Origin of the sequence: Psychrobacillus sp. NEAU-3TGS (assembly GCF_029955155.1) — a bacterium.
Lineage (GTDB): Bacteria > Bacillota > Bacilli > Bacillales_A > Planococcaceae > Psychrobacillus.
Map to the genome: position 1 here is coordinate 833,208 of NZ_JAPNOZ010000012.1, position 57,671 is coordinate 890,878.

The 57,671-nt window shown below is 37.2% G+C and carries 62 protein-coding genes, 2 pseudogenes and 1 riboswitch (1 of these 65 only partly in view); of the genes and pseudogenes, 21 read left to right on the forward strand and 43 right to left on the reverse strand.

Annotation, left to right across the window (positions count from 1 at the left end; all coding sequences use genetic code 11):
• Positions 1-305 precede the first annotated feature (305 nt).
• Positions 306-479 (reverse strand): 50S ribosomal protein L32, encoded by a 174-nt coding sequence (rpmF, locus tag OR571_RS20485; RefSeq protein ID WP_093263953.1) that lies wholly within the window; start codon positions 477-479, stop codon positions 306-308.
• A gap of 24 nt (positions 480-503) precedes the next feature.
• Entirely contained in the window at positions 504-1,043 is a 540-nt protein-coding gene (locus tag OR571_RS20490; RefSeq protein WP_282245609.1) for a YceD family protein, read from the reverse strand.
• Between the two features lie 238 nt (positions 1,044-1,281).
• Here OR571_RS20490 and OR571_RS20495 point away from each other — a divergent pair, with 238 nt between their 5' ends.
• Positions 1,282-2,496 carry a nucleotidyltransferase gene (locus tag OR571_RS20495; protein WP_282245611.1) on the forward strand — a complete coding sequence of 405 codons (1,215 nt, stop codon included), beginning with the start codon at positions 1,282-1,284 and terminating at the stop codon, positions 2,494-2,496.
• A gap of 4 nt (positions 2,497-2,500) precedes the next feature.
• On the opposite strand, the gene OR571_RS20500 is transcribed toward OR571_RS20495, so the two are convergent.
• Positions 2,501-3,547, reverse strand: a complete 1,047-nt coding sequence (locus tag OR571_RS20500) for a SepM family pheromone-processing serine protease (protein WP_282245612.1) — start codon at positions 3,545-3,547, stop codon at positions 2,501-2,503.
• 94 nt (positions 3,548-3,641) lie between these two features.
• Here OR571_RS20500 and OR571_RS20505 point away from each other — a divergent pair, with 94 nt between their 5' ends.
• Entirely contained in the window at positions 3,642-4,517 is an 876-nt protein-coding gene (locus tag OR571_RS20505; protein ID WP_282245613.1) for a hypothetical protein, read from the forward strand.
• Between the two features lie 283 nt (positions 4,518-4,800).
• Here OR571_RS20505 and OR571_RS20510 read toward each other — a convergent pair whose 3' ends face one another.
• Positions 4,801-5,535, reverse strand: a complete 735-nt coding sequence (locus tag OR571_RS20510; RefSeq protein ID WP_282245615.1) for a DUF2935 domain-containing protein — start codon at positions 5,533-5,535, stop codon at positions 4,801-4,803.
• Positions 5,536-5,750: 215 nt separating this feature from the next.
• Between OR571_RS20510 and OR571_RS20515 the strand changes: the two genes are divergently transcribed.
• From OR571_RS20515 to OR571_RS20530, 4 genes are all read left to right on the forward strand, one after another.
• Positions 5,751-6,656: an AEC family transporter gene (locus tag OR571_RS20515; RefSeq protein ID WP_282245616.1), complete on the forward strand. Its 906-nt coding sequence runs from the start codon at positions 5,751-5,753 to the stop codon at positions 6,654-6,656.
• Between the two features lie 135 nt (positions 6,657-6,791).
• Positions 6,792-7,010, forward strand: coding sequence for a spore coat associated protein CotJA (locus tag OR571_RS20520; protein ID WP_282245617.1), 219 nt, complete (start codon positions 6,792-6,794; stop codon positions 7,008-7,010).
• On the forward strand, positions 7,007-7,273 hold the full coding sequence (locus OR571_RS20525; RefSeq protein ID WP_282245618.1) for a spore coat protein CotJB: 267 nt from the start codon (positions 7,007-7,009) through the stop codon (positions 7,271-7,273). Before OR571_RS20520 ends, OR571_RS20525 begins: the two co-directional genes overlap by 4 nt.
• A gap of 16 nt (positions 7,274-7,289) precedes the next feature.
• Entirely contained in the window at positions 7,290-7,859 is a 570-nt protein-coding gene (locus tag OR571_RS20530) for a manganese catalase family protein (protein ID WP_142538082.1), read from the forward strand.
• Positions 7,860-7,985: 126 nt separating this feature from the next.
• Here the strand turns inward: OR571_RS20530 and OR571_RS20535 are convergent, their stop codons facing one another.
• The gene (locus tag OR571_RS20535) at positions 7,986-9,548 is read right to left on the reverse strand and encodes a histidine kinase N-terminal 7TM domain-containing diguanylate cyclase (RefSeq protein WP_282245620.1); all 1,563 of its coding nucleotides are present in this window, start codon (positions 9,546-9,548) and stop codon (positions 7,986-7,988) included.
• A gap of 212 nt (positions 9,549-9,760) precedes the next feature.
• Between OR571_RS20535 and OR571_RS20540 the strand changes: the two genes are divergently transcribed.
• Positions 9,761-10,489, forward strand: a complete 729-nt coding sequence (locus tag OR571_RS20540) for a polysaccharide deacetylase family protein (protein WP_282245621.1) — start codon at positions 9,761-9,763, stop codon at positions 10,487-10,489.
• 55 nt (positions 10,490-10,544) lie between these two features.
• On the opposite strand, the gene OR571_RS20545 is transcribed toward OR571_RS20540, so the two are convergent.
• The 3 genes from OR571_RS20545 to dacB all read right to left on the reverse strand — a co-directional run bounded on the left by OR571_RS20545 (position 10,545) and on the right by dacB (position 14,943).
• Positions 10,545-12,638: an MMPL family transporter gene (locus tag OR571_RS20545; protein WP_282245622.1), complete on the reverse strand. Its 2,094-nt coding sequence runs from the start codon at positions 12,636-12,638 to the stop codon at positions 10,545-10,547.
• A 104-nt stretch (positions 12,639-12,742) separates the two neighbouring features.
• Positions 12,743-13,351, reverse strand: coding sequence for a TetR/AcrR family transcriptional regulator (locus OR571_RS20550; protein WP_282245623.1), 609 nt, complete (start codon positions 13,349-13,351; stop codon positions 12,743-12,745).
• A gap of 107 nt (positions 13,352-13,458) precedes the next feature.
• The gene (dacB, locus tag OR571_RS20555; RefSeq protein WP_282245624.1) at positions 13,459-14,943 is read right to left on the reverse strand and encodes a D-alanyl-D-alanine carboxypeptidase/D-alanyl-D-alanine endopeptidase; all 1,485 of its coding nucleotides are present in this window, start codon (positions 14,941-14,943) and stop codon (positions 13,459-13,461) included.
• A 220-nt stretch (positions 14,944-15,163) separates the two neighbouring features.
• Here dacB and OR571_RS20560 point away from each other — a divergent pair, with 220 nt between their 5' ends.
• The 3 genes from OR571_RS20560 to OR571_RS20570 are packed head-to-tail and all read left to right on the forward strand — an operon-like array spanning position 15,164 to position 16,978.
• On the forward strand, positions 15,164-15,508 hold the full coding sequence (locus tag OR571_RS20560; protein WP_282245625.1) for a PadR family transcriptional regulator: 345 nt from the start codon (positions 15,164-15,166) through the stop codon (positions 15,506-15,508).
• Entirely contained in the window at positions 15,495-16,166 is a 672-nt protein-coding gene (locus OR571_RS20565; protein WP_282245626.1) for a DUF1129 family protein, read from the forward strand. The genes OR571_RS20560 and OR571_RS20565 overlap by 14 nt, the downstream gene beginning before the upstream one ends.
• Positions 16,163-16,978, forward strand: a complete 816-nt coding sequence (locus OR571_RS20570; protein ID WP_282245628.1) for a DUF2785 domain-containing protein — start codon at positions 16,163-16,165, stop codon at positions 16,976-16,978. Before OR571_RS20565 ends, OR571_RS20570 begins: the two co-directional genes overlap by 4 nt.
• A 51-nt stretch (positions 16,979-17,029) precedes the next feature.
• Here OR571_RS20570 and OR571_RS20575 read toward each other — a convergent pair whose 3' ends face one another.
• Positions 17,030-18,277, reverse strand: coding sequence for an erythromycin esterase family protein (locus OR571_RS20575; protein WP_282245630.1), 1,248 nt, complete (start codon positions 18,275-18,277; stop codon positions 17,030-17,032).
• Between the two features lie 77 nt (positions 18,278-18,354).
• Positions 18,355-19,089 (reverse strand): class I SAM-dependent DNA methyltransferase, encoded by a 735-nt coding sequence (locus OR571_RS20580; RefSeq protein ID WP_282245631.1) that lies wholly within the window; start codon positions 19,087-19,089, stop codon positions 18,355-18,357.
• A gap of 137 nt (positions 19,090-19,226) precedes the next feature.
• Here OR571_RS20580 and OR571_RS20585 point away from each other — a divergent pair, with 137 nt between their 5' ends.
• The 3 genes from OR571_RS20585 to OR571_RS20595 all read left to right on the forward strand — a co-directional run bounded on the left by OR571_RS20585 (position 19,227) and on the right by OR571_RS20595 (position 21,921).
• Positions 19,227-19,919, forward strand: a complete 693-nt coding sequence (locus OR571_RS20585; RefSeq protein WP_282245632.1) for a TVP38/TMEM64 family protein — start codon at positions 19,227-19,229, stop codon at positions 19,917-19,919.
• Positions 19,920-19,934: 15 nt separating this feature from the next.
• Positions 19,935-20,675: a metallophosphoesterase family protein gene (locus OR571_RS20590; RefSeq protein ID WP_282245634.1), complete on the forward strand. Its 741-nt coding sequence runs from the start codon at positions 19,935-19,937 to the stop codon at positions 20,673-20,675.
• 208 nt (positions 20,676-20,883) lie between these two features.
• Entirely contained in the window at positions 20,884-21,921 is a 1,038-nt protein-coding gene (locus tag OR571_RS20595) for a PTS sugar transporter subunit IIC (protein WP_282246322.1), read from the forward strand.
• A gap of 57 nt (positions 21,922-21,978) precedes the next feature.
• Here the strand turns inward: OR571_RS20595 and OR571_RS20600 are convergent, their stop codons facing one another.
• On the reverse strand, positions 21,979-22,374 hold the full coding sequence (locus tag OR571_RS20600; protein ID WP_282245636.1) for a VOC family protein: 396 nt from the start codon (positions 22,372-22,374) through the stop codon (positions 21,979-21,981).
• 183 nt (positions 22,375-22,557) lie between these two features.
• Complete coding sequence (locus tag OR571_RS20605) at positions 22,558-23,055, reverse strand: flavin reductase family protein (protein WP_282245637.1); 498 nt, start codon at positions 23,053-23,055, stop codon at positions 22,558-22,560.
• Between the two features lie 156 nt (positions 23,056-23,211).
• Between OR571_RS20605 and OR571_RS20610 the strand changes: the two genes are divergently transcribed.
• On the forward strand, positions 23,212-23,541 hold the full coding sequence (locus OR571_RS20610) for a YflT domain-containing protein (RefSeq protein ID WP_142538096.1): 330 nt from the start codon (positions 23,212-23,214) through the stop codon (positions 23,539-23,541).
• Between the two features lie 251 nt (positions 23,542-23,792).
• Positions 23,793-24,263 (forward strand): inner membrane protein YiaA, encoded by a 471-nt coding sequence (gene yiaA / locus OR571_RS20615; RefSeq protein ID WP_282245638.1) that lies wholly within the window; start codon positions 23,793-23,795, stop codon positions 24,261-24,263.
• Positions 24,264-24,365: 102 nt separating this feature from the next.
• Here the strand turns inward: yiaA and OR571_RS20620 are convergent, their stop codons facing one another.
• Positions 24,366-24,998: a LysE family translocator gene (locus tag OR571_RS20620; RefSeq protein WP_282245639.1), complete on the reverse strand. Its 633-nt coding sequence runs from the start codon at positions 24,996-24,998 to the stop codon at positions 24,366-24,368.
• Positions 24,999-25,248: 250 nt separating this feature from the next.
• On the opposite strand from OR571_RS20620, the gene OR571_RS20625 reads away from it, so the two are divergent.
• Positions 25,249-25,911: a DUF2306 domain-containing protein gene (locus OR571_RS20625; RefSeq protein WP_282245640.1), complete on the forward strand. Its 663-nt coding sequence runs from the start codon at positions 25,249-25,251 to the stop codon at positions 25,909-25,911.
• Between the two features lie 728 nt (positions 25,912-26,639).
• Here the strand turns inward: OR571_RS20625 and OR571_RS20630 are convergent.
• The 12 genes and pseudogenes from OR571_RS20630 to OR571_RS20685 form a co-directional block, all read right to left on the reverse strand.
• Positions 26,640-27,251: an SAM-dependent methyltransferase gene (locus OR571_RS20630; RefSeq protein ID WP_282245641.1), complete on the reverse strand. Its 612-nt coding sequence runs from the start codon at positions 27,249-27,251 to the stop codon at positions 26,640-26,642.
• Positions 27,252-27,299: 48 nt separating this feature from the next.
• Positions 27,300-27,656, reverse strand: a complete 357-nt coding sequence (locus OR571_RS20635) for a thioredoxin family protein (RefSeq protein ID WP_282245642.1) — start codon at positions 27,654-27,656, stop codon at positions 27,300-27,302.
• A 40-nt stretch (positions 27,657-27,696) separates the two neighbouring features.
• Positions 27,697-28,473: a sulfite exporter TauE/SafE family protein gene (locus OR571_RS20640; RefSeq protein WP_282245643.1), complete on the reverse strand. Its 777-nt coding sequence runs from the start codon at positions 28,471-28,473 to the stop codon at positions 27,697-27,699.
• A 51-nt stretch (positions 28,474-28,524) separates the two neighbouring features.
• Positions 28,525-29,651 (reverse strand): annotated as a pseudogene (locus tag OR571_RS20645) (MBL fold metallo-hydrolase).
• A gap of 68 nt (positions 29,652-29,719) precedes the next feature.
• Entirely contained in the window at positions 29,720-30,145 is a 426-nt protein-coding gene (locus OR571_RS20650) for an OsmC family protein (protein WP_282245644.1), read from the reverse strand.
• A gap of 100 nt (positions 30,146-30,245) precedes the next feature.
• Positions 30,246-30,641: a DsrE/DsrF/DrsH-like family protein gene (locus OR571_RS20655; protein WP_282245645.1), complete on the reverse strand. Its 396-nt coding sequence runs from the start codon at positions 30,639-30,641 to the stop codon at positions 30,246-30,248.
• The gene (locus OR571_RS20660) at positions 30,634-30,885 is read right to left on the reverse strand and encodes a glutaredoxin family protein (protein ID WP_142538105.1); all 252 of its coding nucleotides are present in this window, start codon (positions 30,883-30,885) and stop codon (positions 30,634-30,636) included. Before OR571_RS20660 ends, OR571_RS20655 begins: the two co-directional genes overlap by 8 nt.
• An 89-nt stretch (positions 30,886-30,974) precedes the next feature.
• The gene (locus OR571_RS20665; RefSeq protein WP_282245646.1) at positions 30,975-31,271 is read right to left on the reverse strand and encodes a rhodanese-like domain-containing protein; all 297 of its coding nucleotides are present in this window, start codon (positions 31,269-31,271) and stop codon (positions 30,975-30,977) included.
• Positions 31,272-31,290: 19 nt separating this feature from the next.
• Positions 31,291-31,653, reverse strand: a complete 363-nt coding sequence (locus OR571_RS20670; RefSeq protein ID WP_282245647.1) for a rhodanese-like domain-containing protein — start codon at positions 31,651-31,653, stop codon at positions 31,291-31,293.
• A gap of 65 nt (positions 31,654-31,718) precedes the next feature.
• Complete coding sequence (locus tag OR571_RS20675) at positions 31,719-31,946, reverse strand: sulfurtransferase TusA family protein (RefSeq protein ID WP_282245648.1); 228 nt, start codon at positions 31,944-31,946, stop codon at positions 31,719-31,721.
• A gap of 78 nt (positions 31,947-32,024) precedes the next feature.
• Complete coding sequence (locus OR571_RS20680; RefSeq protein WP_142538109.1) at positions 32,025-32,285, reverse strand: metal-sensitive transcriptional regulator; 261 nt, start codon at positions 32,283-32,285, stop codon at positions 32,025-32,027.
• A 106-nt stretch (positions 32,286-32,391) separates the two neighbouring features.
• Positions 32,392-32,802, reverse strand: a complete 411-nt coding sequence (locus OR571_RS20685) for an Lrp/AsnC family transcriptional regulator (RefSeq protein WP_282245649.1) — start codon at positions 32,800-32,802, stop codon at positions 32,392-32,394.
• A gap of 116 nt (positions 32,803-32,918) precedes the next feature.
• On the opposite strand from OR571_RS20685, the gene OR571_RS20690 reads away from it, so the two are divergent.
• On the forward strand, positions 32,919-33,677 hold the full coding sequence (locus OR571_RS20690; RefSeq protein ID WP_282245650.1) for an MBL fold metallo-hydrolase: 759 nt from the start codon (positions 32,919-32,921) through the stop codon (positions 33,675-33,677).
• Positions 33,678-33,816: 139 nt separating this feature from the next.
• On the opposite strand, the gene OR571_RS20695 is transcribed toward OR571_RS20690, so the two are convergent.
• The 4 genes from OR571_RS20695 to OR571_RS20710 all read right to left on the reverse strand — a co-directional run bounded on the left by OR571_RS20695 (position 33,817) and on the right by OR571_RS20710 (position 37,655).
• Positions 33,817-34,380 (reverse strand): beta-class carbonic anhydrase, encoded by a 564-nt coding sequence (locus OR571_RS20695; RefSeq protein ID WP_282245652.1) that lies wholly within the window; start codon positions 34,378-34,380, stop codon positions 33,817-33,819.
• A gap of 171 nt (positions 34,381-34,551) precedes the next feature.
• Entirely contained in the window at positions 34,552-36,969 is a 2,418-nt protein-coding gene (locus OR571_RS20700; protein WP_282245654.1) for a heavy metal translocating P-type ATPase, read from the reverse strand.
• A gap of 71 nt (positions 36,970-37,040) precedes the next feature.
• Complete coding sequence (gene copZ, locus OR571_RS20705; RefSeq protein ID WP_142538114.1) at positions 37,041-37,247, reverse strand: copper chaperone CopZ; 207 nt, start codon at positions 37,245-37,247, stop codon at positions 37,041-37,043.
• A 75-nt stretch (positions 37,248-37,322) separates the two neighbouring features.
• Positions 37,323-37,655 carry a metal-sensitive transcriptional regulator gene (locus tag OR571_RS20710; protein ID WP_282245657.1) on the reverse strand — a complete coding sequence of 111 codons (333 nt, stop codon included), beginning with the start codon at positions 37,653-37,655 and terminating at the stop codon, positions 37,323-37,325.
• 522 nt (positions 37,656-38,177) lie between these two features.
• On the opposite strand from OR571_RS20710, the gene ahpC reads away from it, so the two are divergent.
• Both ahpC and ahpF read left to right on the forward strand, forming a co-directional pair.
• The gene (gene ahpC, locus OR571_RS20715; RefSeq protein ID WP_282245659.1) at positions 38,178-38,747 is read left to right on the forward strand and encodes an alkyl hydroperoxide reductase subunit C; all 570 of its coding nucleotides are present in this window, start codon (positions 38,178-38,180) and stop codon (positions 38,745-38,747) included.
• Positions 38,748-38,759: 12 nt separating this feature from the next.
• On the forward strand, positions 38,760-40,289 hold the full coding sequence (gene ahpF, locus OR571_RS20720; protein ID WP_282246323.1) for an alkyl hydroperoxide reductase subunit F: 1,530 nt from the start codon (positions 38,760-38,762) through the stop codon (positions 40,287-40,289).
• Between the two features lie 163 nt (positions 40,290-40,452).
• Here ahpF and OR571_RS20725 read toward each other — a convergent pair whose 3' ends face one another.
• Both OR571_RS20725 and OR571_RS20730 read right to left on the reverse strand, forming a co-directional pair.
• Complete coding sequence (locus tag OR571_RS20725) at positions 40,453-41,277, reverse strand: ABC transporter ATP-binding protein (protein ID WP_282245661.1); 825 nt, start codon at positions 41,275-41,277, stop codon at positions 40,453-40,455.
• A gap of 1,088 nt (positions 41,278-42,365) precedes the next feature.
• The gene (locus OR571_RS20730) at positions 42,366-42,905 is read right to left on the reverse strand and encodes a flavodoxin family protein (RefSeq protein WP_282245663.1); all 540 of its coding nucleotides are present in this window, start codon (positions 42,903-42,905) and stop codon (positions 42,366-42,368) included.
• Between the two features lie 129 nt (positions 42,906-43,034).
• Here OR571_RS20730 and OR571_RS20735 point away from each other — a divergent pair, with 129 nt between their 5' ends.
• Positions 43,035-43,931 (forward strand): LysR family transcriptional regulator, encoded by an 897-nt coding sequence (locus OR571_RS20735; protein WP_282245665.1) that lies wholly within the window; start codon positions 43,035-43,037, stop codon positions 43,929-43,931.
• Between the two features lie 191 nt (positions 43,932-44,122).
• A pseudogene (locus OR571_RS20740) lies at positions 44,123-46,266 on the forward strand (type IA DNA topoisomerase).
• 48 nt (positions 46,267-46,314) lie between these two features.
• Here the strand turns inward: OR571_RS20740 and thiE are convergent.
• The 12 genes from thiE to OR571_RS20800 form a co-directional block, all read right to left on the reverse strand.
• The gene (gene thiE / locus OR571_RS20745) at positions 46,315-46,932 is read right to left on the reverse strand and encodes a thiamine phosphate synthase (RefSeq protein ID WP_282245667.1); all 618 of its coding nucleotides are present in this window, start codon (positions 46,930-46,932) and stop codon (positions 46,315-46,317) included.
• Complete coding sequence (thiM, locus tag OR571_RS20750) at positions 46,922-47,731, reverse strand: hydroxyethylthiazole kinase (protein ID WP_282245669.1); 810 nt, start codon at positions 47,729-47,731, stop codon at positions 46,922-46,924. Before thiM ends, thiE begins: the two co-directional genes overlap by 11 nt.
• A 16-nt stretch (positions 47,732-47,747) precedes the next feature.
• The gene (gene thiD / locus OR571_RS20755; RefSeq protein WP_282245671.1) at positions 47,748-48,554 is read right to left on the reverse strand and encodes a bifunctional hydroxymethylpyrimidine kinase/phosphomethylpyrimidine kinase; all 807 of its coding nucleotides are present in this window, start codon (positions 48,552-48,554) and stop codon (positions 47,748-47,750) included.
• Positions 48,523-49,044, reverse strand: a complete 522-nt coding sequence (thiW, locus tag OR571_RS20760) for an energy coupling factor transporter S component ThiW (RefSeq protein WP_282245673.1) — start codon at positions 49,042-49,044, stop codon at positions 48,523-48,525. Before thiW ends, thiD begins: the two co-directional genes overlap by 32 nt.
• 17 nt (positions 49,045-49,061) lie before the next feature.
• Positions 49,062-49,745, reverse strand: a complete 684-nt coding sequence (gene tenA, locus OR571_RS20765; RefSeq protein ID WP_282245675.1) for a thiaminase II — start codon at positions 49,743-49,745, stop codon at positions 49,062-49,064.
• Between the two features lie 30 nt (positions 49,746-49,775).
• On the reverse strand, positions 49,776-51,053 hold the full coding sequence (locus OR571_RS20770; RefSeq protein ID WP_282245678.1) for an acetylornithine deacetylase: 1,278 nt from the start codon (positions 51,051-51,053) through the stop codon (positions 49,776-49,778).
• 98 nt (positions 51,054-51,151) lie between these two features.
• Positions 51,152-51,256: riboswitch (TPP riboswitch) on the reverse strand.
• A 187-nt stretch (positions 51,257-51,443) separates the two neighbouring features.
• Positions 51,444-53,516 carry a DUF4179 domain-containing protein gene (locus OR571_RS20775; protein ID WP_282245680.1) on the reverse strand — a complete coding sequence of 691 codons (2,073 nt, stop codon included), beginning with the start codon at positions 53,514-53,516 and terminating at the stop codon, positions 51,444-51,446.
• Between the two features lie 250 nt (positions 53,517-53,766).
• Positions 53,767-54,882, reverse strand: coding sequence for a M20 metallopeptidase family protein (locus OR571_RS20780; RefSeq protein ID WP_282245682.1), 1,116 nt, complete (start codon positions 54,880-54,882; stop codon positions 53,767-53,769).
• Position 54,883: 1 nt separating this feature from the next.
• A complete protein-coding gene (locus OR571_RS20785) occupies positions 54,884-55,795 on the reverse strand; it encodes a sodium:solute symporter family transporter (protein ID WP_282245684.1) in 912 nt (303 codons plus the stop codon).
• Positions 55,795-56,316 carry a sodium:solute symporter family transporter gene (locus OR571_RS20790; protein WP_282245686.1) on the reverse strand — a complete coding sequence of 174 codons (522 nt, stop codon included), beginning with the start codon at positions 56,314-56,316 and terminating at the stop codon, positions 55,795-55,797. The genes OR571_RS20785 and OR571_RS20790 overlap by 1 nt, the downstream gene beginning before the upstream one ends.
• 40 nt (positions 56,317-56,356) lie before the next feature.
• Positions 56,357-56,554: a DUF3311 domain-containing protein gene (locus tag OR571_RS20795; RefSeq protein ID WP_282245687.1), complete on the reverse strand. Its 198-nt coding sequence runs from the start codon at positions 56,552-56,554 to the stop codon at positions 56,357-56,359.
• 1 nt (position 56,555) lies between these two features.
• Positions 56,556-57,671: the 3' portion of an aminotransferase A gene (locus OR571_RS20800; RefSeq protein WP_282245689.1), read on the reverse strand. 60 nt of this gene lie beyond the right edge of the window; only the last 1,116 of its 1,176 coding nucleotides appear in the window; its start codon lies off the right edge, out of view; its stop codon occupies positions 56,556-56,558.

A 57,671-nucleotide genomic window follows, 5' to 3' on the forward strand; every position in this document is an offset into this window, starting at 1 on the left:
GTACTAAATTTAGTGTCTCCTTATGGAGTAAATAGCAAACTCTATTGGATTGTAGCGAAGGGGTGGCGACTCCGGCGGGAACAGTACGAGCTGAAAGCCCCGTAGGAGCGAGAGCTCCGAGGAGATGGAAACCGTGCCCGCGGAAAGTGTACACCCTATAGCGGAAATCCAAGCGGATACTTCATTCAACTCACTACCGCGCAGTTTCCATAAACCCTCTATCTCATAAAATATTTCCTAAAACAAAAAAAGACTACCGAAGAGCCATGGTCTCTTTGGTAGTCTTTTACGGAACAAATACTGAATTATTTGCTCACTACTTCTTTCCCTTTGTATTGACCGCATGATTTACAAATACGGTGAGCCAATTTCATTTCACCACAATTTGAACAAGCAACCATACCAGGTACGGATAATTTAAAATGTGTACGACGTTTTCTTTTTACAGTTTTAGAAGTTCTTCTAGCTGGTACTGCCATTGGTGGCACCTCCTTACAGATCTATTATTCGTCTGTTTGATCAAAATACTTAGCTAAATCAGCTAGTCTTGGATCCAGTTTTGGTTGTTCATCTTCTTGCATATCGTTCAGATCATCATCTGTTGTATAACTCCAACCACTTCCACCTTCATGTCTAAATTGGTCTGCACCTTCTTTATACACTTGCAATGGAATTTCTAAAAGAACTAACTCTTCTAGAACAGGGTCTACATCAATGACATCTCCTTCTACCACATGGAAGTTATCATGTGCTTGCGCAGAAGCAGCCGCCGTCTCAGACCAGTTGAAGATTTCATCAGATTGAATCTCAAATGGATATTCTACATCCTCCCAAGTGCGAGCACAAGGTAATATAAGAGTCCCTGAAAGCTGAAAATGACAATTCATTTGCGCTGCACCAAAAGTGCAATGCCCTTTTACATGAACGGGTGAAATGTTTCGAACGTCCGGGTTTCGTTCCTTCACTTTTTCAAGTGTAACGAACTCATCTAACGGCATCCCGTTTTCACGATATTTTGCTAGTTGACTAATTGCCCATTTCATACGATTATCACCTCAAGACAACAAAGTTGATTATATAATGACTGAATTTAGATGTCAAGATAATTTCTTGTCACTACAATATAATAACATTATAATTTGATTATGAAAAGCGAAAGCGCCTATTAAAGGAATACAGTCTAAATTCGCGACATCGTGTGGCAAGCCCTTAACGGCGACGAGCTGAATGCAGGTGCAATGCACAGGAGTCGGGAACTCATGGAAAGGATTTGGTGAATTAATGAAAGCTACCGGAATTGTGGTGGAATATAATCCATTTCATAATGGACATTTACATCATTTAGAACAGTCACGAGTGAAAACAGATAGTGAAGTTATGATTGCCGTAATGTCTGGTAACTTTTTGCAACGTGGTGAGCCAGCACTTGTTGATAAGTGGACTCGAACGAAAATGGCTCTCTACGCGGGTGTTGACTTAGTAATAGAACTACCCTACGCATTTGCTACCGCTCAAGCGAGTGATTTTGCAAAAGGAGCGATTTTTTTATTAGATGCGTTAAAATGTAAGTCATTTTGTTTTGGGAGCGAAGAAGGGTCTTTACAGGCGTTTCAGCATACGTATGATTTATTAACGGTAAATAAATCCTCCTATAATTTAGCAATCTCCACGCTTATGAAAGAAGGCATTAGTTATCCCAAAGCATTAAATGAAGCTTATAAACTTGTTTCTAAAGATGTGAGCGTGCCATTAGTAGACCTTTCAAAGCCAAATAATATTTTAGGCTATCACTATATAGAGGCTGCCCAAATGTTACATACACAAATTCAACCCGAGACTATTCAACGCGTCGTAGCTAATTACCATGACGATGCGAAAGCTTCGGAAACGATCGCGAGTGCTACTGGCATTCGAAAGGTGTTGTTTGGTGATAATGATCTGTCTACAATAGAACCTTTTTTGCCAGCTACTAGTTTAGACGCATTAAATGAATGGCAAAGTACGGCTGACTCTTTTGGTAGCTGGGAGCGATTTTATCCATTGCTACGTTTAATTATTTTACATCATACTAAAGAGTCGCTCGCTCAATGTGCAGAAGTGACAGAAGGTATGGAAAATGCTATATGGAATGCAGCTACAACCTGTATAACCTTTCAACCTTTTATGGAAAAGATAAAATCGAAGCGTTTTACATGGACTAGAATTCAACGAATGTTAACGCATATTTATACGGAATTTACATGGAAACAATTGCGTGAAACCGAGTTACCGACCTATATTCGTCCATTAGGAATGAATCGAAAAGGACAAGCTTATTTACAATCGATAAAAAAAGACTTGCAGCTTCCACTTGTTAGTAGAGTTGCTGCAAGCAAAAAAAATAAATTACTTCAGTTAGATATTAAAGCAGCGAACTTATATTATCTCGGTTTACAAAGTTCGTATGGTCAGCAAATGGTTGGCAGCGATTTTAGAATAGCACCAATAAGAATTTAATAATTTATTTTGGCTCTAATTTTTCTAAATATGCAAGTGCATCGTCAACTGTTTTAACAGGTACAATTTTCATTTTTGTGCCTATTTTTTTTGCCGTTTTTACTGCTACATCATAATTGGATGTTATATCTGGGTTTTTCTCTAATACCGCAGGGTCTATTTCATCATCAGGAGCGAACATGATTTCCATTCCTTTTCGATCGGCTGCAATTACTTTTAAGTCAATCCCACCAATACGTCCGACAGTACCATCTGGTAGCATCTCCCCAGTTCCGGCAATATTATGTCCTTTTGTAAGATCTTCAGGCAGCAATTGATTTAATATTTCCAATGTAAACATAAGACCAGCAGAAGGCCCCCCAATATCTTCGGTATGCATATTGACGACTGGTGTAGTTTCCACTATTTTATCCTCTTTATAAGATATACCGATTCCTGGTTTATCAAGAACGCCAGGTACTATTTTAAGTGTGACCTCTTTCTTCAGTTCCTTGCCCTCTCGTTCGACTACTAATTGAATCGTATCTCCTTCTTGTTTATCAGCCAAATATGTTTGAATGGATGCTTCAGTTAAATCTTTTTCATTATCCATCTCCAAAATTTTATCCCCAGGTTCTAAAATACCGTCTGCAGCACTACCATCCACTACATTAAAAATAAATATTCCGTTATTTGTGATTGTATAAGGCTTATTCGCTCTATTGTATGCAACCGTAATAGCATTAAATTGAGAATCAGACATAAGCTTTAATTGACGAACATTATATTCTTTATCGTCTTCATCTTCCTGCCTAATTTGATTTGCCTTATATATTTTTTGATTATCCACTAGTTTAGCGTATGCGTATGTAAGTGGAGTAGCTTTTGCAAGTGCTATGGTGAGTAGACTCATGGTGCCGATGTCATCCTCGTCTCCACCGTCCACTTCTACAAATGGAGAAAGCTCATAGGCACCTCCTGGTTTGGAAATATAGGATTCCATTGGATAGAAGGCAAGTGCCAGCACAATCGCAAATACGAAAAGAAGGATTACGGACTTTCTCTTCTTCATAAGTTCTCCCTCTCTTTCTTAACTATATATGAGTATTAGTTTATCACTTCCATTTTTTTCTGACAAAACAATCGAAAATAAAGGATGAAATTACATGCATATAATTATTACTATCGCAAGCTGGGCATTAATAATTTTATTATTTCTACAACCTGGTACAGCCCATAAGGGGGCCGTAGAAGGAATGCGTATCTTTACGACGGCATTACTTCCCTATTTGTTGCCTTATTTAGTCATTACCCAAATGTTTATAAGATCACAAAATAATTTTTTACATACAACGAATAAGTTTAAATTGTATATGAATGTTTACATATTAAGTGCGATTGGGGGATTTCCAAGTGGAGCTGCTGTTATTTCGTCGTTAAAGGAAATGGGTACTTTAAATGACCGTAACGCAAGTTGGTTATTAGGGATTTGCCATGCGCCGAGTCCAATGTTTGTCATTGGATTTGTGGGAATAGAAATTTTTCACGAAGAATTTGCTGGTTTGAAATTGTTAATCATTATCCATCTGATCAATTTAATCTTCCTTTTAGTATTCATCTTTTTTTCCAAGCCTATTCAACAGAATGAATACAAAGCAACAATTGCCATTTCTCCGTTCCAAGAAAGTATTAAAGAAACATCCCAAATATTATTACTAATCGGTACAACCGTCATTTTTTTCACTACAGTAAGTATTGTTGTATTTGAATCTGTGAAGGAAGTGTTTCCATCTATTTCACCATTATTGTTAGTATTTGTCGCTTCTTTTTTTGAAATGACAGGTGGAATCAGTTTAGCAGGAGAAATACTCGCAGGAAAAGCTATACTTCCATTTATCGTAGCAATCATTGTAGCCTTTAGCGGTTTAAGTATTCATATGCAAATTATAGTACTTGCCCAAAAAGCTAGAATTCCTATCAAACGTTATATTCTATTCCGTTTTCTACACATGCTAATAATTCCTTTGTTTTTTATTATATAAGCAAGTTATGACAAAAGCAGTTTTAGTCAAGATGATAAGTCACAGCTCAACAAAAGCGCTTGTGCTACTGTCTCCAGCCCGCTTTAGTTCATAGGAACACATAATAGGGATACTGTGCGGTAAGGCTCCATTGGGTGTCCGTCGTGATTTTCGCTACAGGGTCCAAGAGTAAAATAAAAATATACCGTTCCTTATGCTACTTGAAAAAAGTTATCCACAAAATCTTTTATAGTTTCCTAATCAACAAAAAACCCTCCACTAATAGAGGGGTTCACTTTCTTTTTTATGGGACTAGCTCAATCTTTTTTAAATAGTATGTCTCTTCCCTTGCCATATGGTCTGCCATAAGTGGCGTAAAGGTTCCTAGCGCTTCTTTTTTTATCCTCATTTCTTCTAATTCCCTTAAAAAGACTTTGAAAATAGTCATTTCTAATTCAATGTCTTGATGAAATTTATCTAATGCTGGAAACTTATCGACATTCGCACGTAAATAACCTGCTAGTTCAACGGCCTTTAGATAAAAGTCTTCCCACTCTTTCATGAACTGCTGACCTTTTTCTTTTAATTTCTTTTCTACTCTGTCTAAGTCTGCATCAATTGCTCCAGCATGGCCTGCCGCATCAATGAGCCATAATAGATCATGATGTAAAGGATGGACTGCTGGAATGTTCTGTCCGTTCTCTAAATAGGAGAATACTCGGATCGCTTCTTCTACTTCATTTACCATATGATTAATGAAACTAGGTGGCAAAGAGATTTTCACTTCCCCAACTAAATGCTCTTTAATTAACCATAATTTAAACGCTCGTATTTTTTCACTCGCTACTTTAGCTTTTTGTGCAACCACCATTATTTCCTGATTTGTTAACGGTTTTTTAGAGGTTTCTAGTAGTTGATCAAACCGTTTGATAAAAGAAGCTGCCACCTCTATTTTTTCTTTCTCACTCGGTGCCAATGAGTCATGAATAAACCGTCCGTGATCTCCTAACACTTCCAGCCAAAAATGAAGTTCATACAATGCAGAATCCTGGAATGAAATTGCCAGTTGAAATCCCCCTTTTTACATAATAAAAGTATATGCAAATCGGGAAAATGATGTCACTATTGAGCGTTTTTCAAATTATTCAAAAACAATAACCAATTAATGTTATAGTTATTTAATAGATAAAAGTGTTTTGTTACTGCTGCTCGGCACCAGTAACAGGCTTGTAATTTGTTGATGAGGTGAGTTTTGTGGATTTATTGTTAATTATTTTACCTGTTTTCATTATCTTTTTTATTGGTTTTTTAGGACAGAGATTAATAGGATTTGATATTAAGTCTATTTCGACTGCTGCTCTATATCTTATGTCGCCTTTTTTAGCTTTTCGCACATTTTATACACATACATTAACTATTGATTACTTTTATATGGTGTTAGCTTGTATCCTTCTCATATTTGGACTTTTCCTTTTCGTGTGGTTAACTGCACGTATGCTGAAATCGTCACGTCCCCAATTTGCGGCGTTAATGCTCGGTGCTGCTTTTCCAAATAGCGGTAACTATGGAGCTCCGGTTGTTCTTTTTGCTTTAGGTGCCGTTGGGTTTGATTATGCTGTTATCATTATGGTTTTACACGGTCTATTCATCAATACCTTCGGAATCTTCTTTGCTTCTTTAGGGGGCGAAGAAAAGGCCTCGTGGCGTCAATCTTTACAAAGGGTCATCCGCATGCCGCTTATCTATGCAGCAACCTTAGGAATCATTTTGCAATTAGTAGGTGCTTCGGTTCCGAAATCGATCATGAATGGGATTGGACTAGTGGCGGATGCTTCTATTCCAACGGTAATGCTCGTTCTTGGTATGCAGCTAGCCGTTATTTCAAGAAAAAAGGTCGCTTATCGATATGTATCTGTTGCAACTGTTATTCGAATGGTGATTTCCCCTGTCATTGCAGCATTAGTCGTTTATTTTATGCCACTGAATGATATGATCAAAACTGTATTCATCATACAAGCGTCCATGCCGACTGCCGCAAATACGACGCTTCTCGCGCTTCAATTTGGCACAGAACCGGATCTCGTATCTTTCACGACATTTGTTACAACTATCATTAGTATTATCACAATCCCTTTTGTGTTATTTTTTCTTGGAATATAATTCAGTAAAAAGCCTTTCTTTATTTGCTTGAGCAAGAAGGCTTTTTTCATCTCTACACAAATTCCCAAGAACAAGTTGTCCTCCAGTATCATTTAGGCACTATCTTCATAGGATAGTCTGAAGGAGTGATTTGGTTTGAATCAATCGCAATTCCGAGGAACTTTTAGACCGTATGTATCTCCACGGGATCCATGTCCCCCTATTTTAGAAAAAACTTTTGTTTTGCCACCTCAGCTTTTTACGAATTTCCAAAAGCCTGGTCTTCCACAAAATTCACCTGAAGAAGCCCTAAAACAAGGTTCACTTTGGCCACAATTTGTGGATGGGTTTTATCGCGAGGAGGGAATTTCATGAATCCACAGGAAGAAGAATGGCAGTTACTTAAAAAAGTACAACAAGCCGATTTCGTCGTCGTAGAACTTACCCTATATACAGATACACATCCCAATGATATGGAAGCAATCCAACAATGGCGAGAAGCAATAAAAGAAGCTGCAAAAGTCAGAAGACAATATGAATCAAGATTCGGACCCCTTTCTCTTCTATCTGTTCCTTCTACACAAGCAATCGAGGTAGGATGGCACTGGAACTCTACACCATGGCCATGGCAAAGATGAGAAAGGAGAATCTGAAATGTGGGTGTATGAAAAAAAGTTGCTTTACCCCGTAGAAGTGACCACTTGTAATCCAATGCTTGCAAAGTATCTCATGGAACAATATGGAGGAGCTGATGGGGAACTTGCGGCCGCTCTGCGGTATATGAACCAGCGATACACTGTTCCTGACAAAGTTATTGGTGTTTTAACCGATATCTCGACAGAAGAGTTTTCTCATCTTGAAATGCTTGCCACTATGATTTACAAGTTGACTAAAGATGCCACACCTGAGCAGTTAGAAAAAGCTGGACTTGGAGCACACTTTGTCAATCATGGACATTCTCTTTTCTATGAAAATGCTGGTGGAGTTCCTTTTACAGCGACCTACATTCAATCTAAAGGAGATCCGATTGCCGATTTATATGAAGATATTGCTGCAGAAGAAAAAGCACGTGCAACGTATCAATGGCTCATTGACATATCAGATGACCCGGGTGTAAGTGATGCACTCAGATTTTTAAGAGAAAGAGAAAATATCCACTCCCTACGTTTTAGAGAATCCGTGGAAATTTTAAAAGAAGAAAGAGACCGAAAAAAGATATTTTAAAGGATATTATTTGAGCTCTTATCATCACAAAAGCGTTACTGGCATATAAGTCCCAGTAACGCTTTTACATTTTACCATCACATATACATAAAAAATACGATAGTTAACCCCAGCTATCAAGTATTTTCATTGTTCGAATGGTAAGGAGAATTCTTTTAGTTTATAAAGTTGAACACAGTTTCTACCATTCTCTTTTGCTTTATACAGAGCCTGATCTGCCTGTCTAATAAGCATTTGTAACATTACGCTACTATCCCCTGTTTCAATGAATGCGTTTGAAATACCGAAGCTAGAAGTTATACAAATTTCCTTACCATTAATAGTCGTACGATTTGCAAATACTTTTTCTCGTATAAGATCAGCTACTTCGTGCGCCTCAAGTATAGAGGTATGCGGCATACATAAAATGAACTCTTCACCGCCATATCGTCCTATTACATCTGTGACTCTTAAGCTTTCTTTTGCAATACTCGTAACTTGGGTCAATACAATGTCTCCTGCTTCATGACCAAATGTATCATTCACTTTTTTAAAATGATCAATGTCGAACATAATAACGGATACATCTCCTCCAGTTATAGCAAGATCATCTATTATCATTTCCGCTTTTTTCATAAAAAAAGTTCGATTAAGCACTTGGGTTAAACCGTCCATACTTGCTAATTGCTTTAGCTTTTCCTGTAAATACACTCTTTCCGTTACATCAGCGAAGGTTATAATCTTTCCCAGGTGCATATTCCGCTTATTTTGAATGGGTGAAAAACTAATATGAAAATAAGTAATTTTATCTGCTATACATACTTTAAAGTCATATTCTTTGCCTTCGTCAATAATTTCAGCAAGCATACTTTCTTTACCAAGTATATCCGTTAATATCTTTCCAATAGCTCGGAAATTTAAACTGGGGATAACAGTTAAAATGGCTTTATTGTAATCGACTATCGCCCCATTTTGATTTAATACAATTACTCCTTCTTTCATACTTTCAAATACTTTATCTCTCACAATCGGCGATACATGGAACATTTGAAAGGATAAAAGCGCAACACCGTGAAAAATAAATGTAATACTCATAGACACTGGTCCAAGATCGATTCCATACGGAGTTAGATCGTTTAAATATAAACAGCTCGCTAAAATAGGTATCATAAGCCCTATCACCATTAGCAAGACTTGCATTCGGAATCTAAATTGAGATTTTTTTAACTGCCTTAATAACACAATAATTGCTATCATCAAACACGAAAAAACAAAGATGGAATGAATATAAAACCAAGGACCATATTCTAGTTCTAAAATAGGAGACGGTCCGTCGTTACTTAACTGCATGGAGGTGTAATATAAATGGTGAAGATTGTTTGTGTTGAGCATAAAAATAGTCATAATCGGTATCATAAAAATCACATAATAGATCCACTGCTTCAGCTTTTGTCCTACGTATTCAAAACACATGATTAAAACGAAGACCGGTATAAACGGTAAGGCAAGATACTCCATTCTTAGCCAAAATTGCACTTGCTCTAAGGATGTACTTGCTAGTTCGAAGGCATAAGAAAATGTAAAGATGGTCGATAATAATGTGACAAAAAAATAGGATCGTGCTCCAGGTGCTTCCTTGAGCTTTAAATGAGCGTACAAACATAAAAAGAGGCTAATCGTCCCAGCTAATATAACTATTAGTATGTACATTAATGATAATTACTCCATTTCCAATTACTTCATATAGTTATTTGTATTATATAGTAGCTTATGACCCTCTGACTATACTAAAATTTTGGATAATTCATAGGTAAACTTCACGTGTCAAATGAGAAAGTTACCGTATAATCTGGCTGTCTAAGTGAACAATAATGACAACAAAAAAACTTCCCTCACTGTAGTCGAACTAGGAGGAACTATTTATGAAGTCTTTAGTATGGAAGATTGGATTATTTATTATTTTAATTTTTTGTATCGCTTATGCTTCCTCCGCAATGGATAAAGGTAGACCGTATTATGAAAAGAGAGGTTATGTGCTTTGGGACATTCAGACGGAGGAAAAAATTATTGCCCTCACCTTTGACGATGGCCCCCATTCCACGTATACTACGCAAATTTTGGATTTATTAGCGCAATACAATGCCAAAGCAACATTTTTTGTGATTGGTGAACGTGCAGAAAACATGCCTGATCTAATTTTGAAGCTGGGGCAAGAAGGGCATGAAATAGCCAACCATACGTATACCCATCCTTATAAAATCACCCCGGAAAAGCTAGAAGATGAATTAAAAAAGACAAATGAAATCATCCATGATATTACTGGTACTTATCCGCTGTATTATCGTCCTGTAGGAGGAACTTATGATGATCGAATCATCAATACAGCTGTAGAAAATGGCTACAGAGTGGTTATGTGGTCATGGCATCAGGATACGGAAGATTGGAAATCCCCAGGTGTGGATAAAATTGTATCGACCGTTTTATCCGGTGCCAAACCAGGCAATATTGTATTGTTTCACGATGCAGGTGGAGATCGCTCTCAAACGGTAAAGGCACTGGAAGAAATTCTTCCAAAACTACAAGCTCAGGGATATGAGTTCGTTACTATATCAGAGCTACTAGAAATAACAAGTATGAGCTTGAAAAACTAACCTATAACAGTATTCTTACAAGCGGCTAGCATTAGTAAGAATACTGTTATGTTTTTTAGTTTTTATCTTTTTCAAATAGAACGATTAAAGCCGGCAGAAGAATACCTCTAATTAGGAATGTATCTAATATAATTCCGACAGCGACGATGAAACCAAAGACAAAAAGGAGCTGTATGGGCTGTGTCATCAGCACGGCAAAAGTTGCGGCTAATAGAATACCTGCTGAAGAAATAACCCCTCCTGTGTTTGTCACTGCAATTTGAACGGCTTCTTTTACATTGTGCTTTTTACGTTCTTCTAAAAACCTCGAGATTAAAATAATATTATAATCAATTCCGAGCGCTACTAGGAAGACAAATGAATACAGTGGAACTCGATTACTAATCGTATCTATATCGAAGAATAGATTCGATAAAAACATTCCAAGACCAAGTGCCGCTAAGAAAGATAATAATATCGTTCCCATCATATAAATCGGCATTTTGAACGATCGCGTTAAAACGATTAGCAAGGTGAAAATTAATAGAGTTTCAAGTAACACGATGACGATTAAGTCTCGATCATTTACCGATCGATCATCTACTTTAATAGCCGTCTCACCAGCGAAGAACAGCTCTCCTTCAGCGTCGCTGGCTTTTACAATGTTCTCAGCATTTTTTACCATTTCTTCTAGCGCGTCCATGGATTTCGCGGAATAAGGACTTTCTCCAAACGTTAATTGATATTGAACCGCAAGACCGTCTTCCGAAACTCCCGATGGACGAACAGAACTAACTAATTCTTGTTTAGACAACTGTTCCATTACACTTGCTTGAACGTCCTCTGAAATTTCACTGTCCGATTCAAACAAAACGGTCGTTGGGGCGAGATCCCCTCTCTCAAATTTCTCTTCGATTATTTCATAGCCTTCTCGAGAAGGCATGTCATCTGGGAAAGATTTGATCGTATCAAACTCATATTTCATGTTAAACATATTCAACGCTGAAACTACTAATATTATTAGTATTGAAAATGCCGCAATTAGTGGTTTGTTCACAACAAAAGAACCGATTTTACTCCATAATGAAGTTGCTTTTACTTCTTGCTCTCCGTATTTTGGAATACGCGGCCAGAACGACTTACGCCCGAACAAAGTAAATAATGCTGGGATCAACGTTACTGAAGCAAACATAATGACGAGCATCGTCGTACCAAAAATTGGGGCAAAGTTCTTATAATCTCCAAAGTTAGCGAAAAAGAGTACAAGCATTGCAACAAATACTGTACCTCCAGCAAAAAATACTGGAATTCCGGTCTCACGCATCGCCCACTTCATCGCATCGAATTTTTGTTCATAGTTCTTCAATTCTTCTCTGTAACGAGAGAATACAAATAACGAGTAATCGATTGTTGCGGCAAATAAAAGAATGGACATAATGGAAACCGATTGACTAGCTAATTCCAAACCATTTGCTCCTAAAATGCCGAGCAACTGATTTACAACTTGATACACAATTGCAGCTGCCAAAAGTGGAATCAGTGCCAATAAAGGAGAACGATAAATTACCATTAACAGGATCAATATAATGCCTACCGTTGATAACAATAAAACAATATCTGCCCTAGAAAATAAGTTGGTCGTATCCACAGCAATTCCAGCGGGACCAGTCATATAAACAGTAGAACCTGTTTCATCAGTTACGATTTTTTTTGTTGCTTCCAAACTAACTTCTAGTTCATCCGTTTCTAAAGATGGATCAAAACTAAAAGGAATAACAGCTGTTTTTTTATCCTCTGAGAAAAAACCTGTAAGTGCTTGAGGTGGCAAGCTGCTAAATGAAATCATTTCTTTTAATCCACTTATATTAGCAGAGCTTACTTTCTCTAAAGCCACTCCAAGGGTTTCGACATTTAATTCCCCTTCTTCCGATTGTAGAACAAGGATTCCTGGAATACTTTCCGCATCTTTAAAATGTTCATCGATATTCTTTTGAGCTATAACTGATTTGGCATCCTCCGGTAATGAATCTACACTAGATACTTTATATTCGCTTGCACTTGGTGCAAAAACAGTTAAAAGAACTGTAATAGCTAACCAGATTCCTAGTGTCGTCCACATTCCACTCTTTTTAGCTACAAAATCTGTAACGTGGCGTAAAGCTTTTTTCATTTTTCTCCCTCCATAACCTTATTAAGTGACACTAATGTCACTTTCGATAAAAAAAACATAACTACCCTTTTCATTATGTGCAAAGGTGACAGTTATGTCAATTATCATTTTTCGAACATCCCATGACTTAGTATTTCTTTGATAGAAGAAATCCATTCCGCTTGTGGTATTCCAAAATGGTTTGGTATTGCAATCGTTTGAAAAATCATACCTAGTAGAACTGCAGTAGGAATATGATTTTTAATCACATTTTCTTTCCTTCCCAATTCAATAAAACCTTGAAATTGTTCATACATATCCACATAGTATTCACTTAGCTTGGATTTGTTATCTTCCACTCTTTTTGTTGTACTAATGGGTATTTGAGGGATGATTTCTACTACTTGATGTATATTGCTCTGTTCGAAGATGAAAGTAATTATAAGATCAAATTGCGTTTGGAAATCCCCTGACTTATCAAGGTCATTAAATTTCTTTAGAAACCTATTCATCTCATACATAAGAAATTCGGATATTAACTCATCCTTATTTTCATAATACTTATATATACTTCCTCTTGATACATTTAAGACCGATGCTAATTTACTGAAAGTAAATGCTTCATACCCATCCGCAATAATCATTTGTTTTGTCGCGTGGAACAAATCCTCATCTGTATATTTTCGTTCACGTGCCATTTCTTTCACCTCGCTACTTACGTAATTATAGTACATGACGCCCGTTTCATAAACATTCTCCAAATCAAAAATATTACAGAAGTGATAATGGTGCTAGGCACCGGTACCCCCCTGTAATATCAGTCGAATTTCTTTTCTTTTAGTTATTTATAATTAGTGATTGTCGTTGCAAGTTGGTCTAAAACCGGAATTGTGCTTGTTTTATTTTTCTCGGTTAGTACCGTGAATATAAGCGTTTCTCCGTTTTTCGTTTTAGCATACCCTGAAAGTGATTTAATATTTTCGAGACTGCCTGTTTTTGCTTGTATATTCCCCTTGGCCGGAGCTGATTTCAATCGATTACGGAGTGTTCCTCCTACAAATCGGTCGGATACTCCTGCAATCGGAAGACTTTTATAATACGTATTGTACCAAGGCTCTTTGCGAACAACATACAATAACTGCGACAGCTGGCTAGAACTAACTTTATTTGAATAAGACATACCAGATGCATCTTCAAATTTCCACTTTGTTACATCCAATCCAACCGAGGCTGCGTACTCATGCATGACCAGTAAACCTGCATTCCAGCTGCCTTCTCCATATTTAACTTTACCCATTTCTTTGGCTAACATTTCTGCATGCGTATTATTGCTTAGTTTCATAAAAGGAATGATTAATTCTTTCAATGGCATGGACTTGCGTGACACTAACGCTTTTGCATTTTTAGGAGTTTTTCCTTCTATAACTTTAGAAGATGCTGCAAAGGTAATACCTTTTTCCGCGAGTGATCTTTTGAAAATATCTAGCGCATAAATAGTTGGATTCGTGACGGATATCCATTCTTTTACCCCGGAAGTACCAAGTGGTGAGTTTCCAGTGATAATAACTTTATTGGTCCCCACTTGTCGCGTAATTTTTAATGTATTTTTGCTTCCTTTAGGAACTGTTTTGGAGTTATTTACAATTTTTAAAACGCTTGTAATAGGTGACATCGATACTTTAGTCGCTTTCCCGTTTGTTCCCGGCTTTGCTTCCACAATGACAGAACCTGCATCGAAATCTCCGTTAGGCGAAAGTGTTAGTGCAGAAATTGGCGCTGCATAATAATAGGGCTCGTCCTCTGCTAATATCCCTGCAGATAAGCGAACATTATCGTACCATGTATCGTCACCGACTAAATTACCGGAAACCCTTTTGATGCCCTGTTTTGCTAAACTATTTGCAAAATTGTCAAAGTGGTTTTTCAATAATGTCGGATCCCCTTGCCCCTTTACATACAAATTGCCATTTAGTGTTCCATTTTTCAACTTACCGTCTGTTAATACAATAGTTGAAAAGCGGTAGTTCTCTCCAAGAGTTTCTAGAGCCGCAGCACCTGTCAGCAGTTTTAGAGAAGAGGCAGGAGTAATTTCTTTGTCCCCATTATATTGATAAACAATTTCTCCTGTGGATGCTTTTCGGACGGTCACACTCGACGTAGCATTTTTCATCCTACTATCTGCCATTATATTATTTAGCTTATTTTGTAAGTTTGCATAAGAAGTGGCGGCCTCTACATTGGAATCTTCTTCTAAAGGTATAAATGCGCTACTACTGATCATCAAAAGAGCAACGAAACTAACTAAAATTTTTCTCCAAACGTTCACTATGTACCTCCCATGTTGAATTATGTAGTTATTTGTATTTTAACACGTAATTGTCAGAAAATAAGTTGATTTATAAACTTTTCAAAAATGCGTTCTAATTGCCTAGTTGACATTAAATTTCTTTCTATATTATACTCAAACTAACTACTTTGCTTAACAAGGTAGTTCTTTTTTTAGAACACTATCTTGTTTAGCAATATAGTTGCTAGGAGGATTATTTATGTCAATTAGAAGTCAGCTGCTAAAAGGAATTTTAGATGGATGCGTACTTGCCGTTATTGAAAAAGAACCTGTTTATGGATATGAATTATCCCGTAAATTACAGGACATTGGTTTAGCAGATGTAAGCGAAGGAACAATTTATCCGGTTTTATTACGATTGCAAAAAAATAGACTTATTATTGGCGAAATGATGCCTTCCGAATCTGGACCAAACCGAAAGTATTACTCGTTAACTCCAGCCGGAAAGGAAGCACTAATAGTCATTTCGGAAGAGTGGAATCAATTATCCCTCCCCATTAATGCCCTACTGTCGAAAGGAGTAGATTCAAATGAAAGCAAGTGAATTAATTGCACAAAACAATCAAAAAAGAGATTTGCTTACAGAGGAAAATGAAAAGTACTACTCGAATTTATTGCTTTATATACGAACGAAACTCAGCCTATCGGAACAACAATCGGAAGAAGTTTTAATGGAAATGTTAGATCACTTATTAGAAGGTCAAAAGGATGGAAAGACAGCTAGAGATATTTTCGGAGATGATCCAAAAAGCTATGCAGATGAAATCATTAGCCACTTACCTGAGGAAGAAAAAAAGAACTCGTTAAAATTTGTTAGCCAAGTAGCAGTAAATTTATTAGGCTGGTTCTTGGTTATTCGAAGTATCGCCCTTCTCGTTATCGGACAAATGCAGGAAGTCGATTCGAGGGTGTTTATCATCCCATCGTTTATTATATTAGTATTAATTGCTTTAATGGTTAGCGCGGGAGTAAAAGTAATTTTTAGTTTGATCCATCAATCATTATTCAATGAAAAATCCAGCGATAAAAAACTAATGGTAAAAGCCGGTTTATTCGGAGCGGGCGGATTTCTAATTATTATGGCTGCAAGCTACTTTATGAAAGACTTTGGTCCTTCCTTTGAATTTCCTTGGATCGCCTCTTTAGGAGTCGGGGCAGTGTTGGTACTTATATCTTGGATTATGAAAGGGAGAAAAAAATGACGAAGTTTGAAGATATATTAAATTGTATTATAGTAGATGATTTGAAACTTGTATCATTTGATATTTTAGATGATATGATTGAAAATATCGGTTCAACAGACCCTTTTTTAAGAGATAAATTAATATACACTGCTTTTTGGACGTTAATTTTTAAAGATCATCTAAATAAACAGCAGCTGGAATATATTTTAAATAAGCTACTAGAAAATGAATTACTAGTAAAGAATATCGAACAATCTTCGTCCGACTTTGTGTTTACACGATCGTTCACTTCTCTTGTATACGCTGCCATATTAGAATACGATTCGAGCAAACAAGTAGTCGATGAGGATCTAGTAAGAAAAGTAATAGATACTACTCATGACTATATGACAAAAGAGAATGATCTAAGAGGTCATGTAGCTCAAAAAGGTTGGGCTCATGCAGTAGCACACGGGGCGGATTTGTTAGATTCATTGATCAAACATCCATTAGCAACTGAAGAGGATGCACGAAAAGCGCTACAACATATCACTCGATTTATCACAATCGCTAATGGTTACCAAGACGACGAAGAAGAACGCTTATCTTATGCGTTTGTAACGCTAACAAAGCATCACTTTCAGGAATCAGAGATCACTAATTGGTTACTAGGGCTTCATCAATCACTTATTGATAAACAAGCAAAGGCCGACGATGCATTACAACCCTATTACGCAAAACTAGCATTTAAAAACTTCTTGAAATCCACATACTTCTTACTTGAAAAAGAAGCTATTCAAAGTGATTTGAAAGAGACAGTTAAACAACTAGTATTGAAATTACTCTATTAGAAAGTAAAGGTGCTCCAGCAAGCTGCGAGCGCCTTTTTTGATTTCCAAATCTTACATTTGAATCGGCGAAAGTGCCTTTGTTTGTTCCATATAGATAAACGCATCATAACGACTGCCGATTTTGGATGGGACATAATTGCCGTAAGCCTCAAATTCAGGATGATACACTACCCCTATGGCGCGATGCCCAATCCAATTATTGAATATGGATCGATTCTCTTCATTAAATATTAATAGCTTGTCATGCGCACCAGCATTATGTAATGCGGCTTCCCATGATTCTTTTCTTGCTGGAGGTACTTCTATTTCCTTATATGGAAGTCCCCATTCGTTCGAGGCGATAACCGTACCTTTATACGTACCAAAGCCAATAGCAAATACATTTTCTTTTCTATTTTGCAAGCGAAGAATTTGTCCCACATTCACCATTCCTGCTGCTTCCATATCCGTTGCCGATGCATCCCCAATATGCGTGTTATGTTCCCAAATAATTATTTTCGCATCTTTTCCATGGTAGTCCATAATTTCATTGATCGCCTCGACCATGTGCTCGTCCCGAACATTCCATGATAACTCATCACTTCGAATCATTGCACGGTAATATTCTTCTGCATTTCTAGCGACCATCGCATTTATTTTTAAATTTAAATCTGTTTCTTCGGCATCTTTATACTTGTCTTCATGAGCCCGGATAGAAGTTAACAGCTTAGATACTTCATCAACACATGCATCTGAAATATTGACTGAGGAAAATGCATAGGTTTCAGGATGACGATTAAATGGTTCGAAACAAGAGAAGGCTTTTTTGGCAAACGCTAGATCAGCTCCTTGGGGGTTAGTCCTACTCAAATAATTGATTACTTCATCAAGTGATTCCCATAGGCTATACACGTCAATTCCGTAGAATCCCACCTTCTCTTCTTTTTGTGCATTATACTCTTTTAACCATGTAACAAACTCAGCGATTTCTTCATTTGCCCACATCCAGGTAGGAAAGCGTTCAAAGGCTTTAAATGCTTGTCGCACATTCTCGGGGCCTTCTTTATAGCCTTTTATATACCTATTAATATGCTGAGTAGACGGCCAGTCTCCTTCCACCGCAATAAGAGTGAATCCTTTCTCTTCTATTAAACGTTTCGACAACTCCGCTCGAGCTGTATAAAACTCCGAAGTTCCATGGCTTGCTTCTCCTAATAGTACAATCTTAGCTTCTCCAATTGCCTCCAAGATTGGTGTTAAATCATCGGTGTTTTCATATGGTAAGGCATATTTTTTAATCGCATCTTCTAGTGGAATCAATGAATACACTCCTTTTCCATTCAGTTTGAGTTGGGTGCAAGTCTTTCATTCATTTCACTGATACGATTCCTTTTCTCTTATACCTTTAAACAAGAAAATGCTAAAACAACAGGAATTCTAAGTCTTCTTTCAAATTCCTCTTCGCTACTAAAATGTGCTCGCTTTGGAGTGCCTTCTCGTAAATCCAACACAGAAAACCCTGCTTTTTTTAGTGCGGTAAAATATTGTTCGATTGTCCTGTGGTATTTAACAACGACTTTGTCTATCCATGGTTCTTTTCGCACCCCATCCAGAAAATAATCATCCACTACCCAGTTTCCTCGCTTGTCACCAGTTTGCTTACTAACAAATGAGGACGTTGTAAGCGGATGTTGCACACTAAATATGAATCGTCCGTTATCATTTAATGTATCGTATACACGGTTAAACAGTTTTTGAATATCTTCTATATAATGAATAGCAAATCGGGAAGTAACGATTTCAAATTCGTTTACAGGAAAATGAAAAGACTCCATTGTGCCGAAATGGATAATCCCGTTCCTATTAAGTAAATTCTCTTTTGCGGTGGCTACCATTTGTTCCGAACCTTCTATTCCCAAGTAATGCTTAGCACCCTTTTCTAATAATTCTTTTCCGAATGAAGCATCCCCGCAGCCTAGATCTAATACTTTCTTTTCCTGAAAATCGCCCATCAGTTCATAGATGATCGGACCTTCTATTGCATTGTTTGGGCTGTCCAGTCTTCCCCTTCTCTTCATATAATTTTTGAAGAACTCTGCTTGATCGTATGCACTTGACCCTTTAAATTCCATAGCATTCCCTCTATCCCCATTGAAATTTATTTCTTTTATTCCTAGCTTAGCAATTTACTTTAGATTTTACAAAATCATGGTACTATTGAATAATAATTCTCTTTGAACCGTACATTGTATAGAAAGCACGGTGACTTATGAAAACTATATTAAATAAACTAACCAAAAGACAATGGTTACTATGGTGTGGATTGTTACTTTTCGGCTTCTTTTTTATATTGAATAGAGAGTTAATCATGTTACTTTGGAACGGTGACGTGGAAGCAATTCGTACGTTTTTAAATAAAAATATGGGATATGCTTTATTTTTCATGTTTCTAGTCATGCTCATTCAAAACTCTTTTACTGTTTTCCCACTCATTCTTGTGATTACGATTAATATGACACTATTTGGGTTTATCAATGGTTTTATATGGAGTTGGCTAACTGGTGTGCTTGCCTCTTTGCTTGTTTATTATGGTGCGCGCTATATTTTTCAAGAGGTTATTGCAGAAAAATTTAATACAAAACTGATAGAAAAAATAGATGCAAATGGATTTGCTTATGTATTCCAAGCGAGAATCTTTCCCTTTGTTCCTACGAGCTTAGTCAATATTGTTGCAGGTCTCAGCACTATCCGACTGCTTCCTTATATACTCGCAACTTCTATTGGTCATTTTATTTATTTCTTCGTCCTCGCACTCATACCAGCAGGAATACTGTCCGCCAACTGGGATGAATATATTATTTGGATTATTATCGCAGCAGCAATCCTTTTATTTTATTTATCTAAAATAGTGAAACGAAAAAAAAATGCTGCTCCTGATGAAAAGGATAAATTATTCCCTTGAACGGAGTGAATACATGTGAAAATTGCTATACTGACAGATATTCATGGCAACGAACTAGCACTTAAAGCAGTCTTGAAAGAAATAGACGCACATGGAGATATAGAAGAAATTTGGTGCCTTGGCGATATGATTGCCATGGGTCCAGACACGAACGAAGTGTTAGATTTACTATTTCCGCGTCCAAACATCCGAATGATTACGGGAAACCATGATGAAGCCATCCTGTCACTTATTACAGGGGAAGGACATCCAGAAACCTATAAACACACACGGGAACATCACGAGTGGGTCGCAAAGCAATTATCTACTGAAAATGAGGCTAAGCTAAGGCGATTGCCTCGGATTATTGAAAAAGAAATAAACGAGACGCGCACCATTGGAATTCACTATCATATTGAATTAAATAAGCGTGATGCCCATATTAAAGACGAGCCCTTTCACAGTATACTAGAGCCAACTCTAAATAATATGGAGAAAATGTTCGCCCATTACCCTGCTGATATTATTTGTTTTGGACACCATCATCCTGAACACCTTTTGAGAAATGAACATCAAATTTATGTAAATCCTGGTGCACTAGGTGTTTCAAAAGGAAGTACGGCTCCTTATGCGATTATCGACTTTGCGAAACCGAAGCAGCCAGCTATTCAAATCCATCATGCACCTTATGATAAAAAAGCTTTTCTACAAAGATTTGAGACACTTCAAGTGCCACAAAGAGAAATCATGTTTAAACTTTTTTATGTCGGAGACTAAATTAACTTTTATAAATCAACTCCCTTTAAACAATAAAATGTTCAAAGGGATTTATTTTATTTTCAATCACATAAATACACCTAAATATAATATATTTTTGATGCAATTTCTTACACTTCCACTTTAAAGCGTTAAAGTATATTGAATGTTTTCTGAATACTCCCTATAATGAACAACAATATACATAATAGAAATGGAGATTAGTAACGTGAAAGACTTTTTCAATAAGTTATTAACCGGGATGAGCATAGGGATTGTAGTCGCATTGATCCCTAATGCACTGTTAGGAGAGATTTTAAAGTTAGTAATCCCTCATATTCCCGCATTACAGCATTTATTTGATATTACTATATTTGTTATGAGTTTATTACCTGTGATGATTGGTGTTATGGTCGGGATTAAGTTTGAACTAACACCCATTCAAACAGCTAGCGTTGGTATTGCAGCGATGGTCGGTAGTGGTGCGGTTCAAAAAACAGCAGACGGCTTATTTGCGCTTCAAGGCATCGGAATTGTTATTAACACGGGAATTACTGCCGCACTAGCAGTTTTATTTGTAAAACTAGTTGGTGACCGATTAAGGGAATATTCCATTCTAGTTATTCCTACTTTAACTATTTTAGTTCCGGGGATGATTGGATATTTGCTATTACCATTTATCAAAAACTCGACTGGTTTATTAGGACAAGGTATAGCCCATCTCACAACGTTACAACCAGTTTTAATGGGTGCCATTATAGCAGTAGTTTTCAGTCTCATTATCCTATCCCCTATTTCTACTGTTGGAGTTGCTACAGTTATTATGCTCTCTGGTATTGGATCGGGTGCCGCAAATCTAGGTATTGTTGCAACTGGGTTTGGTTTGGCCATTGCAAGCTACAAAGCAAATAGCCTTGGAACCGCTCTTGCACATGTGCTTGGTTCTCCGAAAATTCAAATGAGAAACTTCTTTATGAAACCAAAGATTGCTTTTCCTATGCTAATTAGTGCAGCAATACTAGGTGCACTCGCAGGAGTACTTAACATCCAAGGAACACCTTATAGTGCTGGGTTCGGCATATCCGGATTAGTTGGACCTTTAAATTACATAAACTTAGCGGATGGCGGATGGACTTTAGAAAATGTAACCATCATGTTAAGCACGTTTTTAATACTCCCGATTCTATTAAATATCGGTCTCATCTATGTCTTCTCTCGAAAGTTAAAACTGATTAAAGCAAATGATTATAAATTAGATTTTGAATAGATATAAATGCCAGGAACCAAACTATATAAAATAGTGTCGGTTCCTGGCATCATTCACTTATTTGGCATTTTCGTCTGCTTGGTGAATACCAATAATATTCCCTTCGGAATCGGTAAAATATCCTTGCCATGCCATTCCAGGCAATGCATGCTTGGGAACAGAAATTGTACCGCCTTGAGCTAAAATGGTTGCTTCTGTAGAATCATAATCTTCCACCTGCATTGTGCAAACAAATGCATTTACACTTTGTCCACTTTCAGGTGATGGAGTTCTACGCTGCATTAAGGCACCATCAATTCCCCTTTCCTCTTTATCTCCTGTGATAGCCCCAAAATAAGGTGTTCCTGCAAAGTCACTCCAGTCTTCAAATTGCCAACCGAAAACTTCTCCGTAAAATTGCTTAGCTCTGTCCATATCATCCACATGAATTTCAAAGTGTACAACTCGCCCCATCTGAGAACCTCTTTTCTAAAGTTATTGGAAACATATTCATTCTGATTATGCCATATATTCTGAATTTTTACGATGATAATTTGCATAATTATAATAGAATTTTCTCGAAGGTAAAATGGAGATTTTTCGCCTATCGATAGCAAAAAAGATGCCTTCTAAAATAGAATACATCTTTTTTGGCACTTAATTATAAAATTCTTCCGGTATAGCTCCAATAGTTCTTCGATGATAAAGAAGCGGTTCTTTATCTTCATTTTGGATATCTAGCACTTCACCAATAATCGTCGTGTGATCTCCTGCATCAATTTGGCTAAATACTTTACATTGTAAAGTAGCTAATGTATCCGCAAGAACCGGCAAATCCAGTTCAGACTTTTTCCAGTCACATTGGCTGAAGCGGTCTTCTACTTTGCTAGAAAATAGCGTACATAAATCACTTTGATCAGAAGCTAAAATATTCACGGTAAATTTGTCTACTTTTAAAAATTCTTCATACGAGTACACTCGCTTATCAATTGACCATAAAATAAGTAGTGGTTCTAAGGAAACCGATGCAAATGAGTTAACTGTCAGCCCCATTGGTTTCCCCTCTTGGTTAAATGCTGTTACTACTGTTACGCCTGTAGGGTAATTGCCCATTGCCGCCTTAAAACTTGCTATCTGCTCTATTTTATTATCCATATGAACTTCTTCCATTCTATTTTCTTTTAAGCATATCAAAGTCATTATATTCTTTCACACTTTTTGATTCCACAGAATTTTCACTTTTGTTTAAATCATATCCGGAAGGGTAAAGATAGGTATATCACAAATAAAACAACAAATGGAGGAATTATAATGACAGTCAAATTAACAGTAGAAAATGCCTTACAAGCAAAACAAGAAATTGAGACACTGGAATCACAAGGTTATTCAAAGGACCACATTCATATTTTCGCCCATTTCAAAGAAAGAGCCGACGATATTAATGATGCTTTAGATACAAAAGACGTTGGTTTAAAAGAACAAGGTCTTCTGGATTCGATGAAAAATATTTTTACTTCTCGTGGGGACGAACTCCGTAATAAAATGGAGGCAACCGGGTTATCAAAAGAAGAAGCTGCAGCTGCAGAAATGGAGCTCGATAAAGGAAAGCTAGTAATTATTGCGCATAAACCACAAGAATAAATGTACATTTGCTAAAATGATGATTAAACAGCAAGAATCCTATTTCTCATTAAGGGAAATAGGATTTTTCTTTTGTGCATATATTATATAACTTACACCTTTATCCCCTCTTTCATTGTTCCTGCTAGTTCGAATTATTTCTTTTTCTTTAAACTGTTTGATTCATTTATTTAGAAAGGATGGACTATTCAAAAAACGTTGCCGATTAATAGTCGTTTGGATATGATGGTTATAAAGGAGGGAAACATTCAATGACTAATGATCATGAAGGATTTTTTGATAAGGAAAAACAAAATGTCCCAAAACCGAAAATGGAAAGAAAAGATGGTGAACCTACTTCCGCTTTCAAAGGGGCTTCTGTGGCAGCACTGATAATAGGAATCTCTGCTTATCTAATAGGTTTGTTCAATGCCGCAATGGAATTGAATGAAAAAGGCTATTACTTTGCAATTTTAATATTTGGACTCTATGCATCTGTATCTTTACAAAAAGCAGTAAGAGACAAAGAGGAAGGAATCCCAGTTACGAATATTTATTATGGAATAAGCTGGGTTGCAATTATTATTTCTATTTTATTGATGGGCATTGGCTTATACAATGCAGGAAGTATTGTTTTAAGCGAAAAAGGGTTTTATGCTATGGCTTTTGTTCTTAGCATATTTGCAGCAATAACAGTTCAGAAAAATGTAAGGGATACGCAAAAAGCACGAGAAGCAGATTGAATAATGAACAGTGCCAGTCACTCACACTAATAAACATGTGAGCAACTGGCACTTATTAGTTCATCGCTAAGTCGTTAACTTCCATCCTTTGTTAAAGGGTAACTATAATATTTCTTTTATCGTCAATACAAACTCATATAAAAAGTATCCAGCAAAACCAAACAATATTAATCCAGCAATGATGGATACCCATTTTATCATGGTTTGATTCATTACTTTTCTTGTTACTGAAACAATTGCAAGTAATCCAACATCATGAAGCAAGATACCTGACAAAATACCAGCTCCAACAATTAAAAATGTAGCGGGCTGTGTCGTATCGTAAGAATCAGCAAGCACTGCTCCAAAGACAGAAATCCAAAATACAAGGTTTCCAGGAGAAACTGCTACAAGCAAACCATTGCGATATGAGCTAAAAAATGATTTCGTTGGTTTCTCACCAGCCAACGTAATGCCCTGATCGGCATTTTTAATAGATTCATAACCTAAAAATGCTAAAAATCCTGCACCAATAAGCCACATTGGTATTTGAATAAAAGGCTCGGCAAGTACAGAAGCAAGTCCCATATATAAGGCAATAATTAATAGGAAGTCGATGGTCATCCCACCTAGTCCCACAGCCCAACCATGCATGAACCCATTTTTCAAACCTTGCTTCGTCATTTCAACCGTCATTGCTCCTACAGGCATTGCAATCGCAAGTCCTGCTAGTAAATACGTAAAAAATAAACTCAAAAGATACACTTCTTCCAAATTTTATCCCTTCATACGTCCGTTTGTAATTATTTTAGCATAAAAATTCATAAAAATTATATAATATTCTTATTCTCTTATAACTTTTATATTTGTCTCTAGAGAAAATACGATTCGAGCTATCACCACTAACTCTTTTGTAAGTTTTTAATGGTTGACGGAATTTTCCGCAGATAGTATATTTATGCCGCAAAGCAGAATTTAATTCTATTAAAAATGGTGAGGTATCAAGATGAATAAAATAAGTGGATTTATTTTTACTTTTTTAGCAATTGGAGTAGCAGGTTATGCCATTGTTCAGTATTTTATTATCGGAGTGGATCATGCAGGGCTCGTTCAGATGAAGTTAATGTCGCTTTCTAAGTTGAGTACATTCTGGTACGTTATGCTATTTATCCATATTGCAGCAAGTGTTGTAGCATTAGCGATTGGTCCTTTCACTTTATCTGCAAAGTTTAGAGAAAAAAATATTATTCGTCATAAACGATTAGGAAAGCTGTATATGCTCGGTATTCTATTCGGCGGTGTTTCCGGTCTTTATCTAGCATTTTACGCTACAGGAGGATTGGCTGGAAAGCTAGGTTTTGGTTCCTTGTCAGTATTATGGTTGGTTTCTGCCTATCAAGCACTTGCTAAAGTAAAAGCTAATCGAGTGAATGATCACCAACAGTGGATGATACGTAATTACTCCTTAACTTTTGCAGCAGTCACACTGCGCATTTGGCTACCTTTGTTCATGTTGTTATTAGGTTTAGAGCGATTCGAACTTAGTTATGCTATTATCGCATGGTTGGCTTGGGTGCCTAATATTGTTATTGCAGAGTTGTATATACAAAGAAAACTAATTAAAAAGCAGGTATCCAACTTACCTAACCATCCAACAGTAGTAGAATAATAGAAAATGTAACTTTAAGGTATATTTATTTTATAATCATGCCTGATTTAGAAACATTCCCCCATCGACAGCTTCTCTGACAAAGCACATTTCATGAGTGCCAATAAACCTTACTTCAAGTAAATGAAGGAAATAGACGATATGGCAGATATGGCAAATGGAAATGAGCCATAATAGTGGAATGTCGGATATAATAGGGAAACTGCGCGGTAGTGAGTTGAATGAAGTGTCCGCTGGGATTTCCGCTACAAGGGTGGACGCTTTCCGCCGGCTTGACTTCAGCCGCTTCCTTCTCTACGCTCAGTCCAGGGTCTTCAGCTCAAGCTATTCCGGCTGGAGTCGCCACCCTTTCGCTACAATCCAGTAGAGTCTGCTCATTACTAAGAAATGATGCACTAAATCTAGTACTATATTGTTTTTCTATAGGAAAACCTAATATTAATGGAATAAGACTTACTTTATAGTGATTATTAGTAGGTTCTATTGATTGGAATGTAAGGCGACGACTCCTGTGGGATTAGCGAGACAGGAGAGACCCCGCACGTAGCGTTAGCGGAGGAGGAGGCTCACCGCTCGCCCCACGGAAAGCGTCCGCCTGGAGCGGAAATCATGGCGAACATCTTAGTATCTTACCGCGCAGTTCCCCTATACTGATCGACAAATTATAGAGCTTATAATCTTCTAAATCATAAAAAATCGACTCAGATATATATGGAATCATTTTTGCTTTAATTTTGTTGATCTTTCGGTTTCTGCCCAACAAATTGAATTACATGTGATAATCCATTATGTTTTTCACCTTCATGACGGACAACCTCTCCCATGAAAGAGTGAACTATGCGCCAGTCAGCAAAGTCTTTCAAAAACTCCTCTGGTTTGTATAGAAAATCCAGTTCTTGCGGTCCACCACTTTGATAAGGAATCTGGTAATGTGAATACACCTCTGTCAGGAAATATCCACCGGGCTTTAAAGCTTCCTTTACACCTTGAAGGGTTTTCATTCGAAGCTCGGCCGGAAAGTGACCAAAAATGCATACAATTTCATCCCATTTAGCTTCACTCCAGTTTGCTTCGTTTAAATCTACCAGTTCTGTCGAGATAGCTACATCCCGTTCTTTCGCAAGCTTATTTGTTTTCTGAAGTCCAGATTCCGCATAATCCCAAGCTGTAACGTTCATTCCCTGTTCTGCTAAGTAAACTGCATTTCGCCCTTCCCCTTCAGCTATGGCCAAAGCGTTACCAGAAACATTTAATTTATGTTGAAATTCTTTCAAGAAGACATTTGGTTCCTTACCATAAACATAATCCTCTGTTTGAAAACGTGCATTCCAATGATTCATCTTATGTCATCCTTTCCAAACTATAATCGCGAAGTGAATGAATCAACATCAGTCTGTTTCGTGAACAATCATGTTATAAACTTTACCTATCCTATCCTGTAAAGATTGCATTTGAACAAATCGGGCTTCCCTTATAATTTCTTTGCCATCTACAAATAAAAGTAGCGCAGGCACCGTAAAAATCGAAAGACGTCCAGCTATTTCCTCGACAACGTCTGCATTTATATGCCCTAGCTGTATGAGTGGAAATTCTTTTAACAACTCCTTCAACTGAGGCAGTATAACATGACATACGCCACAATTAGTTCTGGATACATATAAGAAACTAAATTGATGGTCCTCGATAAACTTTTCTACTGAAGTGAGCGATGTTAATGTAATCATATCTTCTCCTTTCGTTTTCATAGTAGTAATTTTCTGATGCATTTTGTTCAAGTCAGCAACATTATAATATATCTAACCAAATCTTCACTGCAGTTACAAATATTAATACAGCTAAAATTATCTGTAACACTTTTGTATTTAACTTTTTCCCAGTCATAGCCCCAAGTGGTGCAGCAATTAAACTTGCAATCACCATGATAAGTGATGGTAAGAATTCTACTTGCCCGGTTGACACTTTTCCGCTAATGGCACCAATTGATGAAATAAGGGTTATCGCCAAGGAGGAAGCAATTGTCATTCGTGTTGGTATTTTTAATACAGTAAGCATGATGGGCACTAATAAGAACGCCCCACCTGCACCAACAATTCCTGCAGCTACTCCCACGATTAAGGCAAGTAATGCGGCAATCCATTTGTTAAACTTTATCTGCTCAAGGGGTATGTCATCAAGTCCTTTTTTAGGTATGAACATCATGATGGCAGCAATTATCGCTAAAATTCCATAGACTATATTAATTCCGCTTTCAGGAATCTGTGTGGAGCCAAATCCTCCAATGAAACTACCAATTAAAATACTAACACCCATGTAAGCAATCAGTTTTTTATTTAATAATTCACCTTTACGATAGGCAATGACACCACCGATTGTCGCAAAAAATACTTGAATTGCAGTTATTCCCGACACTTCATGGGCTGTATAATGAGCAATACCAAGTGCTGAAGGGATATACAACAACATAGGAAAATTAATAATGGATCCACCTATTCCTAACATTCCCGAAATAAATGAGCCTATTAATCCTATGAAGAAGATGATAGCAATAAAGCTTATATCCATTTTAACCTCCTACTAAAAAGGGAAGCTACAATAGCTCCCTTTTTAATTTCCTTATCGAACTGCACAACGATTTGGTCCAATTTCCATTTCACGTTGCGTTTCTTCATCAGTGCTCTTTTTCCCCATATTCATTTCACGAATATCTTGATATGCATTTGGCTGTGGCGGTAAATTTTCAGTCACCATTTGTCTAAATTCATTTTCATCCTCCATGTTTAGCCCATGATTTGTTTCATAGAGCGTACTTAACTTTTCAGATACACTACCATCTGCATTTAATTCATCTATAATCATAAAGTGTGCTGGTAGAACGATTAGTTCCCCAGATAACTCTTTGTATCTCGTGTATAGACTTTCTCTTAGATCCTCAACCCAGTCCTCGGCTAACCCAGCTAAGTCTGGTCTTCCAATGGAATCAATAAATAATATATCTCCTGATAATAAGAACTTTTCGTCCACAACAAAAGACGTTGATCCAATTGTATGTCCTGGAGAATATAACGCATGAATATTTATAAAAGCATTACCAATTGTCACTACATCTCCATCTTCTAATGGTTCATATTCAAAGGTAACATCCACAGCGTCTTTTGGTGGAAGCAAGTATATTGCGTTTGTTTTTTCAGCAAGTTGTCTCCCACCAGAAATATGGTCGGCATGTAGATGCGTATCGAAAATATGGGTAATTTTTGCCCCAATACGATTTGCAAAATCCAGATAGACATTCGTCATTCTTGCAGCGTCTACAATGGCAGCCTCACCGTTTGAGACGATCATATAAGACAAGCATCCCTTACCAATTCGTACAAACTGATAAATTTCTCCACCATCTTTTAGATCCCCAATTTTTACAGGTTCTAAATGTTCACTCCATGCACTCATTCCACCCGTTAGGGAAGAAACTGAAAGTCCTGCCGCTGTAAGCATCTCTGCCACTACCATAGACGAGCGCCCTTTGGCACAAACAACAAGTACATCTTTATCAGAAGGAATCTTAGCCAAAATCCCTTCTACACCATCAAGTAATTCAAAATATGGTACATTTAAATAATCAAAGTTCTCCCCTTCAATTTTCCAGTCTGCAAAATCACTTCCATTCCGAATATCTAAAATAAATAGCTCTTCTTTGTTAAATACTTTTTTGTTACCTCTTTTGAAGTCATGGTATTCACAGTCATATTTTTACCCCCTGCGGTATATTTATTTATAAAAAAATTTAAAACGTGATTGTTACATCTTCTTTCTTTTATTTCAAAAAAACTTTACCTTGTACTTCAATAGTAACGCCTGCTTTTTTCAATAAGTTTCCGACTTCGCATTCTTTATCTGCTCCTTCTATTGCTCTTTGTGCAGATTGAATTTGTATTTCTGTTGCATCCGCAGATAAAATGATTTGTGGATAGTGAGTTATGTTAAATCCATTATCGGATATCGCTGCCTCGGAATTTATTGTATGTTCTACTACAGGTAACTTTCTGCTTTCAAGCATATAAGTAAGCGTTGCTATAAAACAAGTTGCGGCTGAAGAAACTAGTAACTCTTTAGGATCTGTCCCGTTTCCACTGCCACCCAAAGAGATTGGAATAGCGACTTTTGTATCCAGATAATCTGCCTTAAGAGTCCCATTCCCTGTTGCTCCACCATGCCAAACAATATTTAAATTTGTTTTCAACTCTGCCAGCGTTCACATTCCCCCATTTAAATTATTAATATTTAATCTCAATCTTCATTACCTTTCATTTCTAGAAGCCTAAAATTTCAGCTGAATGAAGTTAAAATGTCAATGTTACGTCAGCGTCTTTAGCAAACTCTAAAAATGTAACAGCTCCGCCTACTTCAATTCCATCGATAAAGTTCTCTTTATCTAATCCCATAACATCCATAGTCATTTGGCAGCCAATGAATGTAACACCCATCTCTTTTGCCATTGCTACTAATTCCGGGATGGCCGGAACATTGACTTTAGTAAATCCTTCTGCAAAATGCTCTTTTCCTACTGGCATTGGAAGTTGCTGATATGCCTCTTTGTGAATTAAGTTCAATCCCTCAAATGTAAAGAAAATGGCTACTTCTTGATCTGTTGCAGCAGCTGCAGTTGCGATATTAAATACTTTGTATGCATCAAATAATCCACCATTACTTGCGATAATTGCTACTTTTCTATTCATTTATTTTTCCTCCATTTCTTAATGCAATCATGATATTGTTTGGATCAAAGCCTACAATCCATTGACCATTCACTTCAGTTTGTGGCACTCCCATTTGTCCTGTTGTTTTTACAAGTCGTTGCATAACTTCAGGTTGTGTTTCCACATTCACTTCAATAAAAGGAATGTTTTGTTCGGATAAAAAGTTCTTTAACATAACACAATAAGGACATTGTGTTGTTGTATATACTGTTACTGAATTCATTTTCAAATCTCTCCTTAACGATTTTTTGTAAATATCCTTCATTTTCGTCACCTAAATACCATTGGGGGTATATGAAATTCTAAAAAAATTTACTCTTCCTTGCCTTCCCAAGAAAGCATGCCACCTTGCATATTGATCACGTTATAACCTTGTTCTTCAAGGAATTCTGTTGCACGTCCACTTCTTCCTCCTGAACGACAAACCATGATATACTCATTTGACTTATCTAATTCATGCATACGAAACTCAACTAATCCTAATGGAATATTTATTGCTCCTGGAATTTTCCCATCTGCTACTTCATCTACCTCACGCACGTCGATTATATTTAATAGCTTTCCTTCATTCATTAAAGTCTCCACTTCTTTTGCAGTCATTTCTTTCATTTTAAGTCCCCCTATTCTATTATCTCCAGGTGCTTATGCCACCTTTTACATTTGTTACTTTAGTAAAGCCCATTTTTTTTAATATCTTAGTCGCTTTTTGACTTCTCATTCCACTTTGGCAAATAACAATCACTTCTTTTTCCTTTAAAAGTTCCTTATCCGCTTTTTGAGAAAGTTGGTGAAGAGGAATATTTTTAAAGCCTTTGATATGATTACCTTTAAATTCACCAGGTGTTCGAACATCCACAAATTGCTTTTCCCTGTTATTTAACTCTTCTTTTAGATCTGTTGTTGATAGTTGCCTTACTCCTTTTGTTGGTAGAGCACGCTGTAAAATGAAAACCAAGAAAAGAGCGATAAGGATGTAAATTACGTATTCCAAATCTGTTACCACCTTAACGGAAATTATTTACCCCCTAGGGTATAAAACTGTATAAAAAAATAGAATTAGCCCTTTTTAATCCAAAACTTTAATACTTCATCTTCTTCCTCATGTTTCAGAAGCTCATGCCCACCAGATCTAGCCCAGGCTGGGAAGTCATTTTTAGCTCCCTTATCTGTTGTGTGAACCTCTAGTAATTGACCCTCTTCAAGTGCATTTATGGCCATTTTACTTTTTACGATTGGCATTGGGCATGCTAATCCTTTTACATCTAATACTTTATCAACATTCATTTTTATTCCTCCTTTTCTTTTACCGTTACCCCTATGGGTATATTAACGGAAGAAAAAAAAGATGTCAACCCTTAAGTTTCATCTGCTTTTTACAAGCAAGTTGACAGCTTCTTTAATTAGTTCGTCCGTTTTTTCTCCATTTTTTTCAGCATCTTGAACACATTCAACTAAGTTTGAACTTACAATCACACCTATTGTACGATCTACTGCTGAGCGAACAGCCGACAACTGGGTAATGACATCTTTACAATCTTTGTTTTCTTCCATCATTTTTAAGATGCCGCGAAGTTGCCCTTCCATACGCTTTACTCTATTTTTAAGTTGATCATTATATTCCATAGAAGTTCACCTCCAAGTTCATCACAAAATTACTGACAGTCATCATATTATACCCTCACAGGTATATTGTCAACACTGACAACTAGTCCTACCCTATTAATTCAAACTACTTATTAATAACAATTGATAATTTATAATTTGCATGTTTGTTTAAATCTTCCAGAAATTCATCTAATGCTTTATTCGATGGAAATTTGCATTCGAGAAAATAACAACCATCCCCACTGATTTTATAATTATGGATTATGTATGCTTCTTGAGTTTTTATAAACGATAGATAAGGTTGATGGTAAGTACTTTGTGTAATAATCGTAATAAAAGCGTGTATAAAATACCCTAATTTAGTTTGATTAACTTTTATTGTATACCCCTCTATCAAGCCATTATCCTCTAACTTGGCAACTCTACCTGAAGCAGCTTGTCCAGTTAAATGGACCTTCTCACCCAATTCTTTCATGGTGATACGACTGTTTTTGGATAGCTCATCCAAAATAAGCTGATCCGTGTTATCTAACATTTGTTTAACTCCTTTCATTTATCAAGTCAAACCCCAAAAAGACTTGAATTTATCTATGTAACGCTGATTGACCATAGTATAAACTATATACGAATCAAAGAAAAGGAGTTGTAATTATGGATATTCAACTTATTCGAAATGCTACGCTCGTTGTTCAATATGCAGGCAAAAAGTTTTTAATAGACCCAATGTTAGCAGAGAAAGGAACTTACCCACCTTTCCCTAATTCATTAAGACAGGATCAAAACAATCCACTGGTTAATTTGGTTACACCAATTAATGAATTAATTAATGTCGATGCGGTAATCGTCACACATCTACATTTAGATCACTGGGATGATGCCGCTATAGATACATTGCCAAAAGATATTAAATTATTTGTCCAAAATGCGGAGGATGCGACAGTAATTCACAACGCTGGTTTCAATAATATAGAAGTTTTACAAGAGGATACGCTCTTTGAAGATGTTCAATTAGTTAAAACAAAAGGGGAACATGGAAGAGGACCGGTGTTAGAACTTGCTGGTCAAGTATGCGGTGTCGTCTTCAAACATCCAAGTGAAAAAACGTTATATGTAGCAGGAGATACTGTTTGGTATGAAGCTGTTCAAGAAGTGATTGAGACACATAAACCGGAAGTAATTGTTGTAAATGCTGGAGACAATCAATTCCTTGAAGGCGGTTCGCTCGTAATGGGGAAAGAGGATGTTTATGAATTGTATAAAGCTGCTCCTGACGCAAGAATTATTTCCGTCCATATGGAAGCTGTCAATTACTGGACATTATCGAAAGAAGAATTGAAAAACTTTAGTCAGGAAAAAGGAATCTCTTCCAATGTATTAGTGCCAGACGATGGTGAATCCTACACATTTTAAGCATAAAAAACAGACAGAAAAGCTACATTTCTGTCTGTTTTTTTATCCATATTTCATAATTGTACATTTGATTTAAAAACCGAATTCCTTGTTTAATATAGATGAATGTAAAGACATCAGGAAAGGATTTTTCAATCATTTAACGCTCATATCCGTCTACTACTACATCTAACTTTCCTGTTTCGGGGCAGATTACAAGCCCATGGACACTTATGTGTTTGGGAAACATCGGATGATTCTTGACCATATTAACGCTTTGTTCGACACTTTCTTCAACTGATTGAAATCCTGTTAACCAGCTTTTAACGTCAATACCTGCATTCATTAAGGTTGGTAGGACGGTTTCATCTAATCCGCCTTCCTTACATTTTTCTAAGAAAGAATTAGGCTCTAACCCATTCATTCCACAACCATGATGTCCAACGATCGCGACTTCTTTTGCACCAAGCTCATAAACGGCAACTAATATACTTCGCATGACACTTCCAAATGGATGCGACACAATTGCTCCCGCATTTTTAATAAGCTTGATGTCACCATTTTTTACGTTCATTGCTTTGGGCAATAATTCCACAAGTCGTGTATCCATACAAGTAAGAATCACCATTTTTTTATTAGGAAATTTAGTCGTTTCATATTTTTCATATTCTTTATCTTCAACAAATTTGTTATTGTAATCAAGAATCTCAGAAATTAATGTCATTTATATCACTCCTATATAGTTTATAAAATTATTTCATAACTTTCTTTTATATTCAATATACAATAACTCCAATTGTTCTTACTATATATAGAAGCCTCTGAATTTACATGGAGTAATATGTAATCTATAGAGGAAACAGTGTAAACACCGTTCACTCTATAGTTAACTAATCTATTTTTCTAATTTCACTCTTTGCAAACGTAAAGCATTTAACACGACTGACACAGAGCTAAATGCCATTGCTGCACCTGCAACCCATGGAGCAAGTAACCCGATGGCTGCAATAGGAATACCAAGTGTATTGTAGCCAAATGCCCAGAATAAGTTTTGTTTAATATTGCGCATTGTTTTGCGACTCATTAAAATTGCATCGGCAATACTATTTAAATCTCCTCGGATTAGCGTTACGTCAGCGGCTTCCATCGCAACGTCAGTCCCTGTCCCAATAGCCATCCCAATATCAGCTGTAGCTAGTGCTGGAGCGTCATTAATACCATCTCCGACCATCGCCACTTTTTTACCGGTCGCTTGCAGTTTCTTCACCTCTTCTGCTTTACCTTCTGGAAGAACTTCTGCAATGACCGCGTCAACGCCTACCTCTTTCCCAATAGCTTGTGCTGCTCGCTTATTATCACCTGTCATCATAATGACTTTGATACCCATTTCTTTCAAACGACGTACGGCTTCCACTGATGTGTCTTTGATTGTATCTGCTACAGCAACTAGCCCTGCATATTGTCCATTAATCCCAGCTAACATCGCTGTTTTACCGTCGCTCTCCAATTTCTCCATTGTTGGAAGAATAGCTGTAATATCGATGCCGTATTGCTGCATGAGCTTACGTGTTCCAATGACAACGCCTTGACCTGAAACGGTTGCTTGCACACCATACCCTGGAATTGCTTCGAAGAATTGGACGTCACCAAGTTGAATACCTTTTTCCCCAATCCCTTGTACGATTGCTTGTGCTAATGGGTGCTCGGATTGTTTTTCTGCTGCACCGATCAATGATAAAAATTTCTCTTCGTCTTGATCAGCTACTACTAAAATATCTGTTAATACAGGCTTACCATGTGTTACAGTTCCTGTTTTATCTACAACGACTGTATCAATGCTTTGTGTTTGTTCTAAATGCTCGCCGCCTTTGAATAAAATACCAAATTCAGCTGCACGACCCGAACCTGCCATAATAGAAGTTGGTGTCGCTAAACCAAGAGCACAAGGACAAGCGATAACTAATACCGCGATTAACACTTCCAGTGCAGGTGTAAACTCACCTGGTTTAACCCAAATAATCCATACTAAGAAGGTAAGAATCGCGATTCCAACTACAATCGGTACAAAAATACCTGATATTTGATCCGCCATACGTTGAATTGGTGCTTTTGATCCTTGAGCGTCTTCTACTACTTTAATAATTTGAGCCAATGCAGTGTCACGACCAACTTTTGTAGCTTTCATTTTGATAAAACCATTTTTATTAATCGTCGAACCGTATAAGACATCACCGCTTTTTTTATCAACCGGCAAACTTTCACCTGTTAACATGGATTCATCAACGGCTGACGTTCCTTCTAGTACTTCTCCGTCAACTGGAATTTTTTCACCTGGCTTTACTAAAATAGTATCTCCAATCATTACTTCTGCTAATGGTATCTCTTTTTCAATACCGTCACGTAAAACGATTGCTGTTTTTGCTTGAAGTCCCATTAATTTTTTAATCGCTTCAGATGAACGGCCTTTAGCTTTGGCCTCAAATAATTTACCTAAAACAATGAGTGTAATCAGTACAGCACTTGTTTCAAAATATAGGTGGGGACTGTGATGTGTCCCAGCTGTAATAATTGCCTGATAAACACTATAAAAATAGGCTGCAGAAGTACCCATAACAACAAGCACATCCATATTGGCACCGCCATTACGAAGCGTTTTATATGCACCGACATAAAACTGTTTTCCGATAATAAATTGTACCGGTGTTGCTAAAATTAGTTGTATCCATGGATTCATTAAAAAGTCTGGCACGTATAAAAATGATGTAAAAGAAAAGTGCGCTACCATCGTCCATAATAATGGTAACGACAAAATAGCCGATGCAATAAACTTACGTTTCTGTTCTTTGATGGCCTTTTCACGGTGGTCTACTTGTTCTTTATCTTCTTGCTTTTGATGTGCACCGTAACCAAGCTTCTCTACCTTCGCAATAATGTCCGCAATTGTTACTTCTGACGGATTAAATTCGATTGTTGCTTTTTCAAGCGCTAAATTAACGTTCGCTGATGCAACACCTTCCATTTTATTTAACCCTTTTTCAATACGAGTAGAACATGCTGCACAAGTCATTCCTGTAATATCAAATTCCGCTTTTTCTTTCACTACACCATAGCCAAGTGCTTCAATTTTCTTTTCCAAATCTACTGCATTCAGTTTGGATGGGTCATATTTAATCGATGATTTTTCTAATGCCAAATTGACTGTTGCTTGCTCGACACCTTCCATTTTATTGAGCCCTTTTTCTATACGGGTAGCACATGCCGCACAGGTCATTCCAGTAATTTGTATATTTGATTCTTTTACTTCTATACTCATAATGTTTACCTCCTCATACCTATTAGGGGTATAATTCATTGAAAATGAGAGAGTGCTTTAAAAAGCACTCTTTATTCTACCTCATATCCTTGATCTTCAATCGTTTCTTTAATTGTATCAAGTGTTACTTGCGATTCATCGAATGCTACCTCGACTTGAGCATCCGCTAGGTTCACTTTTACTTGTTCTACTCCTGCTAATTGACCAACGCTTCCCTCGACTGCATTCACACAATGCCCACAAGACATACCCTGTACTTCTAAAGTTATATTTTTCATCTTTTTCTCTCCTTTTGTATTCCCCTTATACACTATGGGGGTATATATCAATTAAAAAAATAGTCACTATTCTTTTTATTTTTTCATGAGCTTTTGAATCGTTACTACTAATTCGTCTAATACTTCTTCATCACCTTCTGAAAGGCGATCGACGACACAACCTTTTAAGTGACCTTCTAAAAGAATTTTGGCAACACTATTTAACGCAGATTGTGTAGCAGACAATTGAGTAATCACATCATCACAGTAAACATCTTTTTCAATCATGCCTTTAATACCGCGAATTTGACCCTCAATTCGATTCAATCGAGTTGTTAAATTATTTTTCACATGTTCTGGATGATGACTTTTTCGACATGATGTAACCTCTTCTTTATGGCAAGCTACTTCCTCCACTAAGTTTTCCATCTGTTTATCCTCCTATCTTGATTACACTCTAACATACCTTAAGGGGGTATGTAAAGTTAGAAGTTCGAGTTTTATCTTGTAATTTTTTGCGCCTAACATTTGGTTTAGCGGAGTAATTACTTTTGAAAAAAATAACTTTTCTAAAAACAAAACTTCCATTCGTCATCATAAACCCTCTGTTGGGAAAGTATCAATTAGTTGACTGAATATTCTATAATTGAGAATACCTTAAGATAATTGAGAATTTATAAATGAAATAAAAATATACTTCCTTTCTGTTTCGGACCCATGAAAAGACGCATCTAGTCAATAAAACTATTATTAGCATCAGTATTAACCGATGACTCGTACTCTAGGACAGAGTAGAATTGTTGACAAATCGGGACACTTATACGACAATAATTATGTAATTATAATTATTATAGTTAAGATGCAGTATATTTTATTGTTACTGCCGTTTAGGACTGGACTATATAACCTAAACTAACTATGTACAAAAACACACTAGGAGGAATTTTAATTATGTCTTTAATAGGAAAAGAAATATTACCATTCAAAGCTTCAGCTTTTAATAGCGGTAACGGTGAATTTATCGAGGTTTCTCAAGAAAACCTAAAAGGTCAATGGAGTGTTGTTTGCTTTTACCCAGCAGATTTTACATTCGTTTGCCCTACTGAACTTGGAGATCTTCAAGATCAATATGCGACACTAAAAGATCTTGGCGTTGAAGTATATTCTGTTTCAACGGACACACATTTTACACATAAAGCATGGCATGATCATTCAGATGCAATTAGCAAACTGGAATATATTATGATCGGTGACCCTGCACAAACTATTTCACGCAACTTTGATGTACTCGACGAAGAAGCAGGTCTTGCACAACGTGGTACATTCATCATCGATCCAGACGGAATCGTTCAAGCAGCTGAAATCAATGCAGATGGCATTGGTCGTGACGCAAGCATTCTAGTTGATAAAATCAAAGCAGCACAATATGTTCGCAACAATCCAGGTGAGGTTTGCCCAGCAAAATGGAAAGAAGGCGAAGAAACACTTAAACCAAGCCTTGACCTTGTAGGGAAAATTTAAGGAGTAGATACAATCATGTTAGACGCAGATATAAAAGCACAATTAGCCCAATATCTTGAATTGATGGAGGGCGATGTTCTACTTAAAGTTAGCGCAGGAGAAGATAAAGTGTCGCGTGATATGACGTCACTAGTGGATGAGTTGGCCACCATGTCATCTCGCATTAAAGTAGAAATGGTAGACTTAGAAAGAACACCGAGCTTTAGCGTTAATCGTATCGCTGAAGATACTGGCGTTGTTTTTGCTGGTATACCACTTGGACACGAATTCACTTCATTCGTTCTTGCCTTATTACAAGTGAGTGGTAGAGCTCCTAAAGTCGATGAGAAAGTGATCGCACAAGTGAAAAACCTTGAGGGCACTTATCGCTTCGAATCGTATATTAGTTTAAGCTGTCAAAACTGTCCGGAAGTTGTACAAGCACTTAACCTAATGAGCGTGTTAAACCCTAACATAACGCATACGATGATTGATGGCGCAGCGTTTAAAGATGAAGTGGAAAGCAAAAACATCATGGCTGTTCCGACTGTATTATTAAATGGAGAATCATTCTCTAGCGGTCGTATGTCTGTCGAAGAAATTTTAGCAAAACTGGGAAGCGGACCAGATGCATCAGAATTCGCGGATAAAGATCCGTATGATGTACTCGTTATCGGCGGTGGACCAGCGGGTGCAAGTGCAGCAATTTATGCGGCACGTAAAGGCATTCGTACAGGGATTGTTGCTGATCGTTTCGGTGGTCAGATTTTGGATACAGCTTCGATCGAAAACTTCATCAGTGTTAAGCATACGGAAGGTCCTAAACTTGCTTCAAGTCTTGAGGAACACGTAAAAGAGTACAATGTCGATGTGATGAACTTACAGCGTGCAAAACGTTTGGAGAAGAAAGATCTAGTTGAAATTGAACTGGAGAACGGTGCTGTTCTAAAGAGTAAAACCGTTATCCTTTCAACAGGAGCGCGTTGGCGCAATGTTGGAGTACCTGGCGAGGCTGAGTTTAAAAACAAAGGTGTCGCATATTGCCCTCATTGTGATGGCCCATTATTTGCAGGTAAAGATGTCGCTGTTATTGGCGGAGGTAATTCCGGTATCGAGGCAGCGATAGACCTTGCAGGAATTGTAAACCATGTAACTGTTCTTGAATTTATGCCTGAGTTAAAAGCCGATTCTGTTCTACAAGAGCGTCTTTACAGCTTATCCAACGTTACAGTTCATAAAAATGTTCAAACGAAAGAAATTACCGGTACTGATAACGTAAACGGTATTACTTACATCGAGCGTGAAACAGGTGAAGAAAAGCATGTTGAACTAGCTGGTGTTTTTGTTCAAATCGGTCTTGTGCCGAGTACGGAATGGCTAGGTGACGCCGTTGAGCGTACGAAATTTGGAGAAATCGTTGTCGATAAGCGTGGTGCAACGAACGTACCCGGCGTATTTGCTGCAGGAGACTGCACAGACAGCGCGTATAAACAGATTATTATTTCGATGGGTTCAGGTGCAACTGCTGCTTTAGGTGCATTCGATTATCTAGTTCGAAACTAATGAACAAATAGTTAAAGGAACAGGCCAAAATGAGCCTGTTCCTTTTTTGTGCACAAAAGAAAAGCTGTGTAAACTTGTGTGGCACTCTGTTTATTTTAGACATCAGCCCCCCTCTTCCCTCTGGGAGTGAGCCAACCATCCTCGAAATATGATAGTTATATTTTTATAGTAAAGTTTTTACATTACTAAACTTTATCTTTTCAAAATCCTTTTGTATCGTTAGCCATGGACGATCTTCTTCCCAACGAATTTTTACCGGCATTTTATAAGCTTCTGATAATTGTTCATCTGTCAGAACGTCTTCCTTTGGTCCCGAAGCTACTATTTTTCCGTCTCTAAGAAGTATCACATGCGAAATGACATCCACAATTTCTTCAATATGATGGGTCACATAAAGTAAATGACAATCGTTTTGGACAATCTCATTCATTAGAAATAATACTTCTTCACGGGAGAATACGTCTAAACCTGTACATGGTTCATCGAGAATAAAAATTTTTGGATCACTCATTAAAGCCCTAGCAATAAGTACCCTTCTTCTCTCTCCTTGTGACAACAAATTATATGATTTTCCACTCAAATAATCTAAACGCAATGCAGAAAGTAAAGCATCCGCTTTTTCCCAGTCTTCATTTGACACTTTTTCGTATAAACCAAATGAGGCAAATTTACCGCTTACAATAATTTCCTCTACTGTTTCGCGCTCTAAAATTTGAGAAAACCTCTCTAATGAACTACTCACATACCCTATATCCTTCCGTAGCTCTGGTAGGTTGGTCTTGCCAAATTCATTGCCTAGGACTGAAACGTTTCCCGCGCTTGGAAAGTTATAACCATTGACTATGTTTAGTAATGAGGTTTTTCCAGAACCATTCAACCCCAGAATGGCCCAATGCTCATTTTCTTTTACTTCCCAGTTAATCTGACTTAATATTTCCTGACCGCTTCTTCTCCACGATACATCCTTAAAAGTAATAACTTTATCCATAACTTTCCCCCATATTTGAAATAATTTCATACTTCACCTTGAGTTGTGCACAGTTGCTCAGAATATATTCGTTTATCACAATATATTATACACAAGTTAATATACTTTAAATTATAGAAGAGTAGATTAGTAAAAACTCTTATAATAGAATGCATAAAGGAACAAGAGCGCTAAGCACCTGTCACTGGCCAATTTAGCTCATGAGAACGATAAAGTACAATAACGGACATAATAAGGAAACTGCGCGGTAACAAGTTGAATAAATTATCCGCAATGATTTTCAGTACAGGGCGGACGCTTTCCGCCGGGTGAGTGATGAGCCTTCACCGACGCTTTCGCGTACGTTGTGAAGTCTCATCTTCTCACTCTTCCGGCAGGAGTCGCCGCCCTTCCGCGAAAATCAAAGGAGCTTGCTGACTAATTCGTTTCTCGCTTTAAAACCAAGAGTTTTATTGGAACCGAAGAATAAAAGCCATTATTAGTAAATATCTCGTAGAAACTAGTCCAGTAAATGGGTAAAAGCAATCAGCAGTTTAGAAAGTAAGTAACTAGTTCTATAAGAAAGCAACCAATTTAGATACGTAAGCAATCAATCAAAGAGTTTGCTTAATAGGAGATGAAATTAATTTTACTAAAATATACATTACTCGGTATTCTGTTTCACTGATTGATAAGTAATTTTTTTCATCTAGTGATAGCCGCCACTTTTAGCTACGTGCAGTGGCTCTAATATTTCTAATTGGTTTGTGTAGCTAAACGTTAATTAGCTAGCATATTTTGTTGATTGAAGCGGAAGGCGGCGACTCCAGCGGGAACAGCGCGAGCTGAAAGCCCCGCAGGAACGTAAGTTCCGAGGAGATTGAAGCCGTGCCCGCGGAAAGCGTCCGACTGCAGCGGAAATCATAATGGACACTTAATCGAACTTGTTTACCGCACAGTTTCTTTATAATGCTACTTGAAAAAAGTTTCCGCCTATCTAAATCTTCTAGAGTTCCCTAACCAATAAAAAAATGCACATATCAGATTGGATATCTGGATTAATGTGCATTTTGAATGTTCCAGTCAACAAATTTGTTACATAGGATTTACTAGCGAATACTTTCCTGAAATTTACTAGCCGCATATAATGCTTGTGTATCTTGAAGAATTTCCCCCGGTTTGTTACCTTCCCCAATAATATACCCTTCAAAATTTGTTCCCATAAAATCAAAAATATGTTGGAACTGCTGAATTAGTGGTAAGCCTTTCACGTATGGGTTATCTCCACCCACTGCAATCACATATGCTTTTTTTTGAGCCATTTGATTTTTAAAATCAGGATACTGTGCGTCTTTCAATGTCTGAGACCAGCGATCAATAAAATTTTTCATCGTTCCCGACATGGTATACCAATAAATCGGCGTAGAGAAAATAAGAATTTCATGCTGAAGTATGCGATCAATGATTGAATTATAATCATCATCGATTTTCGTAAACCCTTCCTCAGCATGCCGCTTATCCTCTATCGGTTTAATCAAATAATCCTTCAAATATATCTCTTCTACGTCCAATCCTTGAATCGCCTTCTTTGTTAATGTCTCTGTATTGCCGTTTGGACGAGTTCCTCCGTACAGAACTGCTATGGTCATCATAAATCCCTCCACTTTATCGTGAATTTGTTATTCTATAGTTTCCATTATATAATGAAAACATTAATCATTAAAACGGATTATATTGATTGAATCAATCGTAAAATACGATTTAAGAAGGTGAAACATTTGGAGAACAAACATCTTATTACCTTTCAGATAGCAGCTAAAACTCTGAACTTTACCCAAACTGCTAAAATATTGAATTTTGCTCAATCGAGCGTAACAGCACAAATGAAATCGCTTGAAGCCGAACTGGGAACACCGTTGTTTGAACGTCTAGGTAAACGATTAATTTTGACAGAAGCCGGGCGTAAGTTTCAATTATACGCTGATAAAATGATTAGGCTGAATGAAGAGGCAAAGATGGCTGTTGGAGGAGATGAAGAACTATCTGGGACTCTTACAATTGGGGCACAGGAAAGCCAGTGCACTTACCGACTTCCTCCCATCCTCATGGAGTTTAAGAAGACATATCCTAACGTCAAAGTCATTTTTAAGCCTGCACATTCTGACGAAATGGCTAGAAAGCAATTACTGGATGGTTCGCTCGATATTGCATTCATTATGGATACAGTAAAACCAGGAGAAGCCTTGAAAATAGAGCCTCTTATACAAGAAAATATCAAATTAGTTGCTGCGCCCGATCATCCATTACTTGCAAGACCGGAAGTTTATCCAAAGGATTTAGAACAAGAAACCTTTTTGCTTACTGAAACTGGGTGTTCTTATCGAACTTTATTAGAAGACAATCTTCGTTCAGCGAAGGTTTACCCATTAAATAAATACGAGTTCGGAAGTATAGAGGCCATAAAACAATGTGTTATTGCAGGATTGGGTATAGCTGTACTACCTAAAATGGCAATCGAGTCTGACATTCGTTCCGGGAAAATGAAGGAATTAGCTTGGCTAAACACCTCAACACCTGTTTATACCCAGATTGCTTGGCATAAAGATAAGTTGATGACTCCTCCGTTACAAGCTTTTATACGATTAACTCATGAAACCTTTAAAGCTTTTTCATGAAACGCTGGGAAACCATACTCGCTTTCAATTGCTCTCTCGAGTAAAGGGTCCCCCTCTCCCATAGGCGGATGATGAAATAACCTATCAATGAATTAATAAAATAAAGACTTCCATTGAATTAGAAAACCTTCTTAATCTATGCGATAATAAAGGAACGAACGTTTCTATTTTACCCGAAATGAGGTGCCGCTATGAAACCTGTCATCCTAGCTGAAAAACCATCCCAAGCAAAGGCATACGCAGACGCTTTTTCTGTTAAGCGCCACGAGGGATATTTAGAAATCAACCCATGCCCAATCTTCCCTGAAGGAGCATATATAACTTGGGGAATCGGTCATTTAGTAGAATTGAAAGAACCAAAAGCATATGATCCGAAATGGGATAAATGGTCGCTAAACAGTTTGCCAATTTTGCCAAACCGATATGAATTCCAAGTGGCAAAGGGTAAATTCAAACAGTTTACGATTGTGAAGAAGCTCATAAAAGGGACAGATACTGTTATTAATGCATGCGACGTAGACCGTGAAGGTTCGAATATCTTCTATAGTATATATAACCAAACAGGTGCGAGAGGAAAAACGATTAAACGATTGTGGATAAATTCACTGGAAGTTGAAGAAGTTCAAAAAGGATTTGCTAATCTACAGGACAATCGCAAAGATCTTCTGTTGTATGAAGAAGCGAAAGCCCGTCAAATTAGTGACTGGCTTGTAGGGATGAATGGTTCAAGGTTATATTCTCTCCTTCTGCAATCGCAGGGTATTCGAGAAGTATTTCCAATCGGACGTGTTCAATCGCCAACTATCTATTTAATTTATCAACGACAAATGGAGATAGAAAACTTTGTTTCAGAACCCTTCTTTGAGATTGAAGCAATGTTTACAGCAGAGCATGGGACCTATAAAGGAAAAGCAAAAGCAAAAGAGCCAAAAAGAGAAATCATTCAAGCACTGCTCGCGAAACATAATATCCATCCAAATTCACCTGGAGTTATTACTTCTGTGGAAAAGCTGGATAAACGAATGCCACCACCGCAGCTCCATTCTTTGTCCACGTTACAAGCAACTGCCAATCGCTTGTGGAAAACAAGCCCCGCAGATGTCTTAAAGACAATGCAAGGGCTATATGAAAAGAAGCTTGTGACGTATCCAAGAACGGATTCTCGCTTTATAACTACAGGTGAGTTTTCTTATCTTGCTGGACAATTATTGGAATATCAACAGCTTATTGGACACCCCTTCCCTGTTGCTTCGCTCGTTCCTAAAAGGCGTTATGTGGATAATTCAAAAGTTCAGGAACACCATGCGATCATACCGACCAAAAAACTACCTACACAAGCTAAGCTTGCGGGGTTATCTAATATTGAAAGAAATCTATACGAAGAAATCGTACGCACGACACTCGCTATGTTTCATACCGATTATTTATACACGGAAACAAAAGTGATAACCGATGTAAACGGGTTACCTTTCTTTACTACCGGTAAAACAGAGCGTGATAAAGGTTGGAAAGCATTGTTTGTTCGTTCTTCTAAAGAAACAGAAAAAGAAGAACCCTCACTTCCTCCTTTAGTTGAACAAGAAAAAGTAGAGAGTAATATTGGAATAAAAGAAGGAAAAACCCAACCTCCAAAGCCTTACACAGAAGGCCAACTAATAGCCATGATGAAAACTTGTGGAAAACTTGTGGAGGACAAAAATGAAACAGATATTTTAAAAGAAGTCGAAGGTCTTGGAACGGAAGCTACTCGTAGTGGAATTATTGAAACAATTAAGCGTCATGGCTATATTGATGTAAAGAAAAACATTGTGTCCATTACCGATAAGGGACGTGTTCTTTGCCAAGCAATTGAAGGAAATCTTCTTGCAAGCCCATCCATGACAGCAAAATGGGAAACATATTTGCGAAAAATCGGCAATGGAGAAGGTTCACAGGAACGGTTTCTTGGTAGCATCGCAAAGTTTATTCAAAGCTTGTTACAAGAAGTCCCGAATCAATTAAAAACAAAAAATATTGATATAAAACTCGCTCCTCGTGCATCAAAATATGATTCGAAATTCAAGAGAGATCCTATTGTAACTTGTCCCAAGTGTAAAAAAGGGTCCATAATTGCCCATAAAAGTTTTTATGGTTGCACAGAATACAAAATGGGTGTACACAGACGTTTAACGGCTTCTTTTTAAAGAAAAAGATTACTCCAAGCCAGATTAAACTGCTTTGCACAAAAGGAAAAACAAATGTGATCAAAGGATTCGTCGCAGAAAACGGTCAAACGTTTAATGCTAGCCTTACCTTTGTAGAAGGCAAAGTGAAACTAGATTTTGCAAAAGAATAAATTGAAAAAGAGGATGTCCCTATCAAATACAAAGGATATCCTTTTTTTCTACTTCTTAAGCTTTTCTAAAAAACTTTTCGCTGCAAGAGAAGGGGAATCTGCTTTCATTATAGCGGACACAACAGCAACTCCAGCAATTCCTGTATGTTGTAATGCATCAACATTCTCTATCGCGATACCACCAATCGCCACTACAGGGATTGTAACAGTTTTCGTTATTTCTTCCAGCACTCCGTGTGGTAATAGCTTCGCATCCTCTTTTGTACCCGTCGGAAAAACAGAGCCCACTCCTAAGTAAGTTGCTCCATTCCTTTCCGCATTCCTCGCTTCTTCTAGAGTTCCAGCTGAAACACCAATAATAAATGATTTAGGGACGATTTTCTTTACAACAGCAAGGGGTAAATCAGACTGTCCAATATGCACGCCTGCTGCATTTACTGCAATGGCTATATCTATTCGATCATTTATTATTAACGGAACATTATATGAATCTAACAGTTCTTTTAATGCCTTTGCTTTCTCATAAAACACTTTTCCTAAACTACTTTTTTCCCGGAGTTGTACAATCGTCACGCCACCTTCGATTGCTTGCTCCACCACTTTTAACAATGAATCTACCGGGACTGATTCTTCCGTCACTAAATACAATGTCATATCAAGATTCAAGAATAGAGACCTCTTTCCCCCATATATTTTCATCTAACTGAAAAATCTCATCCATCAATTTAACTTTAAATTGGCCAATTCCGGCTCCTTCAGAAAGTCTTCCTCTCGCTCGCTCTCCTGCTAAACTCATTGCTGACATTCCCGCGATACTCGCTGAAAAATAATCATCTGTTGTTCCTGCAAAGCTAGCTATTAAGGAGGTTGTCATACATCCTGTACCTGTTACTTTTGTTAACCATATATCGCCGTTTTCAATTTGAGCGATCTCTTTTCCATTAGAGACAATATCAACTTTTCCACTCACTACTACAATACAAGAAAAAAGATTTGCAGCTTTCTTCGCAAGTTCTTTACTATCCAATGAGTTATTCCCTGCATCTACACCACGCGTTTTCCCATTTCCACCAATTAGTGAATCTATCTCACTTACATTCCCTCTAATAACTGCTACTTTTATCTTTTCTACTAGTTCTCCTGCTAACTTTTTTCTATACGTTGTAGCTCCTACGCCGACCGGATCAAATATAACGGGGATTCCTTTTTCATTTGCAGCTTTCCCAGCTAGTAGCATTGCAGAAAAAGTCGCCGCTTGAATTGTTCCTATATTCAGCACTAGTGCGTTTGCTAATTGCACCATTTCCTCTACTTCTTCAACACTTGTTGCCATTACAGGAGAAGCTCCAATTGCAAGGGTTACATTTGCACAATCATTGATTGTCACCATATTGGTAATATGATGGACGAGTGGGTTTCGACTGCGGACAAGTGAGAATAAGTCACTTACTACTTTTCTATTCATCTAGTATTTCTCCTATCTATTTCATTCCCATTTTCGAGCTCTCATATAAATCATAAAAATGATGTGTCGGTCCGTGTCCTGAACCTAAAGGCAAACTATGCGTAATCGCAGTAGTTATATACTGTTTTGCTAATGTCGCCGCTTCAAGTAAAGTAGAGCCTTTTGCTAGATTTGCTGCAATTGCAGAAGATAATGTACAGCCCGTTCCATGTGTATTTTTTGTCTGAATTCGATTCGCTTTTAACCAATGAAAGTCCACTCCATTGTAGAAAAGATCATTTGGAGGCCCCATCAAATGTCCCCCTTTTATCAGTACAGCATCCACCCCCATCTCCATTATTTGCTCACACGCTTTATACATTTCCTCTTCCGTTTGCAATGTTCGACCTATCAATACTTCCGCTTCTGGAATATTTGGTGTGATAATAGACGACAAGGGAAGGAGTTCTTTCTTTAAAGCTTCTACAGCAGATTGTTCTAAAAGATAATGACCGCCCTTTGAAATCATGACCGGATCGACGACAATATATTTAGGTTTATATTTCGTTAATGCTTCCGCTACTACGTGAACAGTATCCTTATTTCCTAGCATTCCAATTTTCACTGCATCGACTTGAATATCGTCAAAGACTGCTTCTAATTGGTCTTGAATGATATTCAAATCAATTTGTTGAACAGAGCGCACCTCTTTTGTATTTTGGGCAGTCACCGCCGTAATGACAGACATTCCGAATGCCCCATTTGCAGAAATTGCTTTAATATCCGCTTGGATACCTGCTCCTCCTCCTGAATCAGATCCTGCTATTGTAAGCACTGTTTTCATCTAATAATCCTCCCATCATTTTGTTTTTCATCATCACTTTTAACAATCCAAACGCTAAAAAGGCTCCGGTAAACGAACTAAACATAAAGGCTGGCACAAATCCAAAAAGTGTTAGTTCTTTTCCAAATAGAAGGACGCCTATTGGGTACGTTGCAATGGCACCGAGAATCCCAGTACCAACAACTTCTCCAACAAATGCAAATCCAAGCTTTTTCGTTTTTGAATACAAGAAACCAGCCAGAAGTGCGCCAATTACACTTCCTGGAAAAGCAAAAATAGAGCCCGTACCCAATAAATTTCGTAAAGTAGAAACGATTAATGCTCCCCCAACTGCATACCATGGACCTAACAACACAGCCAAAAGTACATTTGCGAAATGCTGGATTGGGAAAATCTTAGCAAAACCAACCGGTATAAATATGAGATGACTAGATATGGTCGTTATCGCAATAATGACCGATGTCAAAGTTAGCTTTCTGGTTTTATTCATTCTTTTCACCTTCTACCTTAGATTGGCCATTCTTCTAATTGATCGTTCATTTCCCAAAATAGATACTCGAACTTAGACGTCATTTGAAAATGCTCTTCGATCCGAGCAAGTTCTCTTTCGGGTTTACCTTCCGTTAACGTATCCATTAACTGGATTAACCACTTTGCGCCAGCTGCAAATTCTTCGGAATCATATGTTTCAATCCATTTTGCATATTTGTTTGTGGACAAACTATCACCATATTGTGCACGCAGTAGCTTCCCAATTTCCCAGTAATCCCAAGCACAAGGGAGTATACAGGAAACTAGTTCTACAAGGGAACCATTTTGAGCAACATTTAACATATAGCGTGTATAAACTAAATTTGTAGGAGTTGGCTTAGTAGCTTCTAACTCCTCTTTAGAAATGCCAAACTCTGCAGCGAAAGCACGATGTAAATCCATTTCAAAATGGAGTGTATCGTGAAGGGTTTTTGAAAAGTTGGTCATCATTTCTAAATCAAGTGATTTTTGAACTCCTACCGCAAAAAGCTTCGAATAGTCTAATAGATAGACATAATCCTGCTTCATATAATGAATAAACTTTTCTTCAGCCAATGTTCCTTTCCCTAATTCCTGCACAAATGGATGTTGATGATTCTTCGCCCAAATTGGTTTTACATTTTCAAATAATCGTTCGCTAAATTTCATTGTAGAAATCATAAGATATACCTCCTGAAAAATTGGTTTCTTTTATTTTTTGGTATTACACCATTGGTAAATAAATAACAATAGAGTTTGAGTAAACAAGAGTAGTTCCTCTATATTTAGTTTTTCATCAACCGAATGCGCTTCTTCCAGTTTTCCTGGACCATAAATAACTGTCGGAATTCCAGCTTGTCCAAGCCAGCCTGCATCAGTAACAGATTTGGACATTCCTATTTGGACTAGATCTTTGTCTATTTGCTCATGACACGCTGCCAGTAATTGAACCGCTGGATGTTTCGTATCCATTTTTAATGCCGGAAATATCTCTCCTCTTTCTTCAATCATAGATTTTCCACCCCAACGATATTCAAGAGGGTTTTCTCTTAACCAAGGATCCGCCATCGCTACTTGGTTTAAATGATTTTCTATTTCAGTAGTAACTGATTCGTACGTTTCATCCGGATAAAAATGTACCGTAATCCAAAGTCTGCATTCATCTGCTATAAAAGCTGCATGCCTGCCACCTTCAATAACCGCTGGATTTATCGTTGTTGTGCCTGGAGCAAATCCAGGATACTGTTTTGTTACTGCCCAATGTCTCTCCAAATCTTGAAGACCAGCAATAATTTTCATCATTTTTTCTATGGCACTTGCGCCTTTTATTAATCCTCCTGCATGCAACATTTTCATCCGCATGGCATCATGGAAAACATCCTTACTTTTAATCGTTATCCAACCAGTTATTACTCCACCTTGGCCGTGAATTTGACGATCACTTCCATCTACTACTAGAGCAAAATCAGCCGTATATCCTCTCTCTATACAAGAAAGCGTTCCCGCTTCTCCCGCCTCTTCTCCAATAACAGACTGAATTTGTAGATCACCTTTTATTTCAATATTTAAATCTTTAAATAGTTTGACAGTGAATAACGTTGCGGCCATTGCACCTTTCATATCAGAGGTCCCTCTGCCAAATACATATCCATCTTTATTTGTTAGCTTAAATGCTGGCACAGTCCAAGCACTCTCATCCCCAACTTCTGCCACATCAATATGACCGTTAATGATTAGACTGTGATAATGCAATCCATCTGCTCCTCTTTTTATTCCTACTACATTCGGATCATTTGGAAACACATCCCAACTATCGGTTTCAAATTGGTGTGCTTCTAAAAAGTTGGCAATATAATTTTGGATCTCCTCTGTATTTCTTGCAGGAGGACTAACTGTTGGAAAACCAACTAGTTCTTCCAGTATCAGAAGGAGTTCCTCTTTACGTTCATTTACTGCTTTAATAATTCGATTTTGTATTTCTTTCTCCATTGCTTTTCCCCTTCCAAGCAATATTTTTCTAAACAAAAAACCGCTCTCCATAAACGGAAAGCGGCTGTTTTCTACATAATGAAACTAAACGTACGACAGTAGGGACCCAGCTGCTTCCCTCCGCTAGTATTAACTAGATCAGGTTCAAAGGGTTTACATCCATGATGTGTCTCAGCCTATAATAGGCTCCCCTAGCAGTCATCTATTTAATTGTTCATGCATCTAAATATTAACACAACTATTTAGAATTACAAGAATGTTTTGCCAAGTGCTAATCTATCTATTTGAACAGTGAACTTTTTAATCTTCGCTCTTTTTAGCTTAAGAGTTATTCGATATACCTTGGCGCATTCCTGTAACAAGAAATGCGCCAGATAATATTTATATCTTTTATTTCTTTTCCTTGATCTGTGATTTCAAAGAAATCTTCACAACATCATCTAAATATTTCGTTGTTTGATATCCGTAAATCTCAAGTTTTTTTGGAATTTCATTTTCACTATAGAACTTAGCACTATCAACCGTAGTGAAATAACGAGGTTGTTCGAGTTCTTCATATCTAAAATCAGGTTGATTCAGTTCGTAAGCTACCCCATTTTTATCAACAAGTACTGCCTCCGAATTCATCTCCATTGCACTAGATGACCCACCATACTCATTTACAAAATTGTAATGAAACGTCTCATAAGCTCGATTCTCCAATTCATGATTGCTTATGATAATATTGGTAGACTGCTCATCTTCCTGCTTGTCTATAGAGATTGTACTTCCTGCATATTCAAACGTTTGTGGATATTCCCGGTTATCATCCAAGTCAATCGTTTTTTTTATTTCAAACGTTAAATTAGCAGATTCTAGTTGAACATTAACCTCTTTTGGTTTTTCTCCAAAAAGAGGGTCAAAATGCGTTTGAAAAGTTGTCCAATTCACATCTTGCTGTAAATCTACATAAGAGTTTCCATATATATCCGCTTCCATCTTTTTATTATTCACTTCTAGATTGTTCAAGTTAAGATTGTTTATCCGTTTTTCTGTTAAACCATGATTAATACTAAATTGAATTGTTGTAGCTGTTGGTGCAACGGTTAGTTTTTCAAATCGAATCGGAATTCCTTCTATTTCTATTACTTCATCCACTGTATACTCGGTGGAAGGCTTTTTGGTTACAGGTATCTCGAAGTTCCACTCTCCTGTTTTATTTTCAATATTTTCATAGCCCATGAAATTTTGGGATTCAGATGAATTACGAATCAATTTATAAAGACCTGTAATTTGAAGTTCGATTGTTGCGCTATCGGTATTAAGAGGCAACATACTAACTTTTCCTCGATACACGTTTTTTTCTCTATTATTGACATCTGATTCTAGGTCAGGAGGATAATACCTTGGATATGTTGAATTGTTCATAATTTCAAATCCATTTTTTACTAGCATTCCATTATCATAATTCATCATATATTGGCTGTCTTCCACTGTATCTTCAATTTCATAAAATATGAGTGTCTGAAAATCATCTGCAATTACGCTCTTTATCGTAATTTTTACTCCTTCGTTTTCTGCTTCCAGGTTCAGCCTTTGACCAAGATCTTGTTGTAAAAAGGAGATCAATTCCGGATCTTCTTCTGTCCATGAATAGTAGAGGTTGGAAAATGTACCTGTAACAAAACCTATACCTATTAATATGGCGAATGCACTGCCCAAAACCAGTCCCATTCTTTTACGTTTCTTATTCTTCTGTTGCCTGTACTTCTCGTTTTCTTTTAGCTTTTCTATGATGTTCTCCATGAGATCAGTCGGCATATGCAAGTCTTCTATTCTATCTGCAAGATTTGATAGAGTCGATATAACATCCTGAAAGGCAGCCAACTCCTCCTGACATTGTTGGCATCCGTATATATGTACTTCTAAATCGATCTTTTTCGAGCGTTCCATTGTTTGTTCTAAGTAATCGAGATAATCCTTTTGATATTCCATACAACCATGAAGGTTCGATCCAGACCATACTTCATTTTTGAGTTTCTGGATTCCTGAAGTCAACAACTCTTTCAACTTTCCCACTGAAACTTGGAGAAGATAAGCGGATTCTTCTTGAGTAAATCGTTGTACGTATGTAAGGACGATCGCTGCTTTCTCATCCTGTTGCAATTGATCCAGTGCTTTGAAGATACCTTGACGAGCTCCACTTTCTTTACTTTTATCCCGAGAAACCTCTCGGCAGTTATGTACAAATATGGACGTAACCCACGTTTCGAATCGTATTTTACTTTTAAAACGAGGCAATTCCTTTTGGGCATATAAAATGGTCCGGTAAAAAATCTCTTCGATTTGTTGTGGACTACTGAGATAACAAGAGCCGAGTATATAGAACGATTGTTGATGCTGATTTAACCAATCGACGATTAAATTCCCACCTTCTCTTCTAATGGTAGCGATAGAAATAGAATTTGCTGTTGCCGTAATCATCCAATTGTCCCCCCTTTTTGTTTGCAAATCATTTACTTCATTTGAGTATAATATTTTTCTATAAATTACGATGATTGTAAATAATGATTTATTTATAGAATAACAAACTTCTTTGTAAATCGTAAGTCTATGTGTCTAGATTCCATCTAATAAAAATTTTTCCTTTTGTTAAACCTTTAACTAAGTCTGGAATTTTAAAACTGAACTAATCGATTGGATTAGTTCAGCTTTTAAATAGTCAGATATAAAATTATAATTTAACTAATTCCTTGAATAATTCAACACCCGATTCAATCAGTTCATCGCGGAAGTCAAACTCATTCGTATGAACATGCGGGTGATCTTCCCCATTACCAATAAAGAAAAATGCACCTTTTGTCAACTTTGTATAGTGTCCAAAGTCTTCTGACCCACGGAATGCTTCTTTCATTTCCACTAACTCTATCCCCTTGGCTTTTGTAACGAAACGAACTTTATCTGCACTTTCTTTATGATTGAACGTTTCCGGAAATTCATCATTATATTGGAAACTTACTTTTAATCCGAATTCTTCTGCTTGGGCTTTTGCAAAGTTTTCAAGGTTTTCTTGTAGTCTATCCAACTCCTCTTCGTAAAGAGCACGTATCGTCATACGAAGATCTCCTTTGGATGCAGCAATACCAAAAGCTTTTTCCCCTACATCGATTTGTACAACTGTACATAGGATAAGACCTTTGTTTTTTTCCGGTGAGGTGAATTCAGGAATCGCACCGAGAATTTTACCAATAGCGAAAGAGGGATTGACTCCCTTTTCTGGCTGACTAGCATGAGTAGGAGCACCTTCTAGATGTATGGTCATCCCTTTAGATGCACACATCGTTGTGCCATCTATAATCCCAACAGACTTGTAAGGGAATCCACTCATATTATGGTAGGCATAAATTTCATCAATATTGTGTTCCTTAATGAAATCAACACATTGAATAGCACCATCCCCTGTTTCCTCTGCAGGTTGAAAGAGGAAAAAAATATCTCTATCAGCACCCATTTGATCAATCTCAAGCGCAAATCCTGCTAGTGTTGCTGAATGGCCGTCATGACCACATTTATGTGCTTTTCCAGGGATTTGAGAACCCCATGGCAGTTCGATATATTCATCCATTGGAAGCGCATCAAAATCGGCACGGAAAGCAATATTTGGCTTATCAGTTCCTGCCCGGTATATGCAATAGAACCAACTTCCATTATCTATAATCTCTAGTTTTGTATTCGCTTCCAAAAAGTCCATTAAATGTTTTTTCGTCCAAACTTCCTCGTTAGATAGTTCAGGATGTTGATGTAGTTCATGTCTTAGTCTTTTTGCTAATTCATAATTCTCGTTTTTCATTTTATACAGTCTCACTTTCTAATCTGTTACTTGTTGCTGTCGATTTTTGAGTTACAAGACTGACAAATACCGTAACCATTAAGTTAATGATTAACATATATAAACCATTATTAATATCTAAAATAAATGAAGGTAAATTCGGAAATACCGTTGCTACAGTAGTCCCTGTCGCTGCAGAATATAATGCCAATGATACACCGATGACAATACCGCTGATTGCGCCTTGTATTGTAACAAAGTTCTTCTTTTGCAAACTAAAAATTAGCGCTGGGAATAGCTGCATAATAAAGTTATAACTTATTAATTGGAGGAACACGATTGCACCATGTGAATTTAATGATGCATATAGACTAATAAGCGCTGCAATGCTCGCAAAAAGACGAGCGATATTCATTTGCTTACGAACGGAAGTATTTGGTTTCAACGGCATATAAATATTAGAAGTGATCATCGAACCAATGGTAATAAGCGCTACACTACAAGGCACTAAAGATGCGAGTAATCCAGTTGCTCCAATAAATCCTACAAACCATGGATTAAATGTTTCAAGCACCAACTTTATTAATGCCAAATCACTTTCAGCACCTGCTAAAGTCGGAATGGCTAATATTGCCGTTAAACCGACAAGACATGCAAATAGCTGCATCAAGGAATATAATGGCATTAAAATAGTATTTTTACGAAGGGCTTTGTCATTTTTCGCTGCATAAGTCGATAAGAATGAATTTGGCCAAAGATATAAACCTAAACACATTAAAATAACAGTAGAGACATACCATACTAGACTTAAGCCTGTTTCCGGAAATATTAATATATTTGGCTTAGCCACTGCAATTTCTTTCACCATTGATCCAACGCCATCATAAAAATGGAATGGTAAGTAAAGACCTAGAAATAAAAGGACTCCAAACATTAGAACATCCTTACCAAAGCTACACGAGAAGATCCATGAAGTCCCGAGATAAGTGTATAGATTAAGACAATAATACTTCCAAACCAAATGGCTGCTGTAGAAGAAATTGCCCCGTAGGATGCGACAGACACAAGCAATCCCATCCCTTTTAGTGCCATTACGATTGTTGGAATAATGGCAATAGCACCAACGATTGTCACAAGTTTCCCTAGAAACGAACTATTATATTTTTTCTCGAAAAAGTCACCTTGTGAAATTAGATTATGCTCCTTACTATAACGTCTGATTTTCGGTAATATAAAATATCCAATAATACAGGCAATCGAGATATAGGACATGATATAAAGCGTCGCAATTCCACTATTATAGGCTAGCCCCACTAACCCAGTTAGAGAAAAGGCTGTAAAAAACTCCCCTGCTAACAAGAAGAAAGTAATGATAGCACCCATACCTCGTCCACCTAATGCCCACTCTTCCAGTTTGTCGTTTTTACCTCTACCTGCTTTTATCGCCGTATACATGCAAAAATAACAACAGCTATCATAATCGTCAATGAAATATTCATTCTGACACCTCTTCTTCATGTTGATCAAACTTATACAATATAAGTAAAGTTAAAGAACTTAAAATAACCCATAATACTATCCAAAACATTGAAAAAGGCAGCCCTAATACATAAGGTTCAATCCGATTCGTTAAAGGTACACCAACAAGGAATGCCACAACCGGAATAAACGCCAAAAAATATAATGGTTTCAAATTAAATAACCTCCTCTACTTTAGATAAATTTTGCACAAACCGTTTCATGCGCTTCATACCTTCTTCCAGATTCTCTCTTGAGCATGCATACGAAATACGGATATACCCTTCGCCATATTCAGAAAAGCCATATCCAGGAATGACGGCTACTTTCTCTTCAACGACAAGTCGATTGATAAATTCATTTGAACTTAAACCCGTCTTTTCAATCGAAACAAATAAATAAAACGCACCATCAGGTTTAACCGCTTCTAAACCCATATCCGTAATACATTGATAAGCATAATTACGACGGTTTTTATATGCTTTTCTCATTTCTTCCACTTCTGTTAAATCATGTTTTAACGCTTCAATGGCAGCATATTGACTGACTGAACTTGCGCAGACACAGTTATATGCATGCACTTTAAACATTTCGTCTGTTATATAAGCCGGGGCTAATGTGTAGCCAATTCTCCAACCTGTCATAGCGTGGGACTTCGACAAACCATTGATAACTATGCATTGCTCTTTCATTTCGGGGAATGAAGCGATTGAAATATGTTTCAATCCATAAGTTAGTTCACTGTATATTTCATCTGAAACAATAAAAATATCTTTCCCTCTTAATAGATTTGCAATCTCTTCTAACTCTTCTGCGTTCAAAATAGTTCCTGTAGGATTCGATGGATACGGTAATACAACGCATTTTGTTTTTTCAGTTAGATTTTCTTCAATTAATTTTGCTGAGATTTTACAATTATTCTTACGAGTATCTACAAACACAGGTGTTGCATAGCACATACGAATCAATGGTTCATAACCTGGATAAACAGGTGCAGGTAAAATGACTTCATCTCCCGGCTCTAAGATTGTACGAAAAGCAATATCCAATGCTTCACTAGCTCCCATTGTAATTAATATTTCATCTTCTGGGCTATAGTTTAATTGATAACGTCTTTTCACAAAGTCAGACGCAGCTTGTCTAAGTTCAAGCACACCTGCATTATGGGTATAACCGGTTTTACGTGCTTCAATCGCATGTTTTCCTGCTTCTAAAATAGAATCCGGTGTGACAAAATCCGGTTGTCCAATTGTAAAGTTTATAATCGCAGGATCATTTGCCACTATGTTTCC

Coding starts and splice junctions, on each gene's coding strand:
- rpmF (WP_093263953.1), bottom strand. CDS start 479: ATGGCAGTACCAGCTAGAAGAACTTCTAAAACTGTAAAAAGAAAACGT.
- OR571_RS20490 (WP_282245609.1), bottom strand. CDS start 1,043: ATGAAATGGGCAATTAGTCAACTAGCAAAATATCGTGAAAACGGGATG.
- OR571_RS20495 (WP_282245611.1), top strand. CDS start 1,282: ATGAAAGCTACCGGAATTGTGGTGGAATATAATCCATTTCATAATGGA.
- OR571_RS20500 (WP_282245612.1), bottom strand. CDS start 3,547: ATGAAGAAGAGAAAGTCCGTAATCCTTCTTTTCGTATTTGCGATTGTG.
- OR571_RS20505 (WP_282245613.1), top strand. CDS start 3,642: ATGCATATAATTATTACTATCGCAAGCTGGGCATTAATAATTTTATTA.
- OR571_RS20525 (WP_282245618.1), top strand. CDS start 7,007: ATGAATCCACAGGAAGAAGAATGGCAGTTACTTAAAAAAGTACAACAA.
- OR571_RS20530 (WP_142538082.1), top strand. CDS start 7,290: ATGTGGGTGTATGAAAAAAAGTTGCTTTACCCCGTAGAAGTGACCACT.
- OR571_RS20535 (WP_282245620.1), bottom strand. CDS start 9,548: ATGTACATACTAATAGTTATATTAGCTGGGACGATTAGCCTCTTTTTA.
- OR571_RS20540 (WP_282245621.1), top strand. CDS start 9,761: ATGAAGTCTTTAGTATGGAAGATTGGATTATTTATTATTTTAATTTTT.
- OR571_RS20545 (WP_282245622.1), bottom strand. CDS start 12,638: ATGAAAAAAGCTTTACGCCACGTTACAGATTTTGTAGCTAAAAAGAGT.
- OR571_RS20550 (WP_282245623.1), bottom strand. CDS start 13,351: ATGTACTATAATTACGTAAGTAGCGAGGTGAAAGAAATGGCACGTGAA.
- OR571_RS20560 (WP_282245625.1), top strand. CDS start 15,164: ATGTCAATTAGAAGTCAGCTGCTAAAAGGAATTTTAGATGGATGCGTA.
- OR571_RS20565 (WP_282245626.1), top strand. CDS start 15,495: ATGAAAGCAAGTGAATTAATTGCACAAAACAATCAAAAAAGAGATTTG.
- OR571_RS20570 (WP_282245628.1), top strand. CDS start 16,163: ATGACGAAGTTTGAAGATATATTAAATTGTATTATAGTAGATGATTTG.
- OR571_RS20580 (WP_282245631.1), bottom strand. CDS start 19,089: ATGGAATTTAAAGGGTCAAGTGCATACGATCAAGCAGAGTTCTTCAAA.
- OR571_RS20585 (WP_282245632.1), top strand. CDS start 19,227: ATGAAAACTATATTAAATAAACTAACCAAAAGACAATGGTTACTATGG.
- OR571_RS20600 (WP_282245636.1), bottom strand. CDS start 22,374: ATGGGGCGAGTTGTACACTTTGAAATTCATGTGGATGATATGGACAGA.
- OR571_RS20605 (WP_282245637.1), bottom strand. CDS start 23,055: ATGGATAATAAAATAGAGCAGATAGCAAGTTTTAAGGCGGCAATGGGC.
- OR571_RS20610 (WP_142538096.1), top strand. CDS start 23,212: ATGACAGTCAAATTAACAGTAGAAAATGCCTTACAAGCAAAACAAGAA.
- yiaA (WP_282245638.1), top strand. CDS start 23,793: ATGACTAATGATCATGAAGGATTTTTTGATAAGGAAAAACAAAATGTC.
- OR571_RS20625 (WP_282245640.1), top strand. CDS start 25,249: ATGAATAAAATAAGTGGATTTATTTTTACTTTTTTAGCAATTGGAGTA.
- OR571_RS20630 (WP_282245641.1), bottom strand. CDS start 27,251: ATGAATCATTGGAATGCACGTTTTCAAACAGAGGATTATGTTTATGGT.
- OR571_RS20635 (WP_282245642.1), bottom strand. CDS start 27,656: ATGAAAACGAAAGGAGAAGATATGATTACATTAACATCGCTCACTTCA.
- OR571_RS20640 (WP_282245643.1), bottom strand. CDS start 28,473: ATGGATATAAGCTTTATTGCTATCATCTTCTTCATAGGATTAATAGGC.
- OR571_RS20655 (WP_282245645.1), bottom strand. CDS start 30,641: ATGAATAGAAAAGTAGCAATTATCGCAAGTAATGGTGGATTATTTGAT.
- OR571_RS20660 (WP_142538105.1), bottom strand. CDS start 30,885: ATGAATTCAGTAACAGTATATACAACAACACAATGTCCTTATTGTGTT.
- OR571_RS20665 (WP_282245646.1), bottom strand. CDS start 31,271: ATGAAAGAAATGACTGCAAAAGAAGTGGAGACTTTAATGAATGAAGGA.
- OR571_RS20675 (WP_282245648.1), bottom strand. CDS start 31,946: ATGAATGTTGATAAAGTATTAGATGTAAAAGGATTAGCATGCCCAATG.
- OR571_RS20680 (WP_142538109.1), bottom strand. CDS start 32,285: ATGGAATATAATGATCAACTTAAAAATAGAGTAAAGCGTATGGAAGGG.
- OR571_RS20685 (WP_282245649.1), bottom strand. CDS start 32,802: ATGTTAGATAACACGGATCAGCTTATTTTGGATGAGCTATCCAAAAAC.
- OR571_RS20690 (WP_282245650.1), top strand. CDS start 32,919: ATGGATATTCAACTTATTCGAAATGCTACGCTCGTTGTTCAATATGCA.
- OR571_RS20695 (WP_282245652.1), bottom strand. CDS start 34,380: ATGACATTAATTTCTGAGATTCTTGATTACAATAACAAATTTGTTGAA.
- OR571_RS20700 (WP_282245654.1), bottom strand. CDS start 36,969: ATGAGTATAGAAGTAAAAGAATCAAATATACAAATTACTGGAATGACC.
- copZ (WP_142538114.1), bottom strand. CDS start 37,247: ATGAAAAATATAACTTTAGAAGTACAGGGTATGTCTTGTGGGCATTGT.
- OR571_RS20710 (WP_282245657.1), bottom strand. CDS start 37,655: ATGGAAAACTTAGTGGAGGAAGTAGCTTGCCATAAAGAAGAGGTTACA.
- ahpC (WP_282245659.1), top strand. CDS start 38,178: ATGTCTTTAATAGGAAAAGAAATATTACCATTCAAAGCTTCAGCTTTT.
- OR571_RS20725 (WP_282245661.1), bottom strand. CDS start 41,277: ATGGATAAAGTTATTACTTTTAAGGATGTATCGTGGAGAAGAAGCGGT.
- OR571_RS20730 (WP_282245663.1), bottom strand. CDS start 42,905: ATGACCATAGCAGTTCTGTACGGAGGAACTCGTCCAAACGGCAATACA.
- thiM (WP_282245669.1), bottom strand. CDS start 47,731: ATGAATAGAAAAGTAGTAAGTGACTTATTCTCACTTGTCCGCAGTCGA.
- thiD (WP_282245671.1), bottom strand. CDS start 48,554: ATGAAAACAGTGCTTACAATAGCAGGATCTGATTCAGGAGGAGGAGCA.
- thiW (WP_282245673.1), bottom strand. CDS start 49,044: ATGAATAAAACCAGAAAGCTAACTTTGACATCGGTCATTATTGCGATA.
- tenA (WP_282245675.1), bottom strand. CDS start 49,745: ATGATTTCTACAATGAAATTTAGCGAACGATTATTTGAAAATGTAAAA.
- OR571_RS20770 (WP_282245678.1), bottom strand. CDS start 51,053: ATGGAGAAAGAAATACAAAATCGAATTATTAAAGCAGTAAATGAACGT.
- OR571_RS20775 (WP_282245680.1), bottom strand. CDS start 53,516: ATGATTACGGCAACAGCAAATTCTATTTCTATCGCTACCATTAGAAGA.
- OR571_RS20780 (WP_282245682.1), bottom strand. CDS start 54,882: ATGAAAAACGAGAATTATGAATTAGCAAAAAGACTAAGACATGAACTA.
- OR571_RS20785 (WP_282245684.1), bottom strand. CDS start 55,795: ATGTTTGGAGTCCTTTTATTTCTAGGTCTTTACTTACCATTCCATTTT.
- OR571_RS20790 (WP_282245686.1), bottom strand. CDS start 56,316: ATGTATACGGCGATAAAAGCAGGTAGAGGTAAAAACGACAAACTGGAA.